General features: G+C 71.6%; 49 protein-coding genes and 3 tRNA genes (2 of these 52 only partly in view). 31 read left to right on the top strand and 21 right to left on the bottom strand.

Annotated elements, in window-relative coordinates; all coding sequences use genetic code 11:
* Both ABD346_RS23780 and ABD346_RS23775 read left to right on the top strand, forming a co-directional pair.
* Window positions 1-687 carry the 3' portion of an alpha/beta hydrolase gene (locus tag ABD346_RS23780; protein ID WP_344377484.1) on the top strand. Its footprint begins 357 nt before the window's first position, so 687 of the gene's 1,044 nt are visible here — the last part of the coding sequence; the start codon falls outside the window, past its left edge; it ends in the stop codon at window positions 685-687.
* A complete protein-coding gene (locus ABD346_RS23775; protein WP_344377483.1) occupies window positions 684-1,886 on the top strand; it encodes an acyltransferase family protein in 1,203 nt (400 codons plus the stop codon). Before ABD346_RS23780 ends, ABD346_RS23775 begins: the two co-directional genes overlap by 4 nt.
* Window positions 1,887-1,906: 20 nt before the next feature.
* On the opposite strand, the gene ABD346_RS23770 is transcribed toward ABD346_RS23775, so the two are convergent.
* Window positions 1,907-2,935 carry an aldo/keto reductase gene (locus ABD346_RS23770; RefSeq protein ID WP_344377482.1) on the bottom strand — a complete coding sequence of 343 codons (1,029 nt, stop codon included), beginning with the start codon at window positions 2,933-2,935 and terminating at the stop codon, window positions 1,907-1,909.
* A 7-nt stretch (window positions 2,936-2,942) separates the two neighbouring features.
* Window positions 2,943-3,434, bottom strand: a complete 492-nt coding sequence (locus tag ABD346_RS23765; protein ID WP_344377480.1) for a MerR family transcriptional regulator — start codon at window positions 3,432-3,434, stop codon at window positions 2,943-2,945.
* A 169-nt stretch (window positions 3,435-3,603) separates the two neighbouring features.
* On the opposite strand from ABD346_RS23765, the gene ABD346_RS23760 reads away from it, so the two are divergent.
* Together ABD346_RS23760 and ABD346_RS23755 are read left to right on the top strand one after the other, a co-directional pair.
* Window positions 3,604-4,074, top strand: a complete 471-nt coding sequence (locus ABD346_RS23760) for a GNAT family N-acetyltransferase (protein ID WP_344377479.1) — start codon at window positions 3,604-3,606, stop codon at window positions 4,072-4,074.
* Window positions 4,075-4,094: 20 nt separating this feature from the next.
* A complete protein-coding gene (locus ABD346_RS23755; RefSeq protein WP_344377477.1) occupies window positions 4,095-4,913 on the top strand; it encodes a serine hydrolase domain-containing protein in 819 nt (272 codons plus the stop codon).
* Here the strand turns inward: ABD346_RS23755 and ABD346_RS23750 are convergent.
* On the bottom strand, window positions 4,900-5,559 hold the full coding sequence (locus ABD346_RS23750; protein WP_344377476.1) for a pirin family protein: 660 nt from the start codon (window positions 5,557-5,559) through the stop codon (window positions 4,900-4,902). The two genes, ABD346_RS23755 and ABD346_RS23750, sit on opposite strands and share 14 nt — an antisense overlap.
* A gap of 59 nt (window positions 5,560-5,618) precedes the next feature.
* On the opposite strand from ABD346_RS23750, the gene ABD346_RS23745 reads away from it, so the two are divergent.
* The 5 genes from ABD346_RS23745 (at window position 5,619) to fabF (ending at window position 10,480) form a co-directional block, all read left to right on the top strand.
* Window positions 5,619-6,815, top strand: a complete 1,197-nt coding sequence (locus ABD346_RS23745; RefSeq protein WP_053730591.1) for a PucR family transcriptional regulator — start codon at window positions 5,619-5,621, stop codon at window positions 6,813-6,815.
* Between the two features lie 89 nt (window positions 6,816-6,904).
* Window positions 6,905-7,822 carry an ACP S-malonyltransferase gene (locus tag ABD346_RS23740; RefSeq protein WP_344377474.1) on the top strand — a complete coding sequence of 306 codons (918 nt, stop codon included), beginning with the start codon at window positions 6,905-6,907 and terminating at the stop codon, window positions 7,820-7,822.
* Window positions 7,823-7,835: 13 nt separating this feature from the next.
* A complete protein-coding gene (locus ABD346_RS23735) occupies window positions 7,836-8,831 on the top strand; it encodes a ketoacyl-ACP synthase III (RefSeq protein ID WP_344377473.1) in 996 nt (331 codons plus the stop codon).
* Between the two features lie 59 nt (window positions 8,832-8,890).
* Window positions 8,891-9,139 carry an acyl carrier protein gene (locus ABD346_RS23730; RefSeq protein WP_053730594.1) on the top strand — a complete coding sequence of 83 codons (249 nt, stop codon included), beginning with the start codon at window positions 8,891-8,893 and terminating at the stop codon, window positions 9,137-9,139.
* 78 nt (window positions 9,140-9,217) lie between these two features.
* Window positions 9,218-10,480 carry a beta-ketoacyl-ACP synthase II gene (fabF, locus tag ABD346_RS23725; protein ID WP_344377471.1) on the top strand — a complete coding sequence of 421 codons (1,263 nt, stop codon included), beginning with the start codon at window positions 9,218-9,220 and terminating at the stop codon, window positions 10,478-10,480.
* A gap of 103 nt (window positions 10,481-10,583) precedes the next feature.
* Here the strand turns inward: fabF and ABD346_RS23720 are convergent, their stop codons facing one another.
* Window positions 10,584-11,078, bottom strand: coding sequence for a DUF3145 domain-containing protein (locus ABD346_RS23720; RefSeq protein WP_344377470.1), 495 nt, complete (start codon window positions 11,076-11,078; stop codon window positions 10,584-10,586).
* 326 nt (window positions 11,079-11,404) lie between these two features.
* Here ABD346_RS23720 and ABD346_RS23715 point away from each other — a divergent pair, with 326 nt between their 5' ends.
* Window positions 11,405-12,295 (top strand): SGNH/GDSL hydrolase family protein, encoded by an 891-nt coding sequence (locus ABD346_RS23715; protein WP_344377469.1) that lies wholly within the window; start codon window positions 11,405-11,407, stop codon window positions 12,293-12,295.
* A gap of 279 nt (window positions 12,296-12,574) precedes the next feature.
* Here ABD346_RS23715 and ABD346_RS23710 read toward each other — a convergent pair whose 3' ends face one another.
* Complete coding sequence (locus ABD346_RS23710) at window positions 12,575-15,022, bottom strand: glycoside hydrolase family 3 protein (RefSeq protein WP_344377468.1); 2,448 nt, start codon at window positions 15,020-15,022, stop codon at window positions 12,575-12,577.
* A 148-nt stretch (window positions 15,023-15,170) separates the two neighbouring features.
* Between ABD346_RS23710 and ABD346_RS23705 the strand changes: the two genes are divergently transcribed.
* A complete protein-coding gene (locus tag ABD346_RS23705; RefSeq protein WP_344377466.1) occupies window positions 15,171-15,776 on the top strand; it encodes a TetR/AcrR family transcriptional regulator in 606 nt (201 codons plus the stop codon).
* A gap of 117 nt (window positions 15,777-15,893) precedes the next feature.
* The gene (locus ABD346_RS23700; protein WP_344377699.1) at window positions 15,894-17,090 is read left to right on the top strand and encodes a pyroglutamyl-peptidase I; all 1,197 of its coding nucleotides are present in this window, start codon (window positions 15,894-15,896) and stop codon (window positions 17,088-17,090) included.
* Between the two features lie 46 nt (window positions 17,091-17,136).
* Here the strand turns inward: ABD346_RS23700 and ABD346_RS23695 are convergent, their stop codons facing one another.
* From ABD346_RS23695 to ABD346_RS23685, 3 genes are all read right to left on the bottom strand, one after another.
* Window positions 17,137-18,567: a PepSY-associated TM helix domain-containing protein gene (locus ABD346_RS23695; RefSeq protein WP_344377465.1), complete on the bottom strand. Its 1,431-nt coding sequence runs from the start codon at window positions 18,565-18,567 to the stop codon at window positions 17,137-17,139.
* A gap of 69 nt (window positions 18,568-18,636) precedes the next feature.
* Complete coding sequence (locus ABD346_RS23690; protein ID WP_344377464.1) at window positions 18,637-19,344, bottom strand: hypothetical protein; 708 nt, start codon at window positions 19,342-19,344, stop codon at window positions 18,637-18,639.
* Window positions 19,345-19,720: 376 nt separating this feature from the next.
* Complete coding sequence (locus ABD346_RS23685; RefSeq protein WP_344377462.1) at window positions 19,721-20,578, bottom strand: EI24 domain-containing protein; 858 nt, start codon at window positions 20,576-20,578, stop codon at window positions 19,721-19,723.
* Between the two features lie 127 nt (window positions 20,579-20,705).
* Here ABD346_RS23685 and ABD346_RS23680 point away from each other — a divergent pair, with 127 nt between their 5' ends.
* Entirely contained in the window at window positions 20,706-21,899 is a 1,194-nt protein-coding gene (locus tag ABD346_RS23680) for a serine hydrolase domain-containing protein (protein ID WP_344377461.1), read from the top strand.
* 46 nt (window positions 21,900-21,945) lie between these two features.
* Here the strand turns inward: ABD346_RS23680 and pip are convergent, their stop codons facing one another.
* The 3 genes from pip to ABD346_RS23665 all read right to left on the bottom strand — a co-directional run bounded on the left by pip (window position 21,946) and on the right by ABD346_RS23665 (window position 24,601).
* A complete protein-coding gene (gene pip / locus ABD346_RS23675; RefSeq protein WP_344377459.1) occupies window positions 21,946-22,908 on the bottom strand; it encodes a prolyl aminopeptidase in 963 nt (320 codons plus the stop codon).
* Window positions 22,909-23,009: 101 nt separating this feature from the next.
* Window positions 23,010-23,435 (bottom strand): organic hydroperoxide resistance protein, encoded by a 426-nt coding sequence (locus ABD346_RS23670; protein WP_344377458.1) that lies wholly within the window; start codon window positions 23,433-23,435, stop codon window positions 23,010-23,012.
* Window positions 23,436-23,572: 137 nt separating this feature from the next.
* Window positions 23,573-24,601 carry an NADP-dependent oxidoreductase gene (locus ABD346_RS23665; protein ID WP_344377456.1) on the bottom strand — a complete coding sequence of 343 codons (1,029 nt, stop codon included), beginning with the start codon at window positions 24,599-24,601 and terminating at the stop codon, window positions 23,573-23,575.
* A gap of 153 nt (window positions 24,602-24,754) precedes the next feature.
* On the opposite strand from ABD346_RS23665, the gene ABD346_RS23660 reads away from it, so the two are divergent.
* Window positions 24,755-25,177: a MarR family winged helix-turn-helix transcriptional regulator gene (locus ABD346_RS23660; protein ID WP_344377455.1), complete on the top strand. Its 423-nt coding sequence runs from the start codon at window positions 24,755-24,757 to the stop codon at window positions 25,175-25,177.
* A gap of 122 nt (window positions 25,178-25,299) precedes the next feature.
* Here ABD346_RS23660 and ABD346_RS23655 read toward each other — a convergent pair whose 3' ends face one another.
* Window positions 25,300-25,992 carry an SCO2400 family protein gene (locus ABD346_RS23655; protein ID WP_344377453.1) on the bottom strand — a complete coding sequence of 231 codons (693 nt, stop codon included), beginning with the start codon at window positions 25,990-25,992 and terminating at the stop codon, window positions 25,300-25,302.
* A gap of 147 nt (window positions 25,993-26,139) precedes the next feature.
* On the opposite strand from ABD346_RS23655, the gene ABD346_RS23650 reads away from it, so the two are divergent.
* From ABD346_RS23650 to ABD346_RS23620, 7 genes are all read left to right on the top strand, one after another.
* Window positions 26,140-26,706: a hypothetical protein gene (locus tag ABD346_RS23650; protein WP_344377451.1), complete on the top strand. Its 567-nt coding sequence runs from the start codon at window positions 26,140-26,142 to the stop codon at window positions 26,704-26,706.
* Window positions 26,707-26,930: 224 nt separating this feature from the next.
* Entirely contained in the window at window positions 26,931-27,968 is a 1,038-nt protein-coding gene (locus tag ABD346_RS23645; protein ID WP_344377450.1) for a rod shape-determining protein, read from the top strand.
* Between the two features lie 57 nt (window positions 27,969-28,025).
* A complete protein-coding gene (locus ABD346_RS23640; RefSeq protein WP_381226672.1) occupies window positions 28,026-29,636 on the top strand; it encodes a GAF domain-containing protein in 1,611 nt (536 codons plus the stop codon).
* Window positions 29,637-29,693: 57 nt separating this feature from the next.
* Window positions 29,694-30,377, top strand: a complete 684-nt coding sequence (locus tag ABD346_RS23635) for a LysE family transporter (RefSeq protein WP_344377448.1) — start codon at window positions 29,694-29,696, stop codon at window positions 30,375-30,377.
* A 179-nt stretch (window positions 30,378-30,556) separates the two neighbouring features.
* Window positions 30,557-31,969 carry an acyl-CoA synthetase gene (locus tag ABD346_RS23630; protein ID WP_344377447.1) on the top strand — a complete coding sequence of 471 codons (1,413 nt, stop codon included), beginning with the start codon at window positions 30,557-30,559 and terminating at the stop codon, window positions 31,967-31,969.
* The gene (locus ABD346_RS23625) at window positions 31,962-33,293 is read left to right on the top strand and encodes a carboxyl transferase domain-containing protein (protein ID WP_344377444.1); all 1,332 of its coding nucleotides are present in this window, start codon (window positions 31,962-31,964) and stop codon (window positions 33,291-33,293) included. Before ABD346_RS23630 ends, ABD346_RS23625 begins: the two co-directional genes overlap by 8 nt.
* Before the next feature lie 515 nt (window positions 33,294-33,808).
* The gene (locus ABD346_RS23620) at window positions 33,809-35,380 is read left to right on the top strand and encodes a right-handed parallel beta-helix repeat-containing protein (protein ID WP_344377443.1); all 1,572 of its coding nucleotides are present in this window, start codon (window positions 33,809-33,811) and stop codon (window positions 35,378-35,380) included.
* Here the strand turns inward: ABD346_RS23620 and ABD346_RS23615 are convergent.
* The gene (locus ABD346_RS23615) at window positions 35,353-36,591 is read right to left on the bottom strand and encodes an MFS transporter (protein WP_344377696.1); all 1,239 of its coding nucleotides are present in this window, start codon (window positions 36,589-36,591) and stop codon (window positions 35,353-35,355) included. The genes ABD346_RS23620 and ABD346_RS23615 overlap by 28 nt on opposite strands.
* 483 nt (window positions 36,592-37,074) lie before the next feature.
* Between ABD346_RS23615 and ABD346_RS23610 the strand changes: the two genes are divergently transcribed.
* The 4 genes from ABD346_RS23610 to ABD346_RS23595 all read left to right on the top strand — a co-directional run bounded on the left by ABD346_RS23610 (window position 37,075) and on the right by ABD346_RS23595 (window position 41,341).
* On the top strand, window positions 37,075-37,254 hold the full coding sequence (locus ABD346_RS23610; RefSeq protein WP_344377441.1) for a hypothetical protein: 180 nt from the start codon (window positions 37,075-37,077) through the stop codon (window positions 37,252-37,254).
* 238 nt (window positions 37,255-37,492) lie between these two features.
* Window positions 37,493-37,921, top strand: a complete 429-nt coding sequence (locus tag ABD346_RS23605) for a hypothetical protein (protein ID WP_344377440.1) — start codon at window positions 37,493-37,495, stop codon at window positions 37,919-37,921.
* 37 nt (window positions 37,922-37,958) lie between these two features.
* Complete coding sequence (locus tag ABD346_RS23600; protein ID WP_344377439.1) at window positions 37,959-40,187, top strand: hypothetical protein; 2,229 nt, start codon at window positions 37,959-37,961, stop codon at window positions 40,185-40,187.
* 35 nt (window positions 40,188-40,222) lie between these two features.
* Complete coding sequence (locus ABD346_RS23595) at window positions 40,223-41,341, top strand: hypothetical protein (protein ID WP_344377437.1); 1,119 nt, start codon at window positions 40,223-40,225, stop codon at window positions 41,339-41,341.
* 214 nt (window positions 41,342-41,555) lie between these two features.
* Here the strand turns inward: ABD346_RS23595 and ABD346_RS23590 are convergent.
* From ABD346_RS23590 to ABD346_RS23580, 3 genes are all read right to left on the bottom strand, one after another.
* A tRNA-Ile gene (locus tag ABD346_RS23590) sits at window positions 41,556-41,629 on the bottom strand.
* Window positions 41,630-41,793: 164 nt separating this feature from the next.
* Window positions 41,794-41,866, bottom strand: a tRNA-Asn gene (locus ABD346_RS23585).
* A 5-nt stretch (window positions 41,867-41,871) separates the two neighbouring features.
* A tRNA-Asn gene (locus tag ABD346_RS23580) sits at window positions 41,872-41,944 on the bottom strand.
* A gap of 171 nt (window positions 41,945-42,115) precedes the next feature.
* Between ABD346_RS23580 and ABD346_RS23575 the strand changes: the two genes are divergently transcribed.
* From ABD346_RS23575 to ABD346_RS23560, 4 genes are all read left to right on the top strand, one after another.
* The gene (locus ABD346_RS23575) at window positions 42,116-42,415 is read left to right on the top strand and encodes a YtxH domain-containing protein (RefSeq protein ID WP_344377694.1); all 300 of its coding nucleotides are present in this window, start codon (window positions 42,116-42,118) and stop codon (window positions 42,413-42,415) included.
* Window positions 42,416-42,513: 98 nt separating this feature from the next.
* Window positions 42,514-43,959, top strand: a complete 1,446-nt coding sequence (locus tag ABD346_RS23570) for an FGGY family carbohydrate kinase (RefSeq protein WP_344377436.1) — start codon at window positions 42,514-42,516, stop codon at window positions 43,957-43,959.
* A 128-nt stretch (window positions 43,960-44,087) separates the two neighbouring features.
* Entirely contained in the window at window positions 44,088-45,821 is a 1,734-nt protein-coding gene (locus tag ABD346_RS23565) for an ABC transporter ATP-binding protein (protein WP_344377434.1), read from the top strand.
* Entirely contained in the window at window positions 45,818-47,746 is a 1,929-nt protein-coding gene (locus tag ABD346_RS23560) for an ABC transporter ATP-binding protein (protein WP_344377433.1), read from the top strand. The genes ABD346_RS23565 and ABD346_RS23560 overlap by 4 nt, the downstream gene beginning before the upstream one ends.
* 51 nt (window positions 47,747-47,797) lie before the next feature.
* Here the strand turns inward: ABD346_RS23560 and ABD346_RS23555 are convergent, their stop codons facing one another.
* From ABD346_RS23555 to ABD346_RS23535, 5 genes are all read right to left on the bottom strand, one after another.
* Complete coding sequence (locus tag ABD346_RS23555; RefSeq protein ID WP_344377431.1) at window positions 47,798-49,048, bottom strand: RNA polymerase sigma factor; 1,251 nt, start codon at window positions 49,046-49,048, stop codon at window positions 47,798-47,800.
* Window positions 49,049-49,289: 241 nt separating this feature from the next.
* Window positions 49,290-51,182 carry a DNA primase gene (dnaG, locus tag ABD346_RS23550; protein WP_344377430.1) on the bottom strand — a complete coding sequence of 631 codons (1,893 nt, stop codon included), beginning with the start codon at window positions 51,180-51,182 and terminating at the stop codon, window positions 49,290-49,292.
* A gap of 29 nt (window positions 51,183-51,211) precedes the next feature.
* Window positions 51,212-52,474, bottom strand: a complete 1,263-nt coding sequence (locus ABD346_RS23545; RefSeq protein ID WP_344377427.1) for an NAD(P)/FAD-dependent oxidoreductase — start codon at window positions 52,472-52,474, stop codon at window positions 51,212-51,214.
* A gap of 109 nt (window positions 52,475-52,583) precedes the next feature.
* Window positions 52,584-53,864, bottom strand: a complete 1,281-nt coding sequence (locus ABD346_RS23540; RefSeq protein ID WP_344377426.1) for a deoxyguanosinetriphosphate triphosphohydrolase — start codon at window positions 53,862-53,864, stop codon at window positions 52,584-52,586.
* A 100-nt stretch (window positions 53,865-53,964) separates the two neighbouring features.
* A complete protein-coding gene (locus ABD346_RS23535) occupies window positions 53,965-54,987 on the bottom strand; it encodes a sirohydrochlorin chelatase (protein ID WP_344377424.1) in 1,023 nt (340 codons plus the stop codon).
* Window positions 54,988-55,636: 649 nt separating this feature from the next.
* Here ABD346_RS23535 and ABD346_RS23530 point away from each other — a divergent pair.
* Together ABD346_RS23530 and ABD346_RS23525 are read left to right on the top strand one after the other, a co-directional pair.
* Window positions 55,637-56,317: a SanA/YdcF family protein gene (locus ABD346_RS23530; RefSeq protein WP_344377423.1), complete on the top strand. Its 681-nt coding sequence runs from the start codon at window positions 55,637-55,639 to the stop codon at window positions 56,315-56,317.
* A 202-nt stretch (window positions 56,318-56,519) separates the two neighbouring features.
* A protein-coding gene (locus tag ABD346_RS23525; RefSeq protein ID WP_344377422.1) for a molybdopterin oxidoreductase family protein crosses the window boundary here: on the top strand, window positions 56,520-57,238 show its 5' end (the start). Its footprint extends 1,396 nt past the window's final position; only the first 719 of its 2,115 coding nucleotides appear in the window; the start codon lies at window positions 56,520-56,522; its stop codon lies beyond the right edge, outside the window.

The raw sequence follows: 57,238 nt of genomic DNA, 5'->3' as shown, positions 1-57,238 counted from the left end.
CCGTCCCGGCAGATCCTCTCCTTCGACTCCCGGGGGCGGGGTCAAGTGGCCGAAGTTTATGGGGAGTTGAGCGAGGCCGCCCACGTCTCCGTCATCGTGCCCGGCTCCGACATCGACGCCGCCACCTTCGACCGTACGAACGACCCCTACGGCACCCCCGCCGGCATGGCCGCCTCGCTGCGGGACGCCACGCACGACGCGACCGCCGTGGTCGCGTGGGCCGGGTACACCACCCCCGTCGGGGTCGGTCTTGACGCCGCGACCGGGAAGCTCGCCGAGGCGGGGGCCGAGCGGCTGACCCGGCTCACCGAGGGGCTCGACGCGGTCGGCGCGCCGGATCCGGTGCTGTTCTGCCACAGCTACGGCTCCGTGGTGTGCGGGCTCGCCGCCAAGGACACCGACGCCTCGGACATCGTCGCGCTCGGCTCCCCCGGCATGCGCGCCGGCACCGCCGACGACCTGGGCACCGACGCCCGGGTGTGGGCCGCGAAGAACCCCACGGACTGGATCGACGACGTGCCGCACATCGAGTTCGCGGGGCTCGGCCACGGCACCGACCCCACCGACCCCTCCTTCGGCGCCCGCCGCGTGCCCGCCGCCGACGCCAAGGGCCACACCGGCTACTTCGCCCCCGGCACCGAGTCCCTCCACGCCTTCGCCGCCATCGCCACGGGAGATGTTCGATGAGCTCGCTGACAAGGGCCGTCCTGGACATCGAGCGCAGGACGCCTGCTCACCGCGATCGCGCCATCGACGGGCTGCGCGCCCTCGCGCTGCTCGCCGTGCCGACCGGGCACTGGCTGCTCGGCGGGTTCACCCTCGACAGCGCCGGCGCCCTGCACAACGCCAGCCCGCTCTCCTCCTTCGCGGGCTTCGCCCCGGCCAGCTGGTTCCTGCAGATGCTCGGCATCTTCTTCCTCGTGGGCGGCTACGCCTCCGTGCTTTCCTTCCGGCGGAGGAAGGGATCGACCGCACAGTGGCTCAAGGGGCGCGTCGCCCGGCTCGGGCGGCCCGTGCTCGGTGTCACCGCCGTCTGGGCCGCGATGATCCCGGTCCTGTCCGTGCTCGGCGTGCCCCACGACACCCTGCGCACCGGGTCCACGCTCGTGATCCAGCCCCTGTGGTTCGTGGGCGTGTACGTCGGCGTCACCGCGCTCACGCCCTACTGCGTCCGGGCGGCGCGCGCACTCGGCGGGTGGGCGGCCGCTCCGCTGCTCGCGGTCGTCGCCCTCGTCGACTTCCTGCGCTACGGGCCGTACGCCGACTCCGTGCCGTCCTGGCTGTCGGTCGTCAACATCCTGCCCGGCTGGATGTTCGCCTATCAGCTCGGCGTCTCCTGGGGCGAGAAGAGGATCGGACGCAGGGGTGGGTGGTTGTTGTTCGGTGGCGGGGCGCTGCTGTTCGCCGTGCTGCTCGTCGTCTTCCACTACCCGGCGTCCATGGTCGGCGTGCCCGGTGAGGCACGGACGAATTCGCATCCCCCGTCGCTGCTCGTGCTCGCGCTCGCCGCCGCCCAGTCCGGCGCCGCGATCCTGCTGCGCGACCGCATCGCCGACTGGCTGAAGAAGCCCGCCCTCTGGGCTCCGGTCGTGGTCGTCAACCTGTCCGCGATGACCATCCTGTGCTGGCACCAGACCGCCCTGCTCGCCGCCGCCGTGCCGGCCTCCTTCGCCGGGCGGGTGCCGGGGCTGACCACCGCGCCCGACACGCTGGCCTGGATCGGTGAACGGCTCGCCTGGATGCCGGTGTTCGCGGTCCTTCTCGTACTGATCGCCCGCTACGCGCGCGGCTTCGAGGCGCCCTGGACGAAGGCGACGAAGGCCCGCCGGGCAGCGGCGGGGCTGCTCGCGGCGGGCTTCGCGGTGTTCGCCCTGGGGCTGGCGTGAGCCCCTGGTGCCGGCGCGGCCTACTGCTCGCGGGCCGCCGACGTCGACGACATGTCGGGGTAGCGGTCGCCCGCGACCTGCCCGGCGATCGGCTCCAGGAGCGCCAGTTCCTCGGCGCTCAGCGTGATCCGGGTCGCCCCGGTGTTCTCCAGGAGGCGGCTGCGCTTGCGGGTGCCCGGGATCGGGACGACGGTCAGGCCGTGCACCTGGGCGCGCTGCTGCACCCAGGCAAGCGCGATCTGCGCGGTCGTCGCGCCGTGCGCCGCCGCGATCTTGTGGAGCGGTTCGAGCAGGGCCGCGTTGGCCTTGGCGTTGTCCCCGGTGAAGCGAGGCTGGAACCGGCGGAAGTCGCCGCTCGACAGGTCCTTGCCCGCATCCGCGAACGCCCCGGTCAGGAAGCCGCGGCCGAGCGGCGAGTACGGCACGAAGGTCACACCGAGTTCGGCGGCGGCCTGGGCGGCGCTGCGCTCGACGTCGCGGCTGAAGACCGACCACTCCGACTGGAGGGCGGTGATCGGGTGCACGGCGTGCGCCTCGCGCAGCTCGGCGCCGGTCACCTCGCTCAGACCCAGGTACTTGACCTTGCCCTCCTGGACCAGTTCGGCCATCGCGCCGACGGACTCGGCGAGCGGCGTCTGCGGGTCGCGGCGGTGCATGTAGTAGAGGTCGATGACGTCGACGTCCAGGCGGCGCAGGCTCGCCTCGACGGCCTTCTTGATGTACGCGGCGTCGTTCCGGATGCCCCGGTAGGAGGGGTCGTCCGCGCGGCGCTCGATGGCGAACTTGGTGGCCAGGGTCACCTCGTCGCGGTGGGCGGCGAGGAACGGGGCGAGGAACTCCTCGTTGGCGCCGGATCCGTAGATGTCGGCGGTGTCGATGAGGGTGACGCCCGCCTCGACGGTGGCTTCCAGGGTGTCGCGGGCGGCGGCCTCGTCGGTGTCGCCGTAGAACTCGCTGATGCCCATCGCGCCGAAGCCCTGGACGCCGATCCGGGGGCCCTCGGTGCCGAGCCGGACTGTGCTGATCTTCTCGATCGGGCTGTTGCTCATGGGGGGTTCAGGCCCTTTCCGACGCCTTGCGGGCGTCCGCTTCCGACACCTTGCGGGCGTCGGCGTAAAAGTCGATCTTGTAGTCGAGTACGGCGAGCGTGTCCTGGAGCTCCGCCATGCGCGTGATGACGTCGCGCCGGGTCTGCTCCAGGAGCTCCTGGCGCGCCTCGAAGGTGTGCGCCCCCTCGCGGACGAGTTCGGCGTAGCGGACCATGTCGGCGACCGGCATGCCGGTGAGCCGGAGCTTGCCGACGAACGACAGCCAGTCGAGGTCCTTGTTGCTGAACCGCCGCTGGCCGGTGTGCGAGCGGTCCACGTGCGGCATGAGGCCGATCCGCTCGTACCAGCGAAGGGTGTGCGCGGTGAGTCCGGTGCACGCCACGACCTCGCTGATCGTGTAGCGGTCCTGGCCGTCGGGGCGCGGGTGGAGGGGCTGCGTCGCGCACAGGCCCTGCCGGACCCGCTCCACCGTCACCGCTGTGCTTTCGATCACCGTCATGACCTCCACGCTAGGACCTTGGAGTGCACTCCAAGCAAGCCCATTCCGTGACGTGTTTCGGATCGCGCACCGATCGCGTGCCGAGCCCGGCCCCACCGCACACTTCACGCCACCACCGCAACTCGAATACGGGGAGACCCCGTCCGCCTCTCCCGGCTAGCCTGCGGCCATGAGTGCCGTACGTCGCGCCGTACCCGAGGACGCAGAAGAACTGGTCCGCCTCCGCCAGGTGATGCAGGACGCCCTGTCCGGACCGCCCAACCCCGACAAGGCCTGGCAGCCCGCCGCCGTGCAGACCCTGCGCAAGAAGCTGGCCGAGCCCGGCGGGGACATGACCGCCTTCGTCGTGGACCGGCCCGACGGCACCGGCATAGCCGCCTGCGCCCTCGGCACGATCGAATACCGGCTCGGCGGCCCCGGCAACCCGACGGGCACGGTCGGGTACGTCTTCAACGTGGTGACCGACGACGACATGCGCCGCCGGGGCCTGTCGCGGGTGTGCATGGAGGCGCTGCTCGGCTGGTTCCAGGAGCGCAGCGTCTTCAAGATCGACCTGAAGGCGTCGCCGGAGGGCGAACCGCTCTATGTCTCGCTGGGCTTCGTCCACAGCCCCAATCCCGCCATGCGGCTGTCGCGTTAGGACCTATTAGGCTCGTACGCATGGAGAGCCTGCGGATCATCGAGACCTGGCCCGTACCGACCGCCGCGGCGGCCGTGGTGCGGGCCGACGGAACGCTTGCCGGCACGCACGGGCCGGTGTCCCACCGGTTCCCGCTGGCCTCCGTCACCAAGCCGCTCGCCGCGTACGCGGCCCTCGTCGCGTACGAGGAGGGGGCCATCGAGCTCGACGAGCCGGCCGGGCCCGCCGGTGCCACCGTCCGCCACCTGCTCGCGCACACCTCGGGGCTCGCCTTCGACGAGCACAAGGTGATGGCGCCGCCCGGCGAGCGCAGGCTCTACTCCAACGCCGGGTTCGAGGAGCTCGGCGACCACATCGCCAAGCAGTCGGGCATCCCCTTCGCCGACTACGTGCGCCAGGCCGTCTTCGAGCCGCTCGGCATGACGTCCAGCACGCTTGAGGGCTCGCCCGCCAAGGACGGCGTCTCGACCGTCGAGGACCTCGCGAAGTTCGCCGCGGAGGTGCAGGCGCCGCAGCTCCTGCACCCGGCCACGGTCGCCGAGGCGATGCAGGTGCAGTACCCCGGCCTCAAGGGCGTGCTGCCCGGCTACGGCCACCAGAACCCCAACGACTGGGGCCTCGGTTTCGAGATCCGCGGCTCCAAGTCCCCCCACTGGACGGGCAGTTCGTCCTCCCCGCGCACCTTCGGCCACTTCGGCCAGTCCGGTACGTTCCTGTGGATCGACCCGGACGCGGGCCTCGCCTGCGTCGCCCTCACCGACCGCGCGTTCGGCCCGTGGGCGGCCGAGGTGTGGCCGGTGTTCACCGACAGCCTGCTGGCCGAGTTCACACGGAGCTGAGCTCCCAGAGCAGCACCTCGGCGCCCTCGTCCGCGGTCAGCTCCAGGCCGAGCGCCCCGGTGATCCGCGCCGAGTCGCCCGGGCCGAGCTCCTCCTTGGCCAGGCGCACCCGGCCGCGGACGACATGGACGTACACCCCGGGCGCGTCCGGCACGGCGGTGCTCTCGCCGGGGGCGAGGCGGCGGACGTACAGCATGGCGCCCGCCGGGAGCACCGCGTAGGGCGTGGAGTCGGCGATGCCGCGCACGATGTCGTACGCGGGCTCGCCGCCCGGCTTCTTCGGGGCGAGCCACATCTGGAGGAAGACCAACGGGGCCCCGCCTTCGTTCCGCTCCTCGTGCCGTACGCCGCCCGCGGAGCTCAGGCACTGCACGTCGCCGGGGCGCACCACCGTGGTGTGGCCCGCCGAGTCGCGGTGGGTGAGCTCGCCCTCGACGACCCAGGTGAGGATCTCGGTGTGGCTGTGCGGGTGCTCGTCGAAGCCCGCCCCGGGCGCGAGCCGCTCCTCGTTGCAGGCGAGCACCGGGCCGAAGCGGAGGTTGTCCGGCTCGTAGAACCGGCCGAAGGAGAAGGCGTGCAGGGACTCGATACCGGCGTCCGGGTCGCCGCCCGGGTAGCGCTCGTCGCCGCGCCTGACAGAAATCACGCCCACCACCGTAGACCCGGCCCGGCGGTGGAGGTTCCCGATAAGGCAGTCTTGTCCCCGTGCCAGCACCGGATCCCGTACACCCCGCGAAGAATGCCCATCCGCATGCCGCGACCCTGAAGCGTCTTGAGCAGTCCTCGGGGCGGCTCGCCGCGAACGCGATCGCCCGCATGGACGCGACGCTGCCGTGGTACCGGGCGATGCCGCCGGAGAACCGGTCGTGGATCGGTCTGGTCGCCCAGGCCGGTATCGCCGCGTTCACCGAGTGGTTCCGGCATCCCGAGACGCCGCAGGCGATCTCGACCGACGTCTTCGGCACGGCCCCGCGCGAGCTGACGCGGGCCATCACGCTGCGGCAGACCGTCGAGATGGTGCGCACCACCATCGAGGTCATGGAGACCGCGATCGAGGAGGTCGCGGCACCGGGCGACGAGTCGATCCTGCGCGAGGCGCTGCTCGTGTACGCCCGCGAGATCGCCTTCGCGACGGCCCAGGTGTACGCCCAGGCCGCCGAGGCGCGCGGCGCGTGGGACGCCCGCCTGGAGTCCCTCGTCGTCAACGCGGTGCTTTCCGGCGAGGCCGACGAGGGCGCCGTGTCCCGGGCCGCGGCGCTCGGCTGGAACTCGCCGGAACACGTGTGTGTCGTGCTCGGTACGGCGCCGGACGGCGACAGCGAGCTGACCGTGGAGGCGATCCGGCGGGCCGCCCGGCACGCCAAGCTCCAGGTGCTCACCGGGGTGCTCGGCGACCGCCTGGTCGTCATCGCGGGCGGCAGCGACAACCCGCTGGCGGTGGCGAAGAGCCTGATCGGGCCGTATGCCGCGGGTCCCGTCGTCGCGGGACCCATCGTCCCGGACCTGCTGGCCGCGACCCGGTCCGCGCAGGCCGCGGCGGCCGGACTCAAGGCGTGTTCGGCGTGGCAGGACGCGCCGCGGCCGGTTCTCGCGGACGATCTGCTGCCGGAGCGGGCGATCGCGTCGGATCCTGCCGCCCGCGAGCAGCTGGTGGAGGAGATCTACAGACCGCTGGAGGAGGCGGGCTCGGCGCTCCTGGAAACCTTGAGCGTTTATCTGGAGCAGGCGAGCAGTCTGGAGGGCGCGGCCCGGATGTTGTTCGTCCACCCCAATACCGTTCGCTACCGGCTCCGACGTGTGACGGACGTCACCGGATGGTCGCCGTCCGATGTGCGCTCCGCGTTCACGCTGAGGATCGCGCTGATCCTGGGGCGTCTGGCCGACGGAGATTCGCAGTCCTAGACTTTTGTCGGACACCCACAATTCCCCCGACGGTTCTTCGTCCCTGTCCCCACGGGCGCGCAGCGCCGTCCACAAGAGAGAGTGTGAGAGTGCTCGTACTCGTCGCTCCCGGCCAAGGCGCTCAGACGCCCGGCTTCCTGACCCCCTGGCTCGACCTCCCCGGCGCTGCCGACCGGCTCGCCGCGTGGTCGGACGCCATTGGTCTTGACCTCGTCCACTACGGCACGCAGGCGGACGCCGACGCGATCCGCGACACCGCCGTGGCCCAGCCCCTGCTGGTCGCCGCGGGCCTGCTGTCCGCCGCCGCACTGGGTGACGTCTCCCCCGGCGCCGTCGCCGGGCACAGCGTCGGCGAGATCACCGCCACCGCGTTCGCGGGCGTCCTCTCCGAGGAGGCCGCGCTCGGCTTCGTCCGCAAGCGGGGCCTGGGCATGGCCGAGGCCGCCGCCGTCACGCCGACCGGCATGGCCGCGCTGCTGGGCGGCGAGCCCGAGGACGTGCTGCCGCACCTGCAGAAGCTGGGCCTCACCCCGGCGAACGTGAACGGCGCGGGCCAGATCGTGGCCGCCGGCACCGCCGAGCAGCTCGCCGCCCTGGAGGCCGACAAGCCCGAGGGCGTGCGCCGCGTGGTGGCCCTCAAGGTCGCCGGCGCCTTCCACACGCACCACATGGCTCCGGCCGTGGCGGCCCTCGACGAGGCGGCCACGTCGCTCACCATCGCCGACCCGAAGGTCACGTACGTCTCGAACGCGGACGGCAAGACGGTGGCGACCGGCCAGGAGATCGTGACCCGCCTGGTCAACCAGGTCTCCAACCCGGTCCGCTGGGACCTGTGCATGGAGACCTTCAAGGACCTGGGCGCGACGGCGCTGGTCGAGCTGTGCCCGGGCGGCACCCTGACCGGGCTCGCCAAGCGCGCGATGCCGGGTGTCAAGACCGTCGCCCTGAAGACCCCCGCCGACCTCGACGCGGCTCGTGCGCTCATCGCCGAGCATGCATCCGCCTAAGGAGCCGAGAGCCATGTCGAAGATCCGGCCCAGCAAGGGCGCCCCGTACGCGCGCATCATGGGCGTGGGCGGCTACCGTCCCGTGCGCGTGGTGCCCAACGAGGTGATCCTGGAGACGATCGACTCCTCCGACGAGTGGATCCGCTCCCGCTCCGGCATCGCCACCCGCCACTGGGCCTCCCCGGAGGAGACCGTGGCCGCGATGTCGATCGAGGCCTCGGGCAAGGCGATCGCGGATGCCGGCATCTCCGCCGAGCAGATCGGCGGTGTGATCGTCTCCACCGTCTCGCACTTCAAGCAGACCCCGGCCGTGGCCACCGAGATCGCCGACAAGCTGGGCACCGGCAAGGCGGCCGCGTTCGACATCTCGGCCGGCTGCGCGGGCTTCGGCTACGGCCTGACCCTGGCCAAGGGCATGATCGTCGAGGGCTCCGCCGAGTACGTGCTGGTCATCGGCGTGGAGCGGCTCAGCGACCTGACCGACCTCCAGGACCGCGCGACCGCGTTCCTGTTCGGCGACGGCGCGGGCGCGGTCGTCGTGGGTCCCTCCGACGAGCCGGCCATCGGCCCCACCGTCTGGGGTTCCGAGGGCGACAAGTCGGAGACCATCAAGCAGACCGTGCCGTGGACCGAGTACGACAGCTCGGGCAAGTTCCCGGCGATCACGCAGGAGGGCCAGGCGGTCTTCCGCTGGGCCGTGTTCGAGATGGCGAAGGTCGCCCAGCAGGCGCTGGACGCGGCCGGAATCAGCCCGGACGACCTGGATGTCTTCATTCCGCACCAGGCCAACATGCGGATCATCGACTCGATGGTGAAGACTCTCAAGCTGCCGGACCACGTCACGGTCGCCCGTGACGTGGAGACCACCGGCAACACCTCGGCCGCCTCGATCCCGCTCGCAATGGAGCGGCTCCTGGCGACCGGACAGGCGAAGAGCGGCGACACCGCGCTCGTCATCGGCTTCGGGGCGGGTCTCGTGTACGCCGCGACGGTCGTTACCCTCCCCTAGGCACTCCGGATCTTCCGGAAGCCCGTAATTCGAAGCATTAACACCGAAGGAGCGCCAACATGGCCGCCACGCAGGAAGAGATCGTCGAGGGTCTCGCCGAGATCGTCAACGAGATCGCTGGTATCCCGGTCGAGGACGTCCAGCTGGACAAGTCCTTCACCGACGACCTGGACGTCGACTCGCTGTCCATGGTCGAGGTCGTCGTCGCCGCCGAGGAGCGCTTCGACGTCAAGATCCCGGACGAGGACGTCAAGAACCTCAAGACCGTTGGCGACGCCGCCAGCTACATCCTGAAGCACCAGGCCTGATTCAGGACCTGAATTCGGGCTGCCACCCAGCGGTGGCGCCGCTGATTCACGTCCCTTACACACGTGGAGAAACTTCCTGTGAGCTCGACCAATCGCACCGTGGTCGTCACCGGTATCGGCGCAACCACACCGCTGGGTGGCGACACCGCCTCGACCTGGGAAGGTCTGCTGGCGGGACGCTCCGGTGTCCGCCCCCTGGAGGGTGAGCGCTTCGCCGAACTGCCGGTCCGGATCGCGGCCCCGGCCGCGGTGGACCCGAGCGAGGTGCTGCCCCGCCCGCTGGCCCGCAAGCTGGACCGCTCGGCGCAGTTCGCGCTGATCGCGGCCAAGGAGGCCTGGGCGGACGCGGGTTTCTCCGCCCCTGCGGGCGACGAGTCCGGCGTCACTCCGGAGCGGCTCGGCACGGTCATCGCGTCGGGCATCGGCGGCGTCACCACCCTGCTGGACCAGTACGACGTGCTGAAGGAGAAGGGCGTACGCCGCGTCTCCCCGCACACCGTGCCCATGCTCATGCCGAACGGCCCCTCGGCCAACGTCGGCCTTGAGGTGAACGCCCGCGCGGGCGTCCACACCCCCGTCTCCGCGTGCGCCTCGGGTGCCGAGGCCATCGGGTACGCCGTCGAGATGATCCGCACCGGCCGTGCCGATGTCGTGGTCGCCGGCGGCACCGAGGCGGCCATCCACCCGCTGCCCATCGCGGCGTTCGCCAACATGATGGCGATGTCCAAGAACAACGACCACCCCGAGCAGGCCTCGCGCCCCTACGACAAGGCCCGTGACGGCTTCGTCCTGGGCGAGGGCGCCGGCGTGGTGATCCTGGAGTCCGCCGAGCACGCCAAGCAGCGCGGCGCCCGCGTCTACTGCGAGGTGCTCGGCCAGGGCCTCTCGGCCGACAGCCACCACATCGCGCAGCCCGAGCCGACCGGCCGGGGCGTCGCCGCCGCGGTGCAGAACCTGCTCGACTCGACGGACCTGAAGCCGTCCGAGGTGGTCCACCTCAACGCGCACGCCACGTCGACGCCGCAGGGCGACATCGCCGAGATCAAGGCGCTGCGCAAGGTCCTCGGCGACGACCTGGACCACGTGGCGATCTCCGCGACGAAGTCGATGACCGGCCACCTCCTCGGCGGCGCGGGCGGCATCGAGACCGTCGCCACGGTCCTCGCCCTCTACCACCGCACGGCCCCGCCGACCATCAACATCGACGAGCTCGACGAAGAGGTCGACCCGGGCCTGGTGAGCAGCGAGCCCCGCAAGCTCCCCGAGGGTTCGATCTCCGCGATCAACAACTCGTTCGGCTTCGGCGGCCACAACGTGGTGCTCGCCTTCCGCTCGGTCTGAGCGGTCTGCGTACGCGGCTGACGCAGCTCTCCGTACACAGCTGAAAGGGGCCCCACCGTCGGACGGTGGGGCCCTTTCGCGTACGCGGTTCAAAGGGCGCGGTTCAGACGACCTGGTGCAGCCAGCGGACCGGGGCGCCCTCTCCGGCGTAGCGGAAGGACTCCAGCTCGTCGTCCCAGGGCTTGCCGAGGAGCTTGGCGATCTCGGCCTCCAGGTCGGTCTCGCCCTGGAGGGAACGAGCGAGGGCGGCGCGCAGCCGGTCCTCCGGGATCATGATGTCGCCGTGGATGCCGATGACGGCGTGAAAGATGCCGAGGTCGGGCGTGGCGCTGTAGCGCTCGCCCTCCGCCGTCGCACACGGCTCGGCCGTGACCTCGAAGCGCAGCAGGTGCCAGCCCCGCAGCGCGGAGGCGAGTTTGGAGGCGGTGCCGGGTTCGCCCCGCCAGGAGAATTCGGCTCTCCACGTGCCGGGCGATGCGGGCTGGCGGATCCAGTCGAGCTGGACGCGCACCCCCAGGACGCCGGCCACAGCCCATTCGACGTGCGGGCAGAGCGCGCGCGGGGCGGAGTGGACGTAGAGAACTCCACGTGTCGTCACCGGGACCTCCAGTGCGGTTCGAGGTTCGCCTTCCCCAGCGGCCTCGCGCCCCTGCCGTTCCCGGTCAGGACAGCACCTGACATTCTGCCCCTGGGTTCAACAGTAAACAGCATCGGGAGCTAATCTCCTGAAATGGGACAGTATGTGACGTGATGTAATTTACCGGAGTCGTCTGGCGTGGTTCCTCTGGCTGGACGGGCCAAAGCTACCGCGCGGAGCTGTGCCAAGGGTGTCGTAATGTCGGTCGGAGCGCCTTCGAACACCAAGCTTTCACTCGCGAGGACGCCGCGAAAGCCGAACGACCGCCGTACGGAGGGGGACCCGGGATGCAGGACAGCCGCCGGAGCCGTCGCGTCCGTACCACCGCCGCCCTGTTCGCGGCGGGCGCCCTCGCCCTGACCGCCGGCTGCCAGTCCGGCGGCCACGCGACCGCGAGCCCGTCCGCCTCCAGAAAGCCCTCGCCGAGCCCCTCCCCCGCCTGGAACCGCAGCCCGAAGTCGGTGGCCGCGGTGGGCGACTCGATCACCCGCGGCTTCGACGCCTGTACGGTGCTCGCCGACTGCCCGGAGGTCTCCTGGGCGACCGGCAGCGACGCCCAGGTCGACTCGCTCGCGGTCCGCCTCCTGGGACCGGCGGCCCCCGCCAACAGCTGGAACTACGCGAAGACCGGCGCCCGGATGGCCGACCTGCCGGCCCAGATGGACCGGGCCGCGGCCCAGCACCCGGGGTTGGTCACGGTGATGGCGGGCGCGAACGACGCGTGCCGCGAGGATGTGTCGGACATGACACCGGTGAACACGTTCCGCACGGAGTTCGAGGCGTCGCTGAGGCAGCTGCGCGCGGTGTCGCCGAAGTCCCAGGTGTACGTGTCGAGCGTGCCCGACCTGAAACGGCTGTGGTCGACCGGGCGTGGCAGCGCGCTGGGCAAGCAGATCTGGAAGCTGGGCATCTGTCAGTCGATGCTGGCCGACGCGGACGACCTGGGGGCGGTCGCGGCCGAGCGGCGCACCGCGGTGTACGACCGGGTGGTGTCGTACAACAAGGTCCTCAAGGACGTGTGCGCGAAGGACCGCGCCTGCCGTTACGACGGCGGGGCGGTCTTCGACTACGCCTTCGACGGGGACCAGCTGAGCCCCTGGGACTGGTTCCACCCGAGCCGGAACGGGCAGGGGCGGTTGGCGGAGATCGCCTACCGCAAGGTGACGGCGGCCGGCTGACCGGCGGGGGTTGGAACACCCTGGGGCTCCGCCCCAGACCCCGGAGCCACCCCACCCCGCCCCTTCCCTGGACCCGCCGGGGGTTGGGAAGCGGGAAGCCGGTTTCCTGGGGCTCCGCCCCAGACCCCGTTCGCGCCTCAAGGGCGCTCGTCCTCAAATGCCGGACAGGCTGAAATGCCCTGACGCGGGCCAGCACCGTACTGCTAGGGGCGCGGGGAACTGCGCACCGAGTTGCAGCGGGCCCGCGCCCACATGAACCGCACCCCCGCGGAGCGCCCCTCACACCTCCAGCGTCGCGCTGAGGCGGACGTCGTCCAGGGAGTGGCAGGCCCGCACCTCGTACTGGCCCGGGACGAAGCTCCACGCCCCCGCGAGTTCGTCCCAGATCTCGAACGCCCGCCCCCGCAGGGGGATTTCGACCTCGACCGAGTCCCCGGGGGCCGCCGACACCGACGCGAACCCCGCCAGCCAGCGCCGCGGGCGCGACACCGCGTCGGCGACCGGCGCCAGGTAGACCTGGATCGTCTCGCGGCCGGCGCGCGCACCCGTGTTGCGGACCCGGACCTTGGCGTGGGCGGGGGTCGCCTCCAGGGACTCGTACTCCCAGCTCGTGTAGCCGAGGCCGTGACCGAAGGGGTAGGCGGGGGCCACCCCGGCCCGATCGTAGGCGCGGTACCCGATGAACAGGCCTTCCTCGTAAGGGAGTTGACCTTCACAAGGGCGCACCTCGGTGACCGGGGCGTCGGTCAGGCGGGCCGGCCAGGTCGTGGGCAGGCGGCCGCCCGGCTCCTCGTGGCCGAGCAGGACCTCGGCGAGCGCGGCGCCGCCCTCCTGCCCGGGGAACCAGCTGAGCAGCACCGCCGCCACGTCCTCGCGCCACGGGAGTTCCACCGGGGAGCCGGAGTTGACGACCACCACGGTCCGAGGGTTGGCGGCGGCGACGGCGCGGACCAGGTCGTCCTGGCGGCCGGGCAGCCGCAGGTCGCGGCGGTCGAAGCCCTCGGACTCGACGCGGTCGGTGGTGGCGACCACCACCACGGCGAGCTCGGCCGCCCGCGCGGCCTCGACGGCCTCGGCGATCAGCTCGTCGGCGTCGCGCTGCGGCCCGAGGTGGGTGAGCGAGAACATCACGGCGGTGAGCGGGGCGTCGGCGCTCTTGTGCACGGTGTGGCGGAGGGACACCTCTACGGGTACGCCCTCGGTCAGCTGGGCGCGGCCGCGTTCGGCGGGGGCGCCGAAGAACGCCTCGAACGGGTCGGCGCCGTCGCGCATCGACTGCGTGCCGTCCCACAGCAGGCGACCGTCGACGGTGAGCGTGTACGCGCCGATGCCCCGCGTGCCGAAGGTGTGCTCGCCGCTCTCGCGCGGGGTGAAGGTGCCGGTGACCTCGACGGAGTGCAGCGCGTCGTGGGTCACCCCGGCGGGCAGGTCGTCGCCGATCCACTGCACCTGCCCGTTGGGGAGCGACCCCGTACCGAGCACGTTGCCGGCGGTGTCGCGGCAGACGGCGCGGAGCTCGAACCCCTGGTCCGCGGGGGCGAGTTCGTCGCTGGGGTCGGCGCCGACCGTGTACGTCAGCGCGCCCTCGGGCAGGGCCGCGGTGAGCCCGATGAGCGGGGAGACGACGCGTTCGGGGAAGACGGTCGCCGAACCGCCGCCCAGGACGCGGGCGTCGCGTGCGGCGGCGCCGATCAGCGCCACCTTGCGGACGCGGGCCGGGTCGATGGGCAGCGCGTCGCGTTCGTTGCGTACGAGGACGAAGGCGCGGCGGGCCACCTCGCGGGCCAGGGCCTGGCCGTCGACGGCGGCGGGGAGTTCGGTGACGGCGCCTTCGACACCGTCGAGGATGCCGACGCGGGCGGCGAGCCGCAGCACATTGCGTACCGCGTCGTCGACGACCGCCTCGTCCACGTCACCCTTGCGGACGGCGGCGGCCAGCGCCTCGCCGTACACGGTCCTCGGGCCCGGCATGGCGACGTCGAGCCCGCCGAGGATGGCCCCGGCGGTGGAGCGGGCGGCCATCCAGTCGGACACGATGAACCCGTCGAAGCCCCACTCGCCGCGCAGGACCTCGTTCTGGAGGTAGCGGTGCTCGGTCATCGTCGTGCCGTTGACCTGGTTGTACGCGGCCATGATGCCCCAGGGGTGGGCGTTTTCGACGATGGCCTCGAAGGGGGCGAGGTAGAGCTCGCGCAGCGGGCGCGGGGCCACGACGTTGTCGACGGTGAAGCGGTCGGTCTCGGCGTCGTTGGCGACGAAGTGCTTGACGGTGGTGCCGACGCCGCCGCCCTGGACGCCGCCCACATAGCCGGAGGCGATCTCGCCGGTGAGGTAGGGGTCCTCGGAGTAGCACTCGAAGTGCCGGCCGCCGAGCGGTGAGCGGTGCAGGTTCACGGTGGGTGCGAGCAGCACGTGGACGCCCTTGCGGCGGGCTTCCTGGGCGAGCAGTGTGCCGGCCCGGCGGGCAAGGGCCGGGTCCCAGGTGGCGGCGAGCGCGGTCGGGGACGGCAGCGCGATCGAGGGGTCGTCGGCGGTCCAGCGGACCCCGCGCACCCCGATCGGGCCGTCGGACATCACGAGCGAGCCGAGCCCGATCTCCGGCAGTGCGGGCAGCGACCACATGTCCTGCCCGGCGAGCAGCCGGGCCTTGGCCTCCAGATCGAGCTTGCCGAGGGCCGTCTCGACGGCCTCGCTGTAGTCGGGGGTGGAAACGGGTGCGCCTGCCACGGCCGTACCTCCTCGTAGAAGTCCGCTGGTGGGACCATGGTGACCGGTTTACCTGTAGAACGGTAGGGTTAGTTATCTGTCCGTGACAATCGAATGCCGTACGGTCCTCTCGGATACACCGACGGACCGGCACGGAGCGGGGGCAGACATGGCGAGAACCAGGAGCGCCAGAAGCGAGGAGCGGCGCGCGGACATTCTCCGCGCCGCCCTGGAGGTCATCGCGGAGCGCGGCTACCGGGGCGCGTCCCTCGGCGCGGTCGCCGAGCGCGTGGGCCTCACCCAGCAGGGACTACTGCACTACTTCCCCACCAAGGAGGCCCTGCTCGTCGCCGTCCTGGAGGAGCGGGACCAGTGGGACACCGGCGGGCGGCGGAGCTCCGCCGACGGCTGGCGCCTGGAACTGCTCGCCTCCCTGGTCGAGTACAACGCGATGCGGCCCGGCATCGTCCAGACGTTCTCGGCGCTGCTCGGCGAATCGGTGACCGACGAGCACCCGGCCCGCCCCTTCTTCACCCGCCGCTACGCGCAGGTGCGCGAGGAGATGACGGACGTGCTGCGCGCCGAGTTCGGCGACCGGCTGCCCGGCGGGCTCACCCCGGAGCACGCGGCTCCGCTGCTCGTCGCGGTGATGGACGGCCTCCAGTTCCAGTGGCTGCTCGACCCGGAATCGGTCGACATGGCAGCCTCCTTCCAGGACTTCGTGGCGCTGCTCGGGATCCCGGACGGAGCAGGCGCGGCCGACGGCGCCTCATAAGTCCCTCTATCCACACAGGACTTCCTTGCGAATACTGGGCGCGACCGGTCTTCGACGGAAGGATCTGTGGTGCGACGACGTGTACGGGTGGCGCGGCTCGGGTGCGTGCTCGCGGCGATGACGTTCTGTACGGTGCTCGGCCCGGCCCCCGCGCAGGCTGCGACCGCGCCCCGGCAGGCCACCGTCGAGGAGCAGCGTCTCGACGAGGCGGTGCCGAAGGAGATCCTGGCCCGCAGTGGATTCGCGGACGTGGCACCGGAGTTCACGCACAAGCTCGCGGCCACGCGGTCGTACGGTGCGGCCGAGCGGCTGGTCGAGCGGGAGGGGACGCGGCTGTGGAAGCGGGCGGTGGACCGGGTGCAGGGCCGGGGCCCGGCGGGCGGCGACCTCAGCCGCGACGACGACCGACCGCTGTACTGGGCCCGGCTCGGCCTCACCCGTGAACTCCGGCTCTGGCAACCGGAGTTCGGCCTCTCGGAGGCGGACCGCAGCAAGCTGATGGACCGTCTGGAGCAGACCTCGCGCGGTCAGAGCACCGTCGACTATCCCGAGGGCAAGGGCTTCAAGAAGATCCTGCTGACCGGCTTCGACCCGTTCACCCTTGACCGCGACATCCGGATCAGCAACCCGTCGGGGGCGACCGCGCTGGCCCTGGACGGCACCTGGATCCGTACCGCCGACGGTGAACTCGCGCGCATCGAGACGGTGACCTTCCCGGTGCGCTGGCAGGACTTCGCGGACGGCGTGGTCGAGAAGGCGCTCGCTCCGGTGCTGCCGAAGGTGGACGCGTTCACGACGGTGAGCCAGGGCCGGGTCGGCCGCATCGACGTCGAGCGGTTCAACGGGGCCTGGCGGGGCGGCTTCCCGGACAACGACAACGCGTCGAGCACCGGGCAGGTCCCGGTGAGCGACCCGGCGACGCAGCCGCAGTGGACGGCGACTTCCCTGCCGTACAAGGACATTGTGGCGGCGAACACCGGCCGCTTCCCGGTGTACGACCACACCGACGTGACGGAGATACCGGCCGGTGCGACGGGCCCGGTGGACCGCCCGGACGGGCCGACCCCGGGCTCGGCCGCGCGGGCCGGGGGCGGCGGCGACTACCTCTCGAACGAGATCGCCTACCGGGCCACCCTGCTCCGCGACCGCCTGGGCCTGAGCATTCCGGGCGGCCATGTGCACACCCCGGTCCTGCAGTTCGGGCCGGGCAACACGGACCCGGCGACGGGCACGGTGACAGACCCTCAGTTCGTACGCAACCGGCTCGACATCGTGGCGCAGATGAAGGCGATCGTGCGGGTGGCGGCGGAGTAGCCCCGAAGGGCCCGCACGGATCAACTCCGTGCGGGCCCAAGGGTGTTCAGGATGCCTTGACGACTCTGCGACGGAGGCCGAGCAGCGCGTCGACGGCAAGGAACGCGAGCAGGCTGAGCCCGAGGAGCGGGACGAACCAGCCGACCAGCGCCGTCACCGCCGCGAGCGGGAGCAGCACCGGCAGCGGCACCTTGCGCCAGGCGCCCCGCGGCTGCGGGCGGCCGACGCCGAGCGCGCGCCCCTTGGTGGGCCGGCGCTGCCACCACATGCGGTAGCCCCAGACGATGAGCGCCATCAGCGCCACGGCGAGGACGGCCAGGGCGAGCTGGTTGGGCAGGCCCAGGAAGACGCCCATGTGCGCGTCGATGCCGAACCGGGTCAGCTGGGCGAGGACCGGATAGTCGGAGAAGCGCAGCACGTCCATGACCTTGCCGTCGGCGGGGTCGATGGCCACCGAGTCGAGGTGCACGGGGAACTCGGTGTCGCGCTCGCGCACGACGAAGCCCTTCCCCGCGGTGGGCAGGCTGATCTGAATGCTGGCCCGCACGCCCTGTTCGCGGGCGGTGTCGGCGACCTGGTCGAGGGTGAGAGCGGAGGGCGCGGAGGGCGGCATCACCATGCCCTCGTGGTGCTCGTGGCCCCCGCTCATGCCGCCCGCGGTGGCCGCCGCGACGGTGGGGGTGGCGCCGCCGAGCCGGTCCTTGAGGTCGGCGATGTTCTCGCCCGCGTACCGCGACCAGGTGAGGCCGGTGGCGGACAGCAGCACCAGGCCGACCACCGCCCACAGACCGACCGAGCCGTGCCAGGACAGGGTGCGGCGGCGGCCGGTGAGCCCGCGCTCGGGCCGCAGAAGTCGGGCCCGCCTGCGCCGTCCGACCCACAGCGCGACCCCGCCGAGGGCGACGACCCAGAGCCAGCTGGCCGCCAGCTCGCTGTAGTTGCGGCCCAACTCGCCGAGCTTGAGGTCGGCGTGGAAGGAGGAGAGCCAACTGCGCAGCGGCAGCGCGCCGGAGCTTCCCGTGCTGGCGAGGGCACCGCGTACGTCATTCGTGTACGGGTCCACGAAGACGGCGAGGGACTCGTCCTCGGCGAGACCCGGGGCCTTCATGAGGACGCGGGTGGTGGCGCCTTCCTCGGGCGAGGGCCAGACGGCCGTCACATGGCCCTCGGGGTGGGCGGCCTTCGCGGCGGCGACCTGCGCGGTGAGCGGCTGCGTCGCGTGGCCCACGGGGACCCGCAGTTCGTGCCGGTACAGGACGTTCTCGGCCTGGAAGGACAGCGCGTAGAGGAGGCCGGTGACGGCGGCCAGGAAGAGGAGCGGGGCGATCAGCACGCCCGCGTAGAAGTGCAGTCGCAGGAGGAGGGGGCGAAGTGCGGCCCAGGTGGAAGGCCGTGGGGTGGTGGGGGATGCGGCTTCCCGCGATGAGGTGTCGCTTGGGGCGTCGCTTGGGATATCGCTTGGGGTGTCGACAGACATGAGGATCCTGAATCCTGACGATCGGCGTGGGCATGGGTGCAGGGACCCCTGGCCACGCCCCGCGCCGGATCAGGCGAGGGCGGGTCGGCCGGGGGCCGTGGCTCGGGTGAGACCCCGGCCCGGCGGACCCCGCCGGATGAAGGCATGACTGTGCACCGCGCCGCGCAGCCGCGGGCGCGGGCGGTGATGAGGGCGCGGCCTGCGTACGGGGCGCGGCGGCGCGGGCACGCAGGTGCGTACGAGAGCGAGGGCGCGGCGCAGCGGCCGGGCGGCGAGGACGCCGAGTGCGCCGACGGCCCGGGCGAGCCGGAACGCGGCGGCCTCGCCGCGCCAGAGCCAGATGCCGCAGATCAGGGCGGCGAGGAGGTGGGCGGCGAGCATGCCTGCGGACATGGTGTGGGCGGCGGCGTCCATGGCCATGGCGTGCGCCTGGCCGGCGGCCCCGGCCATGGAGTCCATGCCCGCCATACCGGCCATGTCTGCCATACCAGGCATGTCGTGCATCGCCTGGCCGTCGGGCGGGTCCGGCATGAGGTGGGCGTACCGGGCGCCGCATGTCATGGTCGGCATGGGCGTGGGCACGGGGTCCGACGCGGTGGCCATCCCGGTCATCGGCTGGGTCTTGGCGAAGAGAACGTGCAGCGCACCCTGGGCGGCGACCTGGCCACCGGCGATGGCGGCGATCCCGCGCTGCCGCCCGGCGGCACACCAGGCGAGGGCGGCCGTCGCGGCGAAGGCGGCGAGGAGCACGGGCAGCGGAATGTCATGCCCAGACATGGACGAATGCCCCACAGCAGCCAAAGCGACGCACAACGCCGCGAACATCGCGGCCCGCAGGGTGCGCAGGGGCGACCGGGGATTCGTCATGACGGCCAGATCATGCCATTTGCGCACGTGAGCGCGGCAATCGGGGGTGTCCGGCCCCAGCAGGGCACAGTGCGGGCACCTCTGGGCTGCCCGCCCCCTCCACCCGCGGACCGCGCACGGCTGCTCGCGCAGTTCCCCGCGCCCCTGGCAGGACAGGTGCCGGCCAGAATCGGCATCATTGGCCCGTCATGGGGGTCCCCCCTGGCCCTTGAGGCCTTGGGGGAATTTGAGGACGAGCGCCCTCAAGGCGCGATACGGGGTCTGGGGCGGAGCCCCAGAAGCACTTTCACCCCCGGAGGGTCTCGGGAAGGGGCGGGGTGGGGGAACCACCGGCCCCGCCCCCCGGCGCGGACGTGTTCGCTTCGCCGTCGCCACCGGAATCGGCATCGGCATCGGCATCCGCCGACTCGCCCAGCAGATCCCGCACCATCAGCGTCGCCCCCGCCACAGCGCCCGGCATCAGGAACACCGCGACCAGCGGGATCGCGAAGGCGAGGGCAAGCGGCACGCCGAAGCCCAGGACCAGCAGGCGGCGGGAGCGCAACAGGGCGAGGCGGGGGCGCAGTTCCATGCCGCGGCGCTGGAGGGCGACCGCGGTCAACTCCTCCGCGAGGAAGAAACCGGTGACGCAGAAGCCGATCGCCGGGATCACGCTCTGGCCGATCACCGGGACGAAGCCGAGGCCGAAGAGCAGGATGCCGTAGAACGCGACCCTGACCAGGATGCGCAGCGAGTCGCGGGCGGAGATCCACAGTTCGCGCCAGAGCGGCAGGCCCGACTCGGGGGCCCGGCCGCCGCTCTCGGCCCGGTCGACGTCGCCGGACAGCTTCTCGTAGAAGGGCTGGCCGACGAGCAGGGTCACCGCGGTGAAGGAGATCACCGCGAGGAACAGGCCGAGCGCGAAGACCAGCGCGGTGAGAAAGCCGCGGAACAGGCCGAGCCAGGGCGAGGACCAGCCGTCGGCGAAGGGTGTCGCCCAGCCGACGAAGTCGTCGGCGCCGTAGGCGAGTCCGACCAGTGCGCCGACGTACATCACCAGGGTGATGAGGCCGGGCAGCAGCCCTGTGCCCAGCGATCTGCCGTGCCCGGCGGCCCATCGCTGCCCCTTGACCAGATATCCGAAGCCCGCCCCTAGATCGCGCATGGCACCGACCCTATCCGGCCGCCACGGAGTCGAATCAAGCCGCCTATAAATTTTTCAGCGCTGCGGGAATGAAGGCGCTAACCCATAGGTTGTGCCCGTCAACAGCAACGATCCCGGGGGGACTTCAATGTCGACCATCATCAGCACCGACATCAGCGCCGAGACCGAGGCCACGGCCGCCGCCTCCGTGCAGGGCACCGTCGCCGAGGGCTACGAAAGCGTGCGCGAGGAGTTCGCGGCGTTCGTGGCCGGCGAGGAGCACGATCCGGCCGCCCAGCTCGCCGCGTACAAGAACGGCCGTCTCGTCGTGGACCTGTGGTCCGGTGACGTCGCCGGGGACTCGCTGACCGGCGTCTTCTCCACCACCAAGGGCGCCGCCCACCTCGTGGTGGCGCTGCTCGTCCAGGACGGCGTACTCGACCTGGACCGCGAAGTCGCGCACTACTGGCCCGAGTTCGCTGCCGGGGGCAAGGGCGCGGTGACCCTGCGCCAGCTCATCTCGCACCGCGCCGGCGTCATCGGCCCGGACGACGGCTTCAGCCCCGAGGAGCTGGCCGACGACCGTGTGATCGCCGAACGGCTCGCGGGCCGGCGGCCGTTCTGGCAGCCGGGCGAGGGCCACGGCTACCACGCCCTGTCGATCGGCGCGCTCACCGGCGAGGTGGTGCGGCGGGCGACCGGCCGTACCGTCCAGGAGATCTTCGAGGAGCGCGTGCGCGCCCCGTACGGCCTGGACTTCTTCCTCGGCCTGCCCGAGGCCGAGCGGGCCCGCTACCGCGATGTGCTGCCCATGCTCCCGACGCCCGAGCAGCAGGCCGTCCTCGCCGCTAGCCCGAACGGCCGCTACAACCGCCTGGCGATCGCGTTCAACACCAGCGCCGACCCGTCCTTCGACCTGGTCGCCTTCGCGAACTCGTCCGCCTCGCTCACCAAGAGCCCCGCCTCCGTGGGCGGTTCGGGCAGCGCGCGCGGCATCGCCGGGATGTACGCGGCGGTCCTCGGCGACTTCAACGGGCACGGCCCGCTTCTGAAGCCGGAGACGGTCGGCGAGTTCAGCCGCATCCACTCGCACGGCACGGACCTGGTCCTGGGCGGCCCGTCCGCCTTCGGCCTCGGCTTCGAGGCGCTCGGCGTCTCCTACCCGTCGCTGGGCGCGGACACCTTCGGGCACAGCGGCGCCGCGGGCTCCCTCGCCTTCGGCGACCCGCGCTCGGGCCTCGCGTACGGCTACACGCGGCGCCGGTTCGCCTTCCCGGGCGGCGCCGCCCCGGAGAACGTGCAGCTGTCGCGCGCGGTCTACGACGCGGCGATCGCCGAGTAGGGCGCATGCGGATCACGCAGTACGGGATCGCCCGGTACAGGATCGCTCAGTAACGGGCGAACCTGTCGAGCGCCGCCTGGACCGCACCGCTCATGCCGGAGTGGCCCAGGCCGTGCCCGGCCTCGTCGATCACATGCAGTTCGCAGCCCGGCCAGGCCGCGGCGAGTGCCCGGGCCGGGTCGGGCGGCGAGCTGAGGTCCAGCCCTCCGGTGATGAGAACACCGGGAATTGCGTCCCACTTGCGTACGCCGTCGACGAGTTGGCCGTCGTCCAGCCAGGCGGCGTGGCGCCAGTAGTGGGTGACGAGGCGGGCGTAGGTCATCCGGAAGGCGGGGTCGGAGAACCGCGCATCGAGGAATTCGTCGACGAGTTGCGCGCCCGCCGCCTGTACGTGGGTGTCCTCCCAGCGGCACCAGTTGCGGGCGGCCTCCTCGCGCACGGCCGGGTCGGGGTCGGCGAGCAGCCGGGCGTACGCGTCGACCACCCGCTCGCCCTCGCGGGGCTCGGCCGCGTCGCGGTACGCGGCCCAGGCATCGGGGAAGTGGACCCGGACGCCCTCGGTGATCCAGTCCACTTCGGCGCGGCTGGTCGTCACCACCGAGAACAGAACGATCTCGCTGACCCGCTCTGGATGCTCGTGCGCGTACGCCAGGCCGAGCGTGGAGCCCCAACTCCCGCCGAGCACAAGCCACTTGGCGATGCCGAGGTGCTCGCGCAGCTGCTCCATGTCCGCTATCAGGTGGTGGGTGGTGTTGGTTTCGAGGCCGGTCGCCGCATCGGCGGCGGACGGCGTGGAGCGGCCGCAGCCGCGCTGGTCGAAGAGGACGACGCGGTAGCGGGCCGGGTCGAAGTAGCGGCGCCAGGACGGCCCCGCGCCGGAGCCGGGCCCGCCGTGCACCACGACGGCGGGCTTTCCGTCCGGGTTTCCGCAGACTTCCCAGTGGACGAGGTTGCCGTCGCCGGTGTCGAGCATGCCGTGGTCGTACGGGGCCGTCTCGGGAAAGGTCATGCGGGCCAGCATGACAAAGCGCCCCGCCCACCGGGAAGGCCGCGCGGGCCGGCACGACGAAGGACCGCGCCCGTCGGGGCGCGGTCCTTCATGAGCGCGGGTTACGCGACGGCGAGGTTCACCGTGATGTTGCCGCGGGTCGCCTTGGAGTACGGGCAGACCTGGTGGGCCTTCTCGATGAGGTCCTCGGCGGTCGCGCGGTCCACGTTCGGGATGGTCGCGGTGATCTCGACGTGGATGCCGAAGCCGTCGTCGTTCTTGCCGATGCCGACGTGCGCGGTGACGGTCGAGCCGGAGATGTCGGCCTTCTCGTTGCGGGCGACGACGCCGAGGGCGCCCTGGAAGCAGGCGCTGTAGCCGGCGGCGAAGAGCTGCTCCGGGTTGGTGCCCGCGCCGTTGCCGCCCATCTCCTTCGGCGGGTTCACGACGACGTCCAGCCGGCCGTCGTCGGTGGAGACGCGGCCGTCGCGGCCGTTCTCGGCGGTGGCGACGGCGGTGTAGAGGACCTCGGACTTCTGTATGGACATGCTGGGGTGCTCCTCCTGGGTTCGCGGCCGCTCGCGCCTCACGGCCGCCGGGATGTGGAAAAACCTTATCGGATCGCGGAAACCGTGAGGCGGAGTGTGCGGTGTGTCACTCCTGGCCGGGCACCCCAGCCCGGGCCTTACTGGCCGAAGGAGACGACCATCTTTCCGGTGTTCTCGCCGCGCAGCATGCCGAGGAAGGCGTCGACGCCGTTCTCGATGCCGTCGACGACGGTCTCGTTGTACTTGAGCTCGCCCGAGGCCAGCCAGCCCGCGACCTCGCCGACGAACTGCTGCTGCATGCCGTAGTGGTCGCCGACCAGGACGCCCTTGAGCTGCAGCCGCTTGCCGATGATCATCATCATGTTGCGCGGGCCGGGGGTGGGCTCGGTGTCGTTGTAGCCCGCGATCGCGCCGCAGAGGGTGGCGCGGCCGTGCACGTTGAGCGCCGAGATGGCGGCTTCCAGGTGCTCGCCGCCGACGTTGTCGAAGTAGACGTCGATGCCGTCCGGGGCCGCCGCACGCAGCTGCTCGAGGACCGGGCCCTTCTTGTAGTTGAAGGCGGCGTCGAAGCCGAGCTCCTCCACGAGCCACTTGACCTTCTCGTCCGAGCCGGCCGAGCCGATGACGCGCGAGGCACCCTTGAGCCGGGCGATCTGGCCGACCTGGCTGCCGACGGCTCCGGCGGCACCGGAGACGAACACGGTGTCGCCCTCCTTGAAGGAGGCGACGTCCAGGAGACCGGCGTACGCGGTGAGGCCCGGCATGCCGAGGACGCCGAGGTAGGCGGAGAGCGGGGCGAGCTCACCGTCGACCTTGGTGGCGTGCCGGGCGTCGAGGTCGGCGTACTCGCGCCAGCCGAGCCCGTGCAGGACGTGGTCGCCGACGGCGAACTTGTCGTCGTTCGAGGCGATGACCTCGCCAACCGCGCCGCCCTCCATCGGCCGCTCCAGCTGGAACGGCGGGACGTAGGACTTCACGTCGTTCATGCGGCCGCGCATGTACGGGTCGACCGACATGAACAGGTTCCGGACCAGGATCCGGCCCTGCGCGGGCTCGGTGACGGGGGTCTCGCGCAGCGCGAAGTCGGAGGGCACGGGCCAGCCGTTCGGGCGGGCGACGAGGTGCCATTCACGGCTGGTGGCGGGGAGTGCGGGCGAGGTGGCCATGGGGTGCGTCCTCCTGCGGATCACATGCTGATCGATACATCGAGTACGTGGGCGGGGCGCGGCCTGGCGGGCGGCACCCCGAATACTTCAGGTACTGAAAGAACAATGCGCCGAGATATTTGAGATTGTCAAGTAACTCGGTACGCTGAGGGCATGCCCTCCCGAATGGATCCCCTGAGCCTCGAAGTCGTCGAGCTGATCGGCACGGTCGTCGGCCGCTACTACGAGGAGTACGAGCGGGCCGCCGCCGAGCACTCCCTCACCGGCGCGCAGGCCCGGGTCCTCGGACTGCTCGCCCTCGAACCGATGCCGATGCGGCAGATCGCCCAGAAGCTGAAGTGCGAGCCGTCGAACATCACGGGCATCGTCGACCGCCTCGAAGCGCGCGGTCTGGTGGAACGCCGCCCCGACCCGGCCGACCGCCGCGTCAAACTGGCCGCCCCGACCCCCGACGGCCTCACCACCGCGACCGACCTGCGCGACTCCCTGAACTTCGCGAGAGAGCCACTCGCGGAACTGTCGGCGGACGAGCGGACGGTGCTGCGCGACCTGCTCAGGCGCATGCTGGGGGCTTAGTCATCGCCTTGAGGCGATGACGCCTTCGGCTCGCGGTTCTGGTCGCCCTACAGGGGCGCGGGGAACTGCGCGACCAGCCACGGACGGCCCGCAGCCGAAGTGCACGCACGTCCGGCAGCGAGTCACCAGCACCAGAACAGAACGGGCGTACAGGTCTTGGTCGGCTTGGGCGCCGGAGGCGGAGGCGTCGAGGGTGCGGGCCCGCCCGGCGCGGGCGAATCGGACGCACCGGGCGCAGAGGGGCCAGACGGCACGGACCCCGAGGGCCCGGGATCGGGCGTGGCCGGGGCCGAGGCCCGGGCAGGGGCACTCTCGCGCGGCCCGGACTCCACGGGCCCGGGCTCCCCCGGACCGGCCTCGCCGGCGCGGCCAGGTTTCCCGGATGCCGTACGGGAACCCCGCCCCCGAGAGGAGACCGGCTTGGCCGTGGGCCGGGAAGGCACCCCCGCCGCCGAGCCGGACGGCAGCGGCTGAGGGTCGGAGATCGTCTGGTCCTCCCGCACGGCGGAGGCCCGGTCGTCCCCCGGCGGCGGCTCCATCGCCATCTGGACGAACCCCACCGCCCCGGCCACGAGCACGAGCCCGGCCGAGCCGAGGAGGATCACCTTGCCCCGCTTGCGGCGGGCCCGCCGCCCCTTGCGGGCACGGCGATGGCCGGAAGGCACGAACACCTCCGCACGGCGGGACGGCGGCCGCCCGGCGTACACCAGGAGCTCGTCCTCGGGCGCGGGCGCCAGCACCTCCGCGGGGGTTCCGCATCCGGCACAGGCCAGTGCGCCGTTGAGGTGCCGTCGGCAGGAGTGGCAGTAATCCATGGCCCAGGGAGGCTATGCGGCGGCCGGGCAACAAAAGGGGCCGGAGATGTGTGGATCCTGTGCGGAAGAGCCACTTCCGGGGCGTGTCCGCGTGACGAATCGCCATGGACCGGGGCGTTGTCAGTGGGGCCGGGCAGGATGGACGTCATGACGGAAACCGTGACGCGGCCGTTCGGCCCGCTGGACTTCCAACTCGTGCTGCTGCGGCGGATGGCCGATCACCGGCCGGAGCTCGTCGAGGACGCCCGCCATGAGCTGGGCGCCTCGATCGCGGACATGCGCGAGGCCAACAGACGCTGGCAGGCGATGATCCGCTCGGCCCGTTCCCGGGGCGCGCTGTCCCGCTACCGCTCGGTCCTCGGGGCGCCCGAGTCGGTCGTGCCGCGCAGGATCGGGGATCTGGACTGCGAGGCGCAGCTGTGGCCGGTGCCGCTCTGGCCGGGGCTGCGGTTCGAGGTGCTGGCCGGGCCTGGCGGTGCGGTGTGGAACGAATGGCTGGTCAGAGCCCCCGGCATACCGGGTCCCGAGCTGCGTGGGGAGGACGATCTGCGCCCCTGGTCGTGCACGGTGGACGAGGTGGCGCGGGCCTTCGCCCCGGCCCGCCCGATGGAGGGCTCGGCGCCGACGCGCTGGCAGTTGGCCATCACCCTGCCCGGCGGCGGGACACGTGTCGCGGAGTTCACCTGGGGGCTGCTGCAACGCCTCCTGCCGTGAGGTCCACAGGCTGCCGCGCGAGCGCCCCGGCCGACCGGCGGGCCGGCGGCACCCGCCCCGGCCCGACCCTGGGCCCGGCCCGAAGAGAAGGAGGTCGACCTGCGGAACGGAGGGTTTCTGGCTGGGCGTCAGGTCCTGGCGCCCCGACCGGCGCATCTCGGCGCGCGCCGATCCCCGAGCGGTCACACAATGCGAACTAAGTACCGCTCTCGGGAGGATCTGCCGTGACCGTCAGTCTTGAGCAGTTGCGCCGTTGCCATGTAGCCGTCGACCTCGGGGCCGCCAGAACCCGTGTCTTCATCAAGGGAGCCGGGCTCGTCGTGGACGAGCCGAGCGTGGCCGCCGTCAACACCCGTACCGGCGCGCTCATCGCCGTCGGCACCTTCGCCGAACAGATGACGGGCCGCACCCCGGACTACATCCGGGTGGCCCGCCCCGTGACCGGCGGCACCGTCGTCGACGTCGAGATGGCTCAGCGCATGCTGCGCCACCTCCTCGGCGAGAAGCTGCGCCGCCAGTTGCGCCGCAAGCCGGGGCTGCGCGCCGCCGCCTGCACCCCGCACGACAGCGACCCGCTCGCCCAGCGCGCCGCGCGCGAGACCCTGATGGGGATCGGCGCCCGCCGGGTCGAGCTCGTCGACACCCTGATCGCGGCCGCCGTCGGCTGCGGGCTCCCGGTGGAGCAGCCCACCGCCACCATGATCATCGTGTGCGGGGCGGCCACGACCCAGATCGCCGTGCTCTCGCTCGGCGCCATCGTGACCGCCGTCCGCCTCCCGGTCGGCGGCGATGCCATCGACCACGCGGTCATCCAGCACCTGCGCCACCAGCACGCCCTGATGCTGCCGAGCCAGTCCGTACGCCCGCTGCAACTGGCCCTGCACGGCAACGGCCTCACGCCGCTGGGCCCGGAGTCCACCGAGATCCACGGCCGCGACGTCGCCACCGGCCTCGCCCGCTCGGTCCTGGTCGACACGGCCGCCGTGCGCAACGCCATCCACACCCCGCTGACCTCCGTGCTCGACGGCATCGGCAAGGTGCTGCGGGACTGCCCGCCCGACCTCGTCGCCGACCTCGCCGAGCGGGGCATCATGATGGTCGGCGGCAGCGCGCTGCTGCCCGGCCTCGACGAGATGCTGCGCGCCTCCACGGGCATGCCGGTGCACATCGCGGAACGGCCCGACGTGTGCGCGATCCTCGGCGTCGGCGCGATGCTGGAGGGCCAGATCCACCCCATGGTCCTCGACCCGCTGGCCGAGTGAGCGGCGCGACAGTCGCCCCTGCCGGGCCGGGCGGCCGCGGTGAGAGATCCTCGAAGGATGAGTGAAGCGGAGAGTCCGGACAGCACGCCACCCCGCACGCCGGAGCGTCCGGACAGCACCGCGCCCCGGCTGCCGATGCTCCTGGAGGCGGTGCTCGGCGTCGGAACGGACCTCGAACTGCGCACCACGCTCCAGCACATCGTGGACACGGCGACCGAGCTGACCGACGCCCGGTACGGGGCGCTCGGGCTGGTCGACCCCGAGCGCGGCCTGCTCACCGAGCTGTACACCACCGGCCTCACCGACGCCGAGCGCGAGCGCATCGGCGCGCTGCCCGACGGCCGGACCGGCCTGCTCGGCGCCCTCATCCAGGACCCGCGTCCCCTGCGCCTGGACGACCGGCACACCGACCCCCGCTCGGCCGGACTGCCGCCGGGCCACCCGCCGATGACCTCGTTCCTCGGCGTACCCCTGCGGGTGCACAGCCAGGTCTTCGGCAACCTCTACCTCACCGAGAAGCGCGGCGGCCCCTTCACCGAGGAGGACCTGGCGCAGCTGCGGGTCCTCGCCGCACAGGCGGGCATCGCCATCGGCAACACGCGGCTGTACGAGACCGTACGGCTGCGGGAGCGCTGGATCGAGGGCGCCGCCGCCGTCACCACCTCCCTGCTCACCGGCGAGAGCGCCGCCAACGCGCTGATGACGGTGGCTGAACGGGCCCGGCTGCTCGCGGACGCGGCGGCCGGGGTCGTGCTCCAGCCCACCGCGGCCGGCGGCATGGAGATCGTCGCCGCGTCCGCGCCGGACGACCCCGACGACATCGTCGGCACGACGATCGAGCCCGGCTCGCCGGTCCTGGTCCAACTCCTCGGCGGGGAACCGGTGTTCATCGAGGACTCGGCGACCGACCCCCGGATGACCACGCACGTACGCACCCGGTTCGGGCCGAGCATGATGCTGCCGCTGCAGAGCGGCGGCAAGCTGATCGGCACGCTCGCGCTGCCGCGGCGGCGCGGCGACCGCCCGTACACGGCGGTCGACCGGCTGCTCGCCGCCCAGTTCGCCTCGCAGGCGGCCCTCGCACTCGTCCTGGCCGACGCCCAGCACAACCGCGAACAGCTCGCGGTGTACGAGGACCGCGACCGGATCGCCCGCGACCTCCACGACCTCGTCGTGCAGCGCCTGTTCGCGACCGAGATGATGCTGGAGTCCACCCGGCGCCGGGCCGAGAAGGCCGCGGCCGACGACACCGACGAGATGCTGACCCGGGCCGTCGACGAGCTCGACTCCACCATCCAGGAGGTCCGCACCGCGATCTTCGCCCTCCAGCAGCCGCCCGCCGACGCCCCGACGACCCTGCGCGGCCGGGTCCTGCGCGAGACGGCCGGCGCGGGCGCGCTGCTCGGCTTCCGGCCCTCGGTCCGCTTCGACGGCGCGGTCGACACACTGGTCGCCGAGCCGGTGGACAGCCAGCTCGTCGCGGCCCTGCGCGGCGCGCTGGCGGCGGCCCACCGCCGGGCGGGCGTGTCGTCGGTACGCGTCGTCGTCGACGCGGGCGCCGAACTCCCCGACGGGCGTCCCGGGGTACGCCTGACCGTCGTCGACAACGGCATGCGCGACGACGGCATCCGCGGCACGACCCTGACCTGGCAGGCCCCGCTGCACTGAGGGGTGCCCCGGAAAATCGGCTGCGTACGGCACGCACGGCACCCCACAGTGGCTGCCATGAACGGTCTCTGGACGACAGCGATGGCGGGCGCGGCGGCGGGTCTCGGGGTGGCCGTGCCGGTGGGCGCGGTCGGTGTGCTGCTGATCCAGGAGGGAATGCGCGAGCGCCGGGGCGCGATGGCCGCGGCGGCGGCCGTGGCCACGGTCGACCTGGCCTACGCGGCCCTGGCCACCGTGCTCGGCCCCCTGGTCGCCCAGGCACTGTCCGGCGTGGAGGCGTGGGTGCGGCTGGTCTCGGCCCTGGTGCTGGCCGGGATCGCGGCACGGGGGCTGTGGGGGGCTCGGGGGGCGGTGGGCGAGGGCGCCCGGTCGGCGGGCCCGACGGCACACGCGGGAGCAGGAGGGCACGCGGCGGCGGAAGGACATACGAACCCGGCGAAGAAGGACGGCCCGGCCCGCACCTTCGCCCGTTTCGCCGCCCTCACCCTCATCAACCCCACCACCGCCCTCTACTTCGCCGCCCTGACCACCGCCCGCGGCGCCGCCCTCACCGGCGGCGCGGCGGGGGCGGTGTTCGTGACGGGAGTCTTTCTGGCCTCGCTGTTCTGGCAGCAGTTCCTGGTGGCGGCGAGCGGGTTCGCCGGCGCCCGGATCTCCCCGGCCGCCCGCGCCTGGACGTTCCGCGCCGGGTACGGCCTGGTCACGCTGTACGCGGTGAAGGTCGCGATCCCGCTGCCGTAGGTCTGACTGCCGTCGGTCTCACTGCCGTAAGGGATCGGGGACTCGCTCCAGCAGAACGCGGGGACACGTACGGCAGGATGCGGATCATGCGTCCGGACGGCGCCGCGTAGGGTCGACGACCTGGGACCCGGCACGGTTCGGGCCCCGCCCGCGCCGTCGAGATCCGAGGAGTCCCGTACGTGTCCCCTCTCTTCCCCTCCCTGTACGCCGCCGAGCCCCGGGAGGCGGTCCGCTTCGGCGAGCTGTCGCTGACCCACGCCGAACTCGCGGGCGCGGCAGGCTCCCTGGCCCGCGGGCTCGCGGGCGCCGGGCGGGTCGCGGTCTGGGCGACGCCGACCCCGCAGACGGTGGTCGGCGTGGTGGCAGCCCTCGTCGCGGGCGTCCCCGTGGTGCCGCTGAACCCGAAGACGGGCGAACGCGAACTGACCCACATCGTCGGCGACAGCGAGCCCACGCTGGTGCTGGCCTCACCTGACGACCAACTCCCGCCCGCGCTGACCGAGTTGACACGCATCGACGTACCGCTCACCGGAGTGGTGACGGAGCTGCCACCCGAACCCGGCGCCGAATCGGCCGCGCTGATCGTCTACACCTCCGGCACTACCGGCCCGCCGAAGGGCGCGGTGCTGCCGAGGCGCGCGCTCGCGGCGACGCTGGACGCGTTGCAGGGCGCCTGGGGCTGGACGGCCGACGACGTGCTGGTGCACGGGCTTCCGCTGTTCCACGTGCACGGGCTGATCCTCGGCATCCTCGGCCCGCTGCGCCGCGGCGGCTCGGTGCGCCACCTCGGCCGGTTCTCGGTGGAGGGCGTGACGCGGGAGCTGTCGGCGGGCGCGACGATGCTGTTCGGGGTGCCGACGATGTACCACCGGATCGCCGAAGCGGTGGGCCGGGACCGGGAGTTGGCGAAGGCGCTGGCGGGCGCACGGCTGCTGGTGTCCGGCTCGGCGGCGCTCCCCGCGCCCGACCGTCGCAGGATCGCCGAGGCGACCGGCCGGGCGGTGATCGAGCGGTACGGCATGACCGAGACCCTCATGCTGTGCGCCGCGAGGGCGGACGGCGGGGCCCGCCCCGGCACGGTCGGCGTCCCGCTGCCCGGCGTGGAACTGCGCCTCGCCGACGAGGCCGACGGCATCGGCGAGATCCAGGTACGGGGCCCGAACCTGTTCAGCGGCTACCTGAACCGGCCGGACGCGACGGCCGCCGCCTTCACCGAGGACGGCTGGTTCCGCACCGGCGACATGGCGAGCCGGGACGAGGACGGCCAGGTACGGATCGTCGGCCGCAAGGCCACCGACCTGATCAAGAGCGGCGGTTACAAGATCGGCGCGGGCGAGATCGAGAACGCGCTGCTCGACCACCCGGGCGTCCGCGAGGCCGCGGTGACGGGCGAGCCGGACGCGGACCTGGGTGAGCGCATCGTGGCATGGGTGGTGCCGACGGACCCCCAATCCCCTCCAGAGAAGGCCGAGTTGGCCAACCACGTGGCGACCCAGCTGTCGCCCCACAAACGTCCCCGCGTGGTGCACTACCTCCCCGAACTCCCCCGCAACGACATGGGGAAGATCATGAAGCGAGCCCTGCATGTCTGAGCGGATGTCGGCGAGGCAGGCGATCACGGCGGTAGCGACGACCTTCGAGGAACTGGAGGTCGCAGAGGGGGACTTCCCGGAGAACGGCCCCCTCGCCTGGTCGGGCTACGGAGCGTCTCGGGCGCGCGCGACGGAGCGTACGGGCGAGAAGGAATCGGTGATCTGCGGCACGGCGACCGTCGAAGGACGGCCATGCGTGCTGCTCTCCTTCGAGTTCGGCTTCCTGGGCGGGTCGCTGGGGCAGCGGACGGGCGACCGTCTGGAGGCGGCGTACGAGAGGGCGCGCGAGCGGCGCCTTCCGCTGGTGTCGCTGATCGCCACGGGTGGCAGCCGCATGCAGGAGGGCATGCTGGCGCTGACCCAACTCCAGCGCGTGGCACGGCAGTCGGCGCTGCTCAGAGAAGCCGGTCTCCCACAGATCGCGGTCCTGCGCGACCCGACGACGGGCGGCGGCTGGGCCACCCTTGGCGCGGGCGCCGATGTGATCCTGGCCCTGCCGGGGGCCCAGATCGGCTTCGCGGGCTCCCGGGTACGCCCGGCGGACGCTGACCCGGCGGCGTACGGAGCGGAGGGCCAGCTGGCGGCGGGCCAGATCGACGCGATCGTACGGAAGCAGGACCTGCGGGCGGTGCTGGCGGGCTGGCTGACGCTGCTGACCGGGGCCGACCACCCGGGCCCGGCGCCGGTGCCGGCCGCGTTCGGGACGTCGGCCCTGCCGGCGGACGGCTGGGAAGCGGTGACCCGGGCCCGCTCGACGCAGCGCCCACGGGCCGAGTCCTACCTGGACGCGTACTTCCCCCACCGACAGGCGCTGTCGGGCGACCGGTGCGGGGGCGTGGACCCGGGAATGCTGTGCGGGTTCGGTCTGCACGAGGGGATCGCGTACGCGTACGCAGCGCAGACCGGCACCGCGACCACCCCGGCGGGCTATCGCACGGCGGCCCGCCTGATCCGCCTGGCCGACCGTCTGGGCATCCCGGTCCTGACCCTGGTGGACACCCCGGGCGCGGCGAACGACGCGGCGGCGGAACGGGCGGGCCAGGGCGCCGCGATCGCCGACGCCTTCGCGGCGCTGGCCTCCGCGAGAGTGCCGGTGACCACCCTGGTGATCGGCGAGGGCGGCTCGGGAGGAGCCCTGGCCCTGACGTCCCCGGACCGCACGTGGGTGACGGCGGACAGCTACTTCTCGGTGATCGCGCCGGAGCTGGCGGCGGCGATCCTGAAGCGACCGGAATCGGAGGTGCGCAGCACGGCCTCCCAACTCCGCTTGCGCCCCCAGGATTTGGTGGAACTGGGGGTGGCGAGGGGCGTACTGGGCGCGTAACTGTTCCCCCACCCCGCCCCTTCCCGCTGCAACACTCCGCGGCTCCGCCGCGTGGCCTCCGGGGGTGGGGTTGACTGCGGCTCCGCACCCAGTGCCGGGGGCTCCGCCCCCGGACCCCCGCCCCTCAAACGCCGGAGGGGCTGACTGACGGAGACCTCGGCCCGCGGATGGCTGATCGCGCAGTTCCCCGCGCCCCCCAGCGGCATCGGTGCCGACAGGACCGAGCATCTTTAGCCTGTCCGGCGATTGAGGACGAGCGCCCTTCAGGCGCGAACGGGGTCTGGGGTGGAGCCCCAGGGCACGACCACCGGGGCGCGCCCGAACAACATCCCCCGGCGGGTCTCGGGAAGGGGTGGGGCGGGGCATCGGGGTCTGGGGCGGAGCCCCAGGACGGGCCGGGCCCACCAACGCCGGGGCGCGGGCGGGCCAACACCCCCCGGACAAACCGACCGACCCCTTGGACTTTCGCGAACGCCCGGTTGGGAAGCCGACCCCCCCAGGGGATCCTCACCCGCATGACGCGACGAAACCCGCCCCCACTCCCGGCCCTGGGCGCACTCACCGCCCTCACCGCCCTCACCCTCCTGACCGCCCCCGCCCAAGCCGCCCCCACCCCCCAAACCCCCACCACCTACTACGTGGACTGCCGCACCGGCAACGACAACAACCCCGGCACCACCCCCACCAACCCCCTCCGCACCCTGGCCAAGGCAAGCGCCAGGACGTACCGCCCGGGCGACCGGATCCTCTTCAGCCGCGGCACCACCTGCACAGGCACCTTCGCCCCGAGGGGCTCGGGCACCCCCGGCACCCCCATATCGGCCGGAGCGTACGGCAGCGGCACCGGCAGCAAGCCGCACTTGGAAGGCAGCGGCGCCCGCGCCGCCGTACTCCTCGACAACGTCCAGCAGTGGGAACTGCACGACCTGGACGTGTCCAACACCGGCCCCGCCACCACCACCGCCCGCCGCGCGGGCATCCTCGTCCGGCTCACCGACTTCGGCACCGGCCACCACTACGCCGTACGCGACGTGGACGTGCACGACGTCAACGGCGCCGATTTCAAGGACCCGGACCCGTCCGGCGGCATCCTCTTCGCGGTGCAGGGCGCAGCCACCCCCACCGGCTTCGACGACGTCACCGTCACGGGCTCGACCGTGAGCCATGTCGACCGCACCGGCATCGGGACCTCGTCGACCTGGGGCCGCCGCCCCGAGCACCCCGGCGGCCCCGGCACCACGTTCGTACCGATCACCGCACTCCGCATCGAGAACAACCGCGTCACCGACACCGGCGGCGACGGCATCGTCATCCAGAACGCGGACGGCGCGCTCGCCGAGCACAACACCGTCGACGGGTTCAACATGCGCTCCGCGGGCTACAACGCCGGTCTGTGGGCGTGGAATTCGGACCACGTCCGCTACCAGTACAACGAGGTCGCGCACGGCCACGGCACCCGGGACTCGATGGCGTTCGACATCGACGGCGGCAACAACGGCAACGTCTACCAGTACAACTACAGCCACGACAACGAGGGCGGTTTCCTGCTCGTCTGCAACGGCGGCGGCATGACCTCCGCCGACAACGCCGTACGCCACAACATCAGCGTCGACGACCGCAACCGCAGCGCGCCCTACGGCATCGTGTCGGTGGTGTGCGGGCCCTCCACACGCACCCAGGTGTACGACAACACCATCGTGACCAACCAGCCGGGCACGGCCATGGTCAGCGACAACGGGCCCGGGAACGTCACCTTCCGCAACAACGTCTTCGTGTCGAGCGCCGCCGGGGGCGCCCCGTTCTCGGACCCCCGCAACACCTACGACCACAACCTGTACCGGGGCGTGGGCGCGGCGCCGCCCTCCGACCACTCCCCCGTGACCGCCGACCCCGCCTTCACCGCCCCGGCTCCGGCAGGCCCGTACGACGTACGACTGCGCCCGGAGTCACCGGCGTTGAGGGCAGGCACCCCCGTCGCCGACGGCGTCGTACGGGACTGGTTCGGCAATCCCGTCGCCTCCCCGCCGAACATCGGCGCCTACCAGGGCGCGGGCGTGGCCTACGGGACGGGGTTGCGGGCGTCGTAGCGCGCGAAGCCCCGGCGGCTGAGGCCGAGCACGGTCACCGCGAGGACGCAGGCGATGCCCCCGCCCACCACCATCACGGCGGGCGAGGTGAGGTCGGCGACCGTACCGGCGAGGAAGTCGCCGAGCCGGGGCCCGCCCGCGACCACCACGATGAAGACGCCCTGGAGCCGGCCGCGCATGTCGTCCGGGGCCGCGACCTGCATCATCGTGTTGCGGAACACCATGGACACGGTGTCCGAGAACCCGGCGAGCGCGAGCATGAACAGGCCGAGCCACAGCTGCCGGGTCAGCCCGAACACCGCGATGGCGGCGCCCCACCCGCCGACCGAGATCAGCACCGCGAGCCCGTGCCGATGGATGCGTCCCTGCCAGCCGGAGAACACCCCGCCGAGCAGCGCGCCGACGGCGGGGGCGGCGACGAGCAGGCCGGTGGTGCGGGCGTCGCCGCCGTACCAGAGCACGGCCACGGCCGGGAACAGGGCACGGGGGTGGGCCAGGATCATCGCGCAGAAGTCGCTGAAGAACGTCATGCGCAGATTGGGCCGGGTGGCCAGGAACCGCAGCCCGTCCAGGACCGAGGCCCGCTTGGCGCCGGTCCGCTCGGGCAGCATCGCGGGCAGCCGCCACATCGCGTACAGGGAGGCGGCGAAGGTGATCGCGTCGATGAGGTACGCCGTCCTGTACCCGGCGAAGCCGACGACGAGCCCGCCCAGCATCGGCCCGACGAGCGTGCCGGTCGTCATGATCATGGAGTTGAGCGCATTGGCGGCGGGCAGCTGCTCGGGCGGAAGCAGCTTGGGGATCATGGCCGAGCGGGCGGGGGCGTTCAGCGCCTGGCAGATCGACTGGAGCGCGATGATCGCGTACAGGAACCACACGTTCGCGACCCCGGCGAAGGCACCGGCCGCGAGCGCCGCGGAGAGCGCGGCCGACCCGAGCGCGCTGTACAGACCGAGCTTGCGCCGGTCGACGGTGTCGGCGATGGCCCCGCCGTACAGTCCGAACGCGACCAGCGGTACGAGGGTGAAGATGCCGACCAGTCCGACGTAGAAGCTGGAGCCGGTGAGGTCGTAGACCTGGAGCGAGATCGCGAGCGCGGTCATGCCGCTGCCGACCCAGGACACCATGTTGCCGAACCAGAGCCTGCGGTAGTCCGGCGATATCCGGAACGGCGTGAGGTCGGCGAATATCCGCCGCCGCGCCTCGCGTATCTCCCCGGAGCCCGGTGCCCGGTCGGCCCCGGTACCGGATCGGGTGGCGGCACTCGGCGGTACGGGCGTCTGGGCGGGCTGCTCGGCTTGTTCGGTCACGCGGGATGCTAACTCCCACCGCGAGCACCCAGGTAGGGGCGACCTCACAGGGGGCGCGCCCCAGGGTGGCCATGCGCTCACCTCACGCACCCCCCGGCCGCCCATCACGGCCCTCACCGAGGGTGTCGTAGCCCGAGCGGGTCAACGCACCGGAGCCGGGTGTCCGGGCGGGTGCAAAGGCGCTGGACATGCCCCCGGTCGCGCATCGTCTCAGGTCGGGGGCGCAGGGGCCCGATCCGGTTGCGTGGACCATCCTTATGCCACGCCTACAAGCGCGCGCCGAAGCCCCTGGGCGCCGCTACGCTTCCCCCGATCAGTCAGCGTCGTCGCCGCCCCCGCCTTCATCAGGCGGGGGCGGCGACGCATCTCGCCGGAAGGCCAACCATGAACACCCTGATCTCCGCCGCCGCCCGCCGCACCGCCACCCCTCAGACCGCCCGGCGCGTACCGCTCACCGCGCGCGCCGCGGCCCAGCACGCGGGCCACGTCCCGACCGCGCTCGACCGCATCACCACGACCGCCGGCAACGCGCCGAGCGCGTCGGCCTTCCAGTCCGCCCTGTGAAAGATTCGTAACCCCCAGACCCAGTCCAGAGGCCCCCGGCAACCGCACGGCCCGTGCCAGCCGCCGGGGGCCTTCGCTGTGCCATCCACACGATTCCCCCACATGCCCCGCCCGCACCTTCGTGCCCCACCTGTGGCGCCCAGCCCTCCATAGGATCAAGAACCTGTCAGTCATGAGGCGGCCTCGGCCCGAAGCGGCACGCCGGTCGGCCGCCGCCAACGGACTCAGGAGATCTCGCATGTCCATGGATACGACCGGTGAGCCCGGCGGCCCGTCCCGCATGAGCCTGGACCACCAGCCCCTGCCGCCCCCGCTCCTCACCGGAACGGGCCAGTCGGATCTCGTCTCGACGCCGGAGGCGAAGAAGGCCGCCGCCGACACCATCGGGAACCACCTCGAACGGGAAACGAAGGACTCCGGCGCCCACGCCGACGAATCAACGGCCAACGTCGTCAAGGCACTTGGCCCCCACGACGGCCACGGCTGGGTGGCGTCCGGCGCCCTGAAGAAGGCCCACCACACCTGGGGCGAACAGGTACAGGCCCTGATGAACCGCCTGAGCTACGAGAAGTCCGCGCTGACCGGTGCCGCAACGCATTTGTACAACACCGACTTCGGGATCAAGCACGGCATCGCGCGCCCGGGTTCCCCCATGGACCTCTACTGATCCGCCTCGCGTTTCGCAGACACACAGGACCCCATACATGCCCACATACCAAGAGATACTGGCAACCGATCTGTCCACTTTGACCACGGCGGCGACGAAGTGGGACGAAATGGCGGGGAGGTTCAAGGAACACGAGACGCTGTACCACGACAAGGTACACACCATCACGCTCCCCACGTCGTGGGTGGGTGAGAGTTCACGGGCCGCGAACGCCATGTTCGACATCACGCTCGACGAGTACAAGAAGGCCCAGACCGAGGCCAAGGCAATGGCCTCGCTCCTGAGAGACGCCCACACACAGTTCGTCGACCTCCGAAAGAAGGTGGAGTCCGAACGGGATGCCGCCGTCAAGGACGGCATGACCGTCTCGCCCACGGGATACGTCACGTTCGACACCACCAAACTCGACCCGTCGGAGCTGAGCGCCTACCACCACGACCCCGACTACCAGCGGTCCGCACAGGAAAAGGCGGGCAATTGGCAGTCCCGTATCGACAACGCCGTACGGAGTGTGTGCGACGCCGACGAGGGGTTCGAAGTGGCCCTCACCGAGGTCGTCAAGGACTCCGTCATCACCGACGGCACCAACAACGGGTTCAACGGGCAGGCCAAAGGCGACATCGAGCAGTACGAGGCGGACGAGGGCAAGGACATTGCGCTGCGCGTCGATTCGGGAGACGCGACCGCTCACGACTACCAGGAGTTGCAGCGCCTCTTCCGCGACAACTCCAGTGACAAGGTGTTCAGCCAGACCCTGCTCGACAACCTGGGCGCCGACGGAACCCTGAAGCTGTCCAACTCCCTCGACAGCCTGGCCTATTACAAGGACAAGAAGCAGAGCGGCCAGTACCTGGACATCCAGAAGGGCCTCGCCACGACACTTTCCACGGCGACCAAGGATCCCGACTCCGCCTTCTACAAGCGCTTCCGCAGCGACATGCAGAAGGCCGGCACCGAAGAATTCAAGCTGGACGGCCTGAGCAAGATCCCGAACGAGCGGGTTCGCGGGTACCAGAGCCTGGTCACCCTGATGCAGCACGGGGACGGCTATTCGGGCCAGTTCCTCAAGGACACCGCCGACGACATACGGCACGCGGAGACGTCGTACCTGGCCAAGGGGAAGCTCGACTCGGTCTGGTCGCTGCGGGACAAGTTCAGCGGCGGCGACCGGGGCTGGTTCGCCAACGACCCGCTCGACGGCGTCCTCGGCATCATGTCCCACGACCCGGCGACCAGCACCGCGTACCTGGACCCGGCCCACAGCGACAACCTCAAGTATCTGCTGCACGGCCGGAGTTGGGACACCGTGGTCGACCATTTCGCGACCCCGCCCGGCGGCACCACGCAGGGTATGCCGGTCACCGTGGAGGACGGAGACGTCCGCAAGGGCTTCGGCGCCGCCCTGGAAGCCGCGACGACCGGAAACGCGCCAGGCGCCTATCACCCTGTCGGACACCATTCCACGGCCCAGGCGAGCATTCTTCAGCAGACGATCGACACGCTGAACGCGGACAACCACGCCCAGAAGCTGCCGAAGAACCTCACCGAGCCTTTGGCGCACATCCTGACGTCGTACACAGCCGATACGCACCAGACGTTCGCGAACGACGATTCGACTTACCAGATCCTCAAGGACGATCCAGGCCGCGTCTGGTCCGACAAGGACGGCGCGCACATGGCGGTCTCAACCAACCACCTGGCACAACTCATGCGCGGAATAGCCGATGATCCCGAGGCTTTCGGACATCTCTACGGCGCGGAGCAAAAATACTCTCACGACGTCCTGGCTGCTATTCCGCAGGACGCGGACAACACCACAATCACAAACCGCATAGCCGAATCCTCACGGGCCATAGGAGGCTACGACGCCATCCGGTCGGACATCATCTTCGACGAGCGGTTCAAGAAGACCCAGTGGGCAGCCGACTTCAACCATGGAATCGGCTCCTCCCTCAGCACGGCACTGATGTTCAATCCCGTGTCCAGTCTCAGCCCTGTGGGAGATGTCGCCACGAAGGCCGTCGACCTGTGGACGTACGAGTCCAACAAGGAGCACACGGCCGAGGCGAATCTCGCGGCCACCAGTGAGAACGCCAAGACCTACGAGGCCGGACAGCGCGACGCGGAGCACATGGTCAGGCTGTGGGGGCAGAGCCGCGGCCACGACATCGACAGCGACTACACCAAGTTCATCCTCCGCGGCGCCCAGGGCGAATACGACAAGGGCCGTAACGGCACACTCATCTACCTCCGCGCCGACCGCTGACGCCCCGTGAAACGGCTCTCGACAGAATGAGCACCATGCAGAAGATCTCCAGACTCCGACGAATCCACCCCGGCTGGTACGCGGGGACATTCATCGCTGTTCTGGCCATAGTGGCCCAAGTCCTTTACAGCACCGGCATATACGACTCCTGGCGCAACAGCCGATCGGTGGACCAGGCCTGCGGCGGAATCCTGGCACAGGGCGAACTCGCCACGGCTCTGGATTCCTCCGAACTACGCGCAAAACCCCTTGATCTCGATGACGGCTACCTGGCCCATTGCCTGGTGCTGAGGGCGGATTCCGGAAGGAACGGCTCTCTGGAGATGTCTCTACGCTGGAGCACTACCAAGCCCTCGTCCCTGGAGGCCTTTCCCTCCAGCTCCGACCTCGACAACGGGACCATGGGGCAGGTCGCGCCGCTCGGCGGGGGCTGGTCGGGCATCGTGCGCAATGACGGCAGTGCGGCTGTTCAGGTCGCACTCGACTGCCGGAACGACAGGAGCAAGGCGCTCGTCGCCTACGGGTCTTTCGCCGCACCGGGCTTCGCCCCGTCAAAAAGCGCTGCCGCCCTCACGGGACTGGGCAGGGTGACCACGGAGACCGCCCGGAAGACGGCGGCGAAGTACGGCTGTGAGGCGAGCGGCGGCGAAAAGCTGACCACCGTGTCATCGCCTCCCTACGGCGCCAGGCCCAACCCGGCCAAGCCCCTCGGCCAGTCGACCGGCTCCTGCGCCGCGTTGCGTACCCTCGCTCCGATGGCGGCTCAGCACGACGTCCCGCAGGCCATGGAGTACCCGGCAGACGCCCAGGCTCCCCAGGTGAACTGCTATCTGGCCACGCCTTCCACGAAGCCGGGGTACGGGCTGTACGCCTTCTACGGCACGAGCGCGAAGATGTTCCGCGCTGGAGCCACCCGCTGGCTCACGTCTCCGGGCGAGGACAGGACCTACGCCTCGGCCATCGCCAAGTGCCCCCAGTCCACCGAACCCGCCGCCTTCGTCATCACCCACCTCCTGGAGGTGCACGGGAACGACATCACCTACCCCGCCCCCCACTACTCCCCCGACTTCGCGAACACCGCCCTGAAGGCGTTCGCGGACCACGAGGCGAAGCAACGCGGCTGCACCGATGTGCGGATGACGGCTGAGCCGTAGCACCATGGAGGGCCGCCGGGCGGGATCGCGAGGCCCCGCCCGGCGGCCGTGCGACACACGCGCTCAGGGCCAAGGGGGCCGTGCGGGTGATCGCCCGAAGGAGGTCACCGTCCGTCCTCGGTGGGGCGCGGAGGCACCTCCCCGGCGGAAGCCGCACACCCACCAGAAACGCCAAAGGCGCAGGCCAGATCGTTTCTGCACCTGCGCCTCGCAGTGGGGCGGGTGGGACTCGAACCCACGGCCGACGGATTATGAGTCCGCTGCTCTAACCGGCTGAGCTACCGCCCCTAACGGCGCGTCGCGCACATTTGTGCGCGCCGTCTGCCGCAGCATAGCCGCTCATACGATCTCCTGCCTCGGATGGTCGGCTTCGCACGCCCATGAGGACTTCGCGGGGATCCCAGCGGTTCCACGGGATACGAAAAAGGACCCCGAAGGGTCCGATTCCGCTGCTCTCCCGACTGGACTCGAACCAGTAACCTGCCGGTTAACAGCCGGCTGCTCTGCCAATTGAGCTACAGGAGATCGAGCTCCCCCGACTGGACTCGAACCAGTAACCTGCCGGTTAACAGCCGGCTGCTCTGCCAATTGAGCTACAGGGGAATGCCTCGTTGCATCGAACGTACCTACCTGGGGTGGTCCCGGGCGGCGTGCGTTCGCTGCGACACATACATTAGCGCAAGCAGGGGGGTGCTCCGCCAATCGGTTCCGCCCCGGGTGATCACGGGGCCGCGCGGGTAGGCGCGGCACACACGCTAGGGAAGGGTGACCGCCATGCGATACCGGCTCACGTTCGCCGCCGGACTGGCTCTCGGATACGTGCTCGGAACCCGGGCAGGGCGCGAGCGTTACGAGCAGTTGAAGAAGTCCGCACGTCAGATGGCGCAGAACCCCGCGGTGCGGAACACCGCCGAGTCGGCCGCGCAGACCTCGCGCGAGGCAGCGGGCAAGGCCTTCCACGCCGTGAGCGACAAGCTCGGGGACAAGATGCCCGCCTCCGTCGCCGACCGGGTGCGCTCCCTGCGCGAACGCGGCCCGGGCGCCGAGGACGACTGGGGCACCAGCAACACCTGACCCACGGGCCCCACGGGCACGACCCCTGCGACCTCCGACACCGTTGTCCCGGCCACCCTCGTCCCAGGAGCCCCTCGCGTGCGGCAGAATCTTCAACCATGGGGATAGTCGCCGGGCTGGACAGCTCTTCCGCCTTCACTCGCATCGTCGTCTGCGACACGGACACGGGTGCCGTGCTGCGGCAGGGGTACGCCCCGCACCCGGTCGAGCCGAAGGCGACCGAGGTCGATCCACAGGCCTGGCTGCTCTCGCTCGGCGAGGCCGCGACCGGCGGGCTCCTCGAAGGAGTGCAGGCCATCGGTGTCGCGGCCCAGCAGCACGGGCTCGTGCCGCTGGACGCCCAGGGCAATCTCGTACGCGCCGCGCTGACCGGCAACGACAAGCGGGCGCAGGTCGCCGCCGCCGATCTCATCGACGGGCTCGGCAGCCGGGAGGCGTGGGCGCAGGCCGTCGGGTGTGTGCCGCAGGCCGCTCAGGCCGTGGCCAAGCTGCGGTGGCTGGCGCGGACCGAGCCGGACGCCGCCCAGCGCACCGCGGGGATACTCCAGGCGCACGACTGGCTGGTGTGGCAGTTGCTCGGCCGGCCCGCGCGCCGCACCACCGACCGCGGCGCCGCCTCCGGCACCGGCTACTGGTCGGCCGCCACCGGCTTCTACCGCCCCGATCTGATCGAGCTCGCGCTCGGCCACCAGGTGGCGCTGCCCGAGGTGCTCGGGCCCTCCGACGCGGCGGGCACCACCCCCGAGGGCCTGCTGATCTCCGCCGGTACGGGCGAGACGATGGCGGCCGCCTTCGGGCTCGGCGTCGGCGCGGGCGACGCGGTGGTCTCGCTCGGCGCGTCGGGCTCGGTCATGGCCGTGCATCACGAGGCGCTGGCCGACCCGAGCGGGATGATTACGTCCTTCGCCGACGCCACCGGGATGCATCTGCCGGTCGTGCATACGAGCAATGCCGTGCGGACCCTGCGCGGTACGGCGGAGATGCTCGGCGTCGAGGACCTGGCCGAACTCAGTGCGCTGGCCCTCAAGTCCACCCCGGGCGCCTGCGGTCTCGTCCTGCTGCCCTATCTCGAAGGCGAGCGCACGCCCCGGCTTCCGCATGCCGCCGGAACCCTGTCCGGGCTGCGGCGCGAGTCGATGAAACCCGAGCACCTGGCGCGGGCCGCCTTCGAGGGGATGCTCTGCTCGCTCGCCGACGCCCTGGACGTGCTGCGGATGCGCGGGGTCGACGTCCGGCGGGTGTTCCTGCTCGGCGCCGCCGCCGAACTGCCCGCCGTGCAGGCGGCCGCGCCGGCCATTTTCGGCACCCAGGTCGTGGTGCCCCAGCCCGCCGAATACGCGGCACTCGGCGCGGCGCGGCAGGCGGCCTGGGCGCTCGGCGTCTCCCAGGGCTCGCTCGCCCCGCACACCCCGCCGGCCTGGCAGGGCGCCGCGGCGCAGATCTTCGAGCCCGGCGAAGAACTGGCGACGGGACAGGCGGTGCGTCAGCAGTACATCGCGACGCGTGACGAGATCCACCCCGGGGCCTTCGGCCAGGGTTCTTGACGCGGAGGGGCCCACGCTCTTTGCTATTCCTTTTGACTTCACCCCGATAATCGCTTGAGCTTCCAGGGGTGGAGTGTCGCAAGATGGGGGGTCGAACCCCCCGATCTTGCCGACCGGAGAGCCTGCGCGTGCTCATACGACTCCTGCGGTCCCATCTAGGGCCGTACAAGAAACCGATAGCCCTGCTGGTCCTGCTGCAACTGCTGCAGACCAGCGCCACCCTTTATCTGCCCACCCTCAATGCGAACATCATTGACAACGGTGTCGTGAACGGGGACACGGGTTACATCCTGGGACACGGCGGCATCATGATCGCCGTCAGCCTCGTCCAGGTGTTCTGCAACATCGGTGCCGTCTTCTACGGTGCCCGGACCGCGGCGGCCCTCGGACGCGACGTCCGGGCCGCCGTCTTCGCGCGGGTGCAGTCCTTCTCGGCCCGCGAGGTCGGGCACTTCGGGGCGCCGTCCCTGATCACCCGCACCACCAATGACGTCCAGCAGGTCCAGATGCTGGTGCTCATGGCGTTCACCCTGATGGTGTCCGCGCCGATCATGTGCGTCGGCGGCATCATCATGGCGCTCGGCCAGGACGTTCCGCTCTCCGCGGTGCTCCTCGCCGTCGTTCCCGTCCTCGGCATCGCGGTCTCGCTGATCGTGCGCAAGATGCGGCCGCTGTTCCGCACCATGCAGACCCGCCTCGACACGGTGAACCGGGTGCTGCGCGAGCAGATCACCGGCAACCGCGTGATCCGGGCCTTCGTACGCGACGAGTACGAGCAGGACCGCTTCAAGGGCGCCAACACCGAGCTCACCGACGTCTCCCTGGCCACCGGCCGCCTGATGGCGCTGATGTTCCCGACCGTCATGACCGTCGTGAACGTCTCCTCGGTCGCGGTCGTCTGGTTCGGCGCGCACCGCATCGACAGCGGCGACATGCAGATCGGCCAGCTCACCGCGTTCCTGGCGTACCTCATGCAGATCGTGATGGCCGTCATGATGGCCACCTTCATGTTCATGATGGTGCCGCGCGCCGAGGTCTGCGCCGAGCGCATCGAGGAGGTCCTCGGGACCGACACCAGCGTGGTGCCGCCCAAGAGCCCGGTGCGCGAACTGCGCCGGCACGGCCATCTCGAAGTGCGGGGCGCCGACTTCAAGTACCCCGGCGCGGAGGCCGCCGTGCTGCGGGGCGTCGAGCTGACGGCCCGGCCCGGCGAGACCACCGCGATCATCGGCTCCACCGGAAGCGGCAAGTCGACCCTGCTCGGGCTCGTGCCGCGGCTCATGGACGCGACCGACGGACAGGTGCTCGTCGACGGCGAGGACGTGCGCACCCTCGACCCGGTCCTGCTCGCCAAGACCGTCTCCCTCGTGCCCCAGAAGCCGTACCTGTTCAGCGGGACCGTGGCCACCAATCTGCGCTACGGCAACCCCGACGCGAGCGACGAAGAACTCTGGCACGCGCTCGAAGTGGCCCAGGCCAAGGAGTTCGTCGGCAAGCTGGAGGGCGGCCTCGACGCGCCGATCGCGCAGGGCGGCACGAACGTGTCCGGCGGTCAGCGCCAACGGCTCGCCATCGCGCGCACCCTGGTGCAGCGCCCGGAGATCTACCTCTTCGACGACTCCTTCTCGGCGCTCGACTACGCCACCGACGCGGCGCTGCGCTCCGCGCTCGGCCGCGAGACCGCCGAAGCCACGGTCGTGATCGTCGCCCAGCGGGTCTCCACCATCCGGGACGCCGACCGGATCATCGTCCTCGACGAGGGACGGGTCGTCGGGACCGGCCGCCATCACGAGCTGATGGCCGACAACGAGACGTACCGGGAGATCGTGCTCTCCCAGCTGACGGAGGCTGAGGCGGCATGAGCGGGCCCGGTGGACGCATGATGATGGGCGGCGGCCCTGATCAGCGGTCCCTGAATTTCAAGGAATCCGGAAAACGGCTGGTCAAACGGCTGGCGCCGGAGAAGGCCATCCTGAGCGTGATGCTGCTCGCGGTCGTGGTCAGCGTCGGCCTCTCGGTGGTCGGACCGAAGATCCTCGGCCGGGCGACCGACCTCGTCTTCGCCGGTGTGGTCGGCCCGCGGTTCCCGGACGGGATGAGCAAGGCGCAGGCCCTGGAGGCGCTGCGGCACAAGGGCCAGGGCGGCCTCGCGGACATGCTCTCGGGCGTGGACTTCACCCCCGGCGGCAGCATCGACTTCGGCGCGGTCGGCAACGTCCTGCTCGCGGCTCTCGCGGTGTACGTGGGCGCCGGCCTCGCGATGCTGGTGGCGACCCGGCTCGCCAACCGGGCCATCAACAAGACCGTGTTCCGGCTGCGCGAGGACATCCAGACGAAGCTGTCGCGGCTTCCGCTGTCGTACTTCGACAAGGCCAAGCGCGGCGAGGTGCTCAGCCGCGCGACCAACGACATCGACAACATCTCGCAGACGATGCAGCAGACGATGGGCCAGCTCATCAACTCGCTGCTCACCATCGTCGGCGTCCTGGTGATGATGTTCTGGATCTCGCCGCTGCTCGCGCTGGTGGCGCTGATCACTGTGCCCCTGTCGGTGGTCGTGGCGACGAAGGTCGGCAAGCGGTCGCAGCCGCAGTTCGTCCAGCAGTGGAAGTCGACCGGCAAGCTGAACGCGCACATCGAGGAGATGTACACCGGGCACGCCCTGGTGAAGGTGTTCGGCCGGCAGCAGGAGTCGGCGGACGCGTTCGCCGAGCAGAACGACGCGCTGTACGAGGCGTCGTTCAAGGCGCAGTTCAACAGCGGCGTCATGCAGCCGCTGATGATGTTCGTGTCCAACCTGAACTACGTCCTGGTGGCGGTCGTCGGCGGGCTGCGGGTCGCGACGGGCTCGCTGTCCATCGGTGACGTGCAGGCGTTCATCCAGTACTCGCGGCAGTTCTCGATGCCGCTGACCCAGGTCGCCTCCATGGCGAACCTGGTGCAGTCCGGGGTCGCCTCGGCCGAGCGGATCTTCGAGCTGCTCGACGCCGAGGAGCAGGCCTCCGACACGGCCTCTCCCGAGCGCCCCGAGGTGCTGCGCGGCGCGGTCGCGCTGGAGAACGTGTCCTTCCGGTACGAGCCGGAGAAGCCGCTCATCGAGGACCTCTCGCTGACGGTGGAGCCCGGGCACACGGTCGCGATCGTCGGCCCGACGGGCGCCGGCAAGACCACGCTCGTCAACCTGCTCATGCGGTTCTACGAGGTCACCGGCGGCCGCATCACCCTGGACGGGGTCGACGCGGCGAAGATGACCCGCGAGGAACTGCGCTCCGGGATCGGCATGGTGCTCCAGGACACCTGGCTGTTCGGCGGCTCCATCGCCGACAACATCGCGTACGGCGCCGCCAAGGAGGTCACCCGCGAGGAGATCGAGGAGGCGGCGAAGGCGGCCCACGCGGACCGCTTCATCCGCACCCTGCCCGAGGGCTACGACACCGTCATCGACGACGAGGGCACCGGGGTCAGCGCGGGCGAGAAGCAGCTCATCACCATCGCGCGGGCGTTCCTGTCCGACCCCGTGATCCTGGTCCTCGACGAGGCGACGAGCTCGGTCGACACCCGTACCGAGGTGCTGATCCAGAAGGCGATGGCGCGGCTCGCCCACGGGCGCACGTCGTTCGTCATCGCGCACCGGCTCTCCACGATCCGCGACGCGGACGTGATCCTGGTGATGGAGAACGGCTCGATCGTCGAACAGGGCACGCACGACGAGCTGCTGGCGGCGGAAGGCGCGTACGCGCGGCTGTACGCGGCCCAGTTCGCGCAGGCGGTGGCGGAGGTCGACTGACCAGCAGGGCAGTTGGGGCCGGTACGGGAGGCGATCCGTACCGGCCCTTCGTCAGTCCAGATATCCCCGCAGCTGGTCCGCGAATGCGTGATCGCGGAGTTTGTTCAGCGTCTTCGACTCGATCTGCCGGATCCGCTCGCGCGTCACGCCGAAGATCCGCCCTATCTCCTCCAGCGTGCGCGGCCGCCCGTCGGCGAGCCCGTAGCGCAACTGGACGACTTTGCGTTCGCGCTCGCCGAGCGTGGAGAGCACGGCCTCCAGATGCTCGCGGAGCAGCAGGAACGCGGCGGATTCGACGGGGGACGCGGCGTCGCCGTCCTCGATGAGGTCGCCGAGCGCGACGTCGTCCTCCTCCCCCACCGGCGCGTGCAGCGAGACCGGTTCCTGGGCCAGGCGGAGGACTTCGCCGACCCGCTCCGGGGTCAGGTCGAGGTGCGCGGCGACCTCGTCCGGGGTCGGCTCGTAGCCGCGTTCCTGGAGCATCCGGCGCTGGACGCGCACCACGCGGTTGATGAGCTCGACGACATGGACGGGGACGCGGATGGTGCGGGCCTGGTCGGCGAGCGCCCGCGACATGGCCTGGCGGATCCACCAGGTCGCGTACGTCGAGAACTTGTAGCCACGCGCGTAGTCGAACTTCTCGACCGCCCTGATCAGTCCGAGGTTTCCCTCCTGGACGAGGTCGAGCATGGTGAGCCCGCGGCCGACGTACCGCTTGGCGACGGAGACCACCAGACGCAGGTTCGCCTCGATGAGACGGCGTTTCGCCATCCGGCCCATGACGACCAACTTGTCGAGATCCACGGCGAGTTGGGAGTCCGGGTCGGGGGTGCTCGCCAGCTTCTCCTCGGCGAACAGGCCGGCTTCCACGCGCCGGGCGAGCTCGACCTCCTCGGCCGCGGTGAGCAGCGGGATGCGGCCGATCTCGCGCAGGTACTGGCGGAAGAGATCGGAGGACGGGCCGCCGGTATCCACCCTGCCCGGGTGCGGGTCGGGTGGCTCGGGGGCCTCTTCCTCGGCGGCCTGTCCGGGCGCGGGGCCGGACTCCGGGCCGGACGGATCCGCCTCCGGGTGGTGTACGGCCCGGGACTGCGGCGGTACGGCCGTGACGACGTCGTTGTCGGTCAGGGTCTGGGTCTGCACGGGGGCGACCTCCAGGGTGATCGCTGCCGGATCGGGGGCGTGCGGCAGCGGGACGGGGGCGGCCGGGCCGCTTTCCGTCCCGTACACGATGAGCGGATCCGCGGGGGTGAGGCGCCCACCCCCGAGGGTGGGCCGGCCGCGCTCCGAGGACTCAGGCACCGCAACCCAGTGTGGGGTACGACACATGGTCGCCGCGACGGGCGTGCGGTGACTTTTTGAAGCCGGTGTGTGACCGGGTGGTTACCCGGACGGATATGCCACCGCGGACGCGCCCACGGGCCTGCCGGACCGCGAACGCCCAGCCGGACGCCGGTAGTTGGGACGAAGGCCTTCTCCTGGACACCTACCCAGGACGGCCCCGGTTAAGGGCGGCCGGGGTCCACAAGGGTGCCGACGAGGCTCAAAGGGCCGCCGCGCCCTTGTTGCGCAGGGCCTGGCCGTACTGCTGGAGGACCCACAACTCGTTCTGGACTGCGGCCAGTTGGGCCGGGTCGCCGTTCTGGCCAAGGCGCGCCAGGGTGCCCTGGATGTCGAGGAGGCGGCGGTCGACGGCGCGGCGGCGGACGGCCACCAGCTGCTCGCCCGCGTACGCCTCGTCGACCGTGCGCGCGTGGACGGCCTCCACGGCGAGCTCGGTGACCAGGGCGCGCACCACGTCGTTGGGGGCGGCGTCCATGACGGCCGGGAGGTAGTCGGAAGGCGCGTCGGTGGCGCCGCCCGCCTCCTGGATGCACTGGCGGACCGCCGCGTAGGGCGGCGCGGTGAACTCGTCGACGCCGTACGCGTCGAACGCCGGGGAGACCAGGTGCGGGTGCTGCAGCGCCAGCTTGAGGAGCTCGCGTTCGGTGCGGTGGGCCGGGCTGCGCAGGTTCAGAGCCGGCCCCGGGGCGGCGGACCGGGGGGCGGCCATCTCGTACTGCTGGCGGCGGTGCTGCGCGGGCGCGGGGCCCTTGCCGCCGCGGTCGCGGGCCCAGCGGGCGAGCTGGGCGACGCGCTTCACGACGAACTGGGTGTCCAGGATGCCGAGGATTCCGGCGAGTTGGACGGCGACCTCGTGCTGGGACGCGACGTTCTTGATGCGGGCGACGATGGGGGCCGCCTCGTCGAGGGCCGCGGCCCGGCCCGCCGGGGTCTCCAGGTCGTAGCGCCCCACGATCTGGCGGATCGCGAACTCGAAGAGCGGGGTGCGGGGCTGGACCAGGTCCGCGACCGCCTCGTCACCCTTGGCCAGGCGCAGGTCGCACGGGTCCATGTTGTCGGGGGCGATCGCGATGTACGTCTCGGCGGCGAACTTCTGGTCGTCCTCGAAGGCACGCAGGGCCGCCTTCTGGCCGGCCGCGTCGCCGTCGAAGGTGAAGATCACGCGGGCCGAGCCGTTGTCCATCAGGAGGCGGCGCAGGATCTTGATGTGGTCGCCGCCGAACGCCGTGCCACACGTCGCGATGGCGGTCGTGACGCCGGCCAGGTGGCAGGCCATGACGTCGGTGTAGCCCTCGACGACCACCGCGCGACTGGACTTGGCGATGTCCTTCTTCGCCAGGTCGATGCCGTACAGGACCTGCGACTTCTTGTAGATCGGCGTCTCGGGGGTGTTCAGGTACTTCGGCCCGTTGTCGTCGTCGCGCAGCTTGCGGGCGCCGAAGCCGACGACCTCTCCGGACACGTCCCGGATCGGCCACATCAGGCGGCCGCGGAAGCGGTCGATGGGGTTGCGGCGGCTCTCCTGGGCGAGGCCCGACGTCAGGAGCTCCTTGTCGCTGAAGCCCTTGCCGCGCAGGAAACGCGTCAGATGGTCCCAGCCCGCCGGGCTGTAGCCGACGCCGAAGTGGGCGGCCGCGGCCTGGTCGAAGCCGCGCTCGGCGAGGAACTTGCGGCCGATCTCGGCCTCGGGGCTGCCGAGCTGCTCGATGTAGAACTGGGCGGCCGCCTGGTGCGCCTCGACCAGGCGGATGCGCTCGCCGCGCTGGTGCGAGGGGTTGTAGCCGCCCTCTTCGTAGCGCAGCGTGATGCCCGCCTTGGCGGCGAGCCGCTCGACCGCCTCGGAGAACGACAGGTGGTCGATCTTCCGGATGAAGGCGATCGTGTCGCCGCCTTCCTGGCAGCCGAAGCAGTGGAAGAGACCCTTGCTCGGGCTGACCTGGAAGGACGGGGACTTCTCGTCATGGAAGGGGCACAGGCCCTTGAGGTTGCCTCCCCCGGCGTTCCTCAGCTGGAGGTACTCGGACACGACGGCGTCGATCGGGACCGCGTCCCGCACCGCCTTCACGTCGTCATCGTTGATCCTGCCTGCCACGCATGAAGTCTACGGGGACGGTACGACACTCAGGGTGCGAGGGAGCCGAGGGCTACGGCCGGATCCGCCAGCGCCTCGGTGTCCACCTGGGCCCCGCCCCGGATCAGGGCCTGGATCGGCTCTGTGACATCCCACACGTTCACGTTCATCCCGGCCAGGACCCGGCGCTCCTTGAGCCAGAACGCGATGAACTCGCGCTTTCCCGTGTCCCCCCGGATCACCACCTGGTCGTACGAGCCCGGCGGCGCCCACCCCGAGTATTCGAGCCCGAGGTCGTACTGGTCGGAGAAGAAGTACGGGACGCGGTCGTAGCTGACGTCCTGGTCCAGCATCGCGCGGGCTGCGGCCGGGCCGCCGTTCAGCGCGTTCGCCCAGTGCTCGACGCGCAGCCGGGTGCCGAGCAGCGGGTGGTGGACGGCGGCCACGTCGCCCGCCGCGTAGATGTCCGGGTCCGAGGTGCGCAGCGAGGCGTCCACCGCGATGCCGCCGCCGTGCGCCCGGTCCGCCATGGCCAGGCCCGCGTTCTCGGCGAGCGAGGTGCGCGGGGCGGCGCCGATCGCGGCGAGCACGTCGTGCGCCGGGTGTTCCTCGCCGTCGTCGGTGCGGGCGGCGAGCACCATGCCGTCCTGGCCGACGATCTCGGTGAGGCGGACCCCGAAGTGGAAGCGGACGCCGTGCTCGGCGTGCAGATCGGCGAAGAGCTGGCCGAGCTCGGGGCCGATCACGTTGTGCAGGGGGGTTGCCTCGGGCTCGACGACGGTGACCTCGGCGCCGTACCCGCGGGCGGCGGCCGCGACCTCCAGGCCGATCCAGCCGGCGCCCGAGATGACGAGGTGGCCGTTGTCTCGGCCGAGCGCCTTCAGGACGTGCTTCAGCCGCTCGGAGTGGGCCAGGCGGCGCAGGTGGTGGACGCCCGCCAGGTCGGTGCCGGGGATGTCCAGACGGCGCGGCTCGGCGCCGGTGGCGAGCAGCAGCCGGTCGTACTGGATCACGGTGCCGTCGCCGAGCCGGACCGTCTTCGCGCCGCGGTCGATGGTGGTGACGATCTGGCCCAGGTGCAGCTCGATGTCGTTCTGCGCGTACCAGGCGGGCTCGTGCACGAAGACGCTGTCGCGCTCCTCCTTGCCGGCCAGGAACCCCTTGGACAGGGGCGGCCGTTCGTAGGGGTGCTCGCGCTCGTCGCCGATGAGGATCACCCGCCCGTTGAAACCCTCGGACCGGAGGGTCTCGGCGGCTTTCGCCCCCGCGAGACCGCCTCCGACAATGACGAATGTCCGATCTGCGTCGACCACTTGATGCCTCCTCGGTGCTTGCTGCGCGGCGCCGCCACCTGCGAGCGTCCCGCACGGAGCGTGATGGGGGAAGAGGGCTTGCTCCGTTGGGACGCGGCGGCGGCTGGGATTACCGGTGGTGCACGGTGAGTCTGGAGTGAAGCGAGCGGGCTGCCGCGTCGGTGAGCGAGGCGATCTGGTCGACGATCACCCGCTTCTTCGTACGGTCGTCGCCCGCCTCGTCGTACAGCGCCCGGAACTGCGGGTCGAGCCCGTCGGAGGGGGCGCGCGCGGTCAGCGCCTCGGCGAGCTCGGCGAGGACGACGCGCTGGTCGGCGCGGAGTCGCTCCTGCTCGTCACGCTGCATGACGTAGCGGTCGGCCACCGCCTTCAGGACGGCGCATTCGTTGCGGGCCTCGCGGGGCACGACCAGCTCCGCTCCGTACCGCATGAGGTGCCCGGTGCCGAACGCGGCGCGCGTCGCGCTCTCGGCGGCCAGGCAGAACCGGCCGATGAGCTGGCTGGTGGCGTCCTTGAGGCGGGCCTGGGAGACCGCCGTGCCGTCGTACCCGTGCGGCCACCAGTCCTGCTCGATGAGCCGCTCCAGGGCCTCGGCCAGCTCCTGCGGATCGGTGTCGGCCGGCACGTACCGGCCGATCGCGACGCGCCAGATGTCGGACCGCTCGGCCTCGGAGAAGAGCGCGTTGGGGTCGATGTGGCCCGCATGCAGGCCGTCCTCGAAGTCGTGCACCGAGTACGCCACGTCGTCCGACCAGTCCATGACCTGGGCCTCGAAGCACTTGCGGTAGGGCGTGGCGCCCTCCCTGACCCAGGCGAAGACCGGCAGGTCGTCCTCGTACACCCCGAACTTCACCGAGGCCGGGTCGGTGGGGTGACCGCCGCGCGCCCAGGGGTACTTGGTGGCCGCGTCCAGGGCGGCCCGGGTGAGGTTGAGGCCGACGCTGACCGGCTCGCCCGTCACCGAGGAGCGTACGAAGCGCTTCGGTTCGAGCCGGGTCAGCAGGCGCAGCGACTGGGCGTTGCCCTCGAAGCCGCCGATGTCCTTCGCGAAGTCGTTCAGCGCCTGCTCGCCGTTGTGCCCGAACGGCGGGTGGCCCATGTCGTGGGCGAGGCAGGCGGCTTCGACGAGGTCGGGGTCGCAGCCGAGCGCCGCGCCCAGCTCGCGGCCCACCTGGGCGCACTCCAGCGAGTGCGTGAGCCGGGTGCGCGGGCTGGCGTCCCAGACCTGGCTCCGCGAGCCCGGGGTGACGACCTGCGTCTTGCCGGACAGGCGGCGCAGCGCCCCCGAGTGCAGCACGCGCGCCCGGTCGCGCTGGAAGGCGGTGCGGCCGGGCCGCTTGTCGGGCTCGGCGGCCCAGCGTTCGGTGTCGGCCTCGGCATAGAACTCCATGCACCGACAGTAAACGGAGTCACTGACAAGTGGGCTCAAGGGGGCGTCGAGGCTCGCCATACGCGGACACGGTGGAGACCTGTTCGGAGCGGGGTTCGCCTCAGGCGGATGCGAGGGCGGATGCGAGCGTGGGGGCGAGTGCGCAGGCGCGGAGGGGAGCGGGTTCGGCGTCACGCGCCGTCGCCGGCGTGTGCGTCAACGCCTCTTCGTAGCGGTGCAGTACGAGCCTGGCCATGGCCGGATGCGCCCCCATGGGGGCGGCCGCGATCCACGGCGCCTTTGCCGCGCTTTCGGCCGCGAAACGTCCCGGAGCGGTGAAGTACGAGGCGACCGCGACCCGGTGCCTGCCGCGCGCGGCGAGGGCGCGCAGCGCCTCGGGCACGGTGGGCGAATGGGGTCTCCCCCGCTCGAACGGAGTTGAGAGCTTGGGGACGGAGGCGTAGGCGGGCAGCACCGGCACCCCGCCGAGGCGCTCGCTCAGCAGCATCGCGGTGCGGCGGGTGTCGGCGGCCGAGTCGGGGTCGCGCGATCCGGCGGCGGCGAGCACGACCCCGGTGCCGTGCACGGTGCGGGCGTCGAGGTGCCAGCCCGCTTCGACGAGCCGCTCGTACAGCGCCTCGACGAGCAGCGGATGCGGGCCGAGCGGGGCCGCGACGCGGGCGCTCAGGTGCCGGCCCGCCGTGGCGAGGGCCTGCGGAATGTCGTGCTTGACGTGGTGGCCGCGGCCGAGCAGCAGCGGCACCACGACGGCTTCTCCCTCCAGGCCGGCCAGGGTGTCGGGCAGCAGGGGGTGGTTCAGCTCGATGTGGCCGAGCCGGACGTCGAGGCCCGGCCGCAGCTCGCGGACCCGTTCCAGCAGGGCGCCGACCGTCCGCAGCGCGCCGGGATCGCGGCTGCCGTGCGCGACGGCGACGAGGGCGGGGCGGGCGGTGGGCGTCATGGAGGTGCGGGTTCCGTTCAGTCGTACGTGGCTGAGCTGGCTGCCCAGTTGGGCCGTGATGCGGGTGAGGAGCTGCGCGGTGCTGTCGAGCGGAAGGGGCCGGCCCGGCAGCGGGGTGGAGGGCTGGCTGTGCTGCGAGAGGTGGCTGTGCGGAAAGAGGTGGCTCGTCTCCGGCTCCGTCATGCACCGATCCTGCCGGGCGCACGTTGCCGGGTCGTTGCGCGGCGGTGACGGGTGTTTTCCATGGCCTCACGGGGGCGGCGGGGGCGGGGTGCGGTCCGGGCGCGGGCGGGGCCCCCGTGGAAGGGGGCCGCGGGCAGGCTTCGCCTCCTTCGCTGAAATCCCGCTCTTCTGGCGGCTCGACCTGGACGTGCGGGCGGCGTGGCGGGCCTGGACGACGCGTGCGGGCGGAATGCCGCGGCCGCCCGCGACGCCGACCGGTCTCTCGCCGCGAGCGCCCTCGCCAACGGCGTGGCCGCCGTCAAGGCCGTCCTGCGGGGCCGCCCCGACACCGCGCGTGGCCTGCTGGAACGCGGCTTCGCTCGGATCGGCGCGCCGACCGCCGTCACGGGGCACCGGCCCGCCGACATCACGCGGCTCGCCGGGGCTGCGGCCTGCGGGAGCCCGGTCGGCGGGACCTGGCCGACCAGGTGCGGCGCCTCGCGGACGAACACCTCGCGGGAGGGACGGGGCCGACGAGCGCGCAATGGCCGCGGCCATGTCACAGAGCTGTACGGAGCCCGCCCGGCGGCGAACCGGTTCCGCGCCCGGCACGTCCATCCCCTCGTACACCGACGAAGATCACCAGTACGCAGCTCTCCAGGGGGACCACGTGCCGCGCATCCGACTGAAGCGACCGCGTCTGCCGCGCACCCGCGCGGGCCGGCGCCGCCTCGTGCAGGGCGTCGTCGCCGCGTGCGTGCTCGGGCTCGCGCCCGCCACCTGGATGTATGCGACCACGAGCGGCCGCATCGGCACGGTGGCCGACGCCCCGGCGTCCGGGGTGGCCGTGGTGTTCGGGGCCGGGCTGTGGGACGGCAAGCCCTCGCCGTACCTCGCCCACCGGCTCGACGCGGCCGTGGAGTTGTACCGGGCGGGCAAGGTGAAGGCGGTCCTGGTCACCGGCGACAACGGCCGGCCCTCCTACGACGAGCCCGACGCGATGCGCGGCTATCTCGTCCAGCACGGAGTGCCGGACAAGAGCGTGGTCAGCGACTTCGCGGGGTTCGACACCTGGGATTCGTGCGTACGGGCCAAGAAGATCTTCGGCGTCGACCGGGCCGTCCTGGTCAGCCAGGGCTTCCACATCCGGCGCGCGGTGGCGCTGTGCGAGGCCGCGGGCGTGCGGTCCTACGGAGTCGGCGTGGACGCCGTGCACGATGCGACCTGGTACTACGGTGGCACGCGCGAGGTGTTCGCCGCGGGCAAGGCCGTCCTCGACGTGGTGTTCCAGCCGGACCCGACGTTCCTCGGCCCCAAGGAGCCGGGCGTCGCCAGAGCGCTGGCGGGCTGACCGCCGGCGGCTGACGGATGCCGGACGCCGGACAGGGGATGACAGATGGCGGATGACAGATATCAGCTGACGGATCCCGGCCGCCTTCCCGCGGACCGCCCCCCTCCTCACCACCACCCCGTGCCCGGAATGAGCCCCCCGCCCCGTCCGCGTAACCCGCGCACGGGCCCAGGCGTAACACGCCGGTAGCAGCCTGGAGGGCATGCTCACAGATGCGCCCGTGCCCGCCGCCGTCACCCCCACGCACTGCCCGTACTGCTCGCTCCAGTGCGGCATGGGGCTGCGGGCCGCGCCCGGGGCGGACGGCGGGCTCGATGTCGTGGCGCGGGACTTTCCCGTGAACCGGGGCGCGCTGTGCGGCAAGGGGAGTTCCGCGCCCGCGCTGCTCTCCCGGGGCCTGAGACTGACCGAGCCGCTCGTCCGGCGCCCCGGCACCGGCCTGCTCGAACCGGCCACCTGGGAGGAGGCCCTGGACCTCGTGGCCGAGCGGCTCGGCTCCGTACGCCAGGGGTACGGGGCCGACGCGGTCGGGGTGTTCGGCGGCGGTGGGCTGACGAACGAGAAGGCGTACGCGCTGGGGAAGTTCGCGCGGGTCGTGCTCGGCACGTCGCAGATCGACTACAACGGGCGGTTCTGCATGTCGTCGGCGGCGGCCGCGCACCAGCGGGCGTTCGGTGTCGACCGGGGGCTGCCGTTCCCGCTGGCGGACGTGGCGCGGACCGGATGCGTGATCCTGGCGGGGTCGAACCTGGCCGAGACGATGCCTCCCGCGGTGCGCTATCTGCGGGAACTGCGGGAGAACGGCGGCAAGTTGATCGTCGTCGACCCGCGCCGCACGAAGACCGCCGAGCAGGCCGATCTGCATCTCGCCCCTCGCCCCGGCACCGACCTCGCCCTCGCCCTCGGCCTGCTGCACCTGGT

It is taken from the genome of Streptomyces mauvecolor (assembly GCF_039532965.1).
Classification (GTDB): Bacteria; Actinomycetota; Actinomycetes; order Streptomycetales; family Streptomycetaceae; genus Streptomyces; species Streptomyces violascens.
Note: the sequence above shows the minus strand (reverse complement) of the source record. Positions and strands in the feature narration are given on the sequence as shown.

Excerpts from the sequence above, each read along its gene's own strand:
- ABD346_RS23595 (WP_344377437.1), top strand. The coding sequence starts at position 40,223 with ATGCAGAAGATCTCCAGACTCCGACGAATCCACCCCGGCTGGTACGCG.
- ABD346_RS23640 (WP_381226672.1), top strand. The coding sequence starts at position 28,026 with ATGAGTGAAGCGGAGAGTCCGGACAGCACGCCACCCCGCACGCCGGAG.
- ABD346_RS23665 (WP_344377456.1), bottom strand. The coding sequence starts at position 24,601 with ATGGCCACCTCGCCCGCACTCCCCGCCACCAGCCGTGAATGGCACCTC.
- ABD346_RS23670 (WP_344377458.1), bottom strand. The coding sequence starts at position 23,435 with ATGTCCATACAGAAGTCCGAGGTCCTCTACACCGCCGTCGCCACCGCC.
- ABD346_RS23635 (WP_344377448.1), top strand. The coding sequence starts at position 29,694 with ATGAACGGTCTCTGGACGACAGCGATGGCGGGCGCGGCGGCGGGTCTC.
- ABD346_RS23655 (WP_344377453.1), bottom strand. The coding sequence starts at position 25,992 with ATGGATTACTGCCACTCCTGCCGACGGCACCTCAACGGCGCACTGGCC.
- ABD346_RS23685 (WP_344377462.1), bottom strand. The coding sequence starts at position 20,578 with ATGCGCGATCTAGGGGCGGGCTTCGGATATCTGGTCAAGGGGCAGCGA.
- ABD346_RS23575 (WP_344377694.1), top strand. The coding sequence starts at position 42,116 with ATGCGATACCGGCTCACGTTCGCCGCCGGACTGGCTCTCGGATACGTG.
- ABD346_RS23760 (WP_344377479.1), top strand. The coding sequence starts at position 3,604 with ATGAGTGCCGTACGTCGCGCCGTACCCGAGGACGCAGAAGAACTGGTC.
- ABD346_RS23570 (WP_344377436.1), top strand. The coding sequence starts at position 42,514 with ATGGGGATAGTCGCCGGGCTGGACAGCTCTTCCGCCTTCACTCGCATC.
- ABD346_RS23700 (WP_344377699.1), top strand. The coding sequence starts at position 15,894 with ATGACGTTCTGTACGGTGCTCGGCCCGGCCCCCGCGCAGGCTGCGACC.
- ABD346_RS23695 (WP_344377465.1), bottom strand. The coding sequence starts at position 18,567 with ATGTCTGTCGACACCCCAAGCGATATCCCAAGCGACGCCCCAAGCGAC.
- ABD346_RS23775 (WP_344377483.1), top strand. The coding sequence starts at position 684 with ATGAGCTCGCTGACAAGGGCCGTCCTGGACATCGAGCGCAGGACGCCT.
- pip (WP_344377459.1), bottom strand. The coding sequence starts at position 22,908 with ATGACCTTTCCCGAGACGGCCCCGTACGACCACGGCATGCTCGACACC.
- ABD346_RS23660 (WP_344377455.1), top strand. The coding sequence starts at position 24,755 with ATGCCCTCCCGAATGGATCCCCTGAGCCTCGAAGTCGTCGAGCTGATC.
- ABD346_RS23600 (WP_344377439.1), top strand. The coding sequence starts at position 37,959 with ATGCCCACATACCAAGAGATACTGGCAACCGATCTGTCCACTTTGACC.
- ABD346_RS23735 (WP_344377473.1), top strand. The coding sequence starts at position 7,836 with ATGTCGAAGATCCGGCCCAGCAAGGGCGCCCCGTACGCGCGCATCATG.
- ABD346_RS23715 (WP_344377469.1), top strand. The coding sequence starts at position 11,405 with ATGCAGGACAGCCGCCGGAGCCGTCGCGTCCGTACCACCGCCGCCCTG.
- ABD346_RS23605 (WP_344377440.1), top strand. The coding sequence starts at position 37,493 with ATGTCCATGGATACGACCGGTGAGCCCGGCGGCCCGTCCCGCATGAGC.
- ABD346_RS23765 (WP_344377480.1), bottom strand. The coding sequence starts at position 3,434 with ATGACGGTGATCGAAAGCACAGCGGTGACGGTGGAGCGGGTCCGGCAG.
- ABD346_RS23610 (WP_344377441.1), top strand. The coding sequence starts at position 37,075 with ATGAACACCCTGATCTCCGCCGCCGCCCGCCGCACCGCCACCCCTCAG.
- ABD346_RS23625 (WP_344377444.1), top strand. The coding sequence starts at position 31,962 with ATGTCTGAGCGGATGTCGGCGAGGCAGGCGATCACGGCGGTAGCGACG.
- ABD346_RS23540 (WP_344377426.1), bottom strand. The coding sequence starts at position 53,864 with ATGGAGTTCTATGCCGAGGCCGACACCGAACGCTGGGCCGCCGAGCCC.
- ABD346_RS23755 (WP_344377477.1), top strand. The coding sequence starts at position 4,095 with ATGGAGAGCCTGCGGATCATCGAGACCTGGCCCGTACCGACCGCCGCG.
- ABD346_RS23650 (WP_344377451.1), top strand. The coding sequence starts at position 26,140 with ATGACGGAAACCGTGACGCGGCCGTTCGGCCCGCTGGACTTCCAACTC.
- ABD346_RS23680 (WP_344377461.1), top strand. The coding sequence starts at position 20,706 with ATGTCGACCATCATCAGCACCGACATCAGCGCCGAGACCGAGGCCACG.
- ABD346_RS23705 (WP_344377466.1), top strand. The coding sequence starts at position 15,171 with ATGGCGAGAACCAGGAGCGCCAGAAGCGAGGAGCGGCGCGCGGACATT.
- ABD346_RS23730 (WP_053730594.1), top strand. The coding sequence starts at position 8,891 with ATGGCCGCCACGCAGGAAGAGATCGTCGAGGGTCTCGCCGAGATCGTC.
- ABD346_RS23535 (WP_344377424.1), bottom strand. The coding sequence starts at position 54,987 with ATGACGGAGCCGGAGACGAGCCACCTCTTTCCGCACAGCCACCTCTCG.
- ABD346_RS23690 (WP_344377464.1), bottom strand. The coding sequence starts at position 19,344 with ATGTCTGGGCATGACATTCCGCTGCCCGTGCTCCTCGCCGCCTTCGCC.
- ABD346_RS23560 (WP_344377433.1), top strand. The coding sequence starts at position 45,818 with ATGAGCGGGCCCGGTGGACGCATGATGATGGGCGGCGGCCCTGATCAG.
- ABD346_RS23770 (WP_344377482.1), bottom strand. The coding sequence starts at position 2,935 with ATGAGCAACAGCCCGATCGAGAAGATCAGCACAGTCCGGCTCGGCACC.
- ABD346_RS23620 (WP_344377443.1), top strand. The coding sequence starts at position 33,809 with ATGACGCGACGAAACCCGCCCCCACTCCCGGCCCTGGGCGCACTCACC.